Raw genomic sequence first — 57,671 nt, 5'->3', positions numbered from 1 at the left:
ACGATGAAAATTCTGGGGACAGGGGTTCCGGCCATCCGGCGCGGGATCACAGACATCCTGAGACACCGGGGACGATACAGGCGAGGATTGCGCCTCACAACCTGCGCCGAGCACCGTTATGCCAAGGACTGCACTGACACACCGAATTGTCCGCATCACGCTCCTCACAGGAAAAGCGTCCGTTCTCCATCCCGTACGTGCACCGTTTCCTGAACCCGTCATAACCAAAGGTCGTACCATACTGAAATGCGGGGGCTTCCTTGTTGCCAGTCGTGAGCCAGTCCTCACGATCAGTTCCGGCAAAGGAGTAATCGCGGTGTCCAAGACAGGGCTGATAACGGATTCAGCAAGGAGGGGGATGTGACAGTTTTATGAACCTCAACCTATGGTTTTTCGCTTCCTTTTCCCATGAAGGCAGGACTGATGCAGTGCACACGACGCTCGCATACGCCTTTCGGATTTGAAATCGGGCACGGGAAGCAGAAAGTTTTCACCCACGATCCGGAACTGCTCTAGGCTCCGTCCTGAGAAGGAGAAGTGAGTCATGGCCCAATTGTCGATCGGTGATCATGTTTCGGACCTGAAGGGCACGCATGACGGCAGGCTGGTCGATATCGACGGCGCCACCGGCTATGTTGAGCAGGCCAACGGTGTGGAAGTCGAATTTCCGCTGAGCCAGCTCAAGCCTTACGAGCCCCCGAAAATAGCGGAAGAGCGCACCCTCTCCGGCCCGTTGCGGGATCGGCTCCTGAATCCGGCACAGAGAGCGCTTCTAGCTTCAGTCCCCGCCTCCCTCCTTGCCGCAATCGCCAAAAGCTACGATGCGGGCAGTGAGGGTCCGAGATCTCGCCCACCTTTTGCGGCCCTTCCGGAATCAAAGCGACTTGAGGCCATCCGGATCTATCTGCCCACGCTGCCGCAGCGGCTTCTGGCGTCACACATGTCTCTGGTCGTGGCCATGCGCGATATTTCCAAACTGTCCTGACAGACGGGCGCGGCACGCTCTTTCGTTGCGTTGACGGCGGCAGGCATCATTCGTACAAGCCCGTTTTCTGAATCCGCGAAGCCCCATCAGGCGCAGCTTTACTCAGCGCCGGAGGCGCCGCTTCATCATGTCCCCGACTTCTGCCCAGGCTTTTGCCGATCTCGCCCTGGCGCCCACGCTTCTCCGCGCGCTGGACGAAGCGGGTTACGTCAAGCCGACGCCCATTCAGGCCCAGTCCATCCCGCTGCTGCTGGAAGGCCGTGATCTGCTCGGCCTGGCCCAGACCGGCACCGGCAAGACGGCCTCTTTCGCGCTGCCCCTACTGCACCGGCTCGCCGCAACGCCCCGTCCCGCACCCAAAAACGGCGCGCGCGTTCTGGTTCTGGCGCCCACACGCGAGTTGGTCTCCCAGATTGCGGACGGGTTCGAGAGCTTCAGCCGTCACCAGCCGGTGCGCGTCACGACGATTTTCGGCGGCGTCAGTCAGGTGCATCAGGTCAAGGTGCTTGAAGAGGGCGTGGACATCATCGTCGCCGCACCGGGCCGCCTGCTGGACCTGATCGAACAGGGCCTGTGCGACCTGTCGCAGCTTGAAGCGCTGGTGCTGGATGAAGCCGACCAGATGCTGGACATGGGCTTTGCCAAGCCGATCGAGCGCATTGTCGCAACGCTCCCCGAAGACCGGCACACGGTGCTGTTTTCCGCAACGATGCCGAAATCCATCGCAGCCCTCGTTGAGAGGCTCCTGCGCGACCCGGCAAAGGTCGAGATCGCACCGCCTTCGACCACGGTGGACCGGATCGCGCAGTCTGTCATGTTCCTCGATGCGTCCAACAAGAAAGCTGCCCTTCTGGCGCAGCTCCGGACGCCGGGCATCGGTCAGGTCGTCGTCTTCACGTTGCAGAAGAACATCGCCAACGACGTCTGCACCTTCCTGACGGAGTCCGGCATCACGGCCGAAGCCCTGCACGGCAACCGCTCGCAGGGCCAGCGCGAGCGCGCCCTGAACGCCTTCCGCGAAGGCGACGTGCAGGTTCTGGTGGCGACCGATATTGCCGCGCGTGGCATTGACGTCGATACCGTCACGCATGTCATCAACCACGATCTGCCGAGCCTGCCGGAAAGCTATGTGCACCGGATCGGTCGCACGGGCCGTGCGGGTCGCAGCGGTTTCGCCATCACGCTCTGCGATGCCGAACAGCGCGCCTGGCTGCATGCCGTAGAGCGTGAAATCGGCCGGACGCTGGACGTTCATGACAGCCATGAATGGCACTCGGAAGAGGCCCGGAACTCCACCATGCGCCCGCCCGTGCTCGGCGGCGGTCTGGTCAAGCAGGTCAAGCCGCAGAAGGTGCGCGAGCGCCGCGTCTGGACCGAAGAGGAAAAGATGGCCGCCCGGGCAGCGGCGGCTGCCAAAGCGTCCTGAACACACCCCGTCGTGCTGCCTGAGAGGGCCGCACGACGCGAGAGTGCCAAAAAACCGCAAGAATCCCCGGACAGGGACCGGTCATGCTTGACCTTTGGGCTGACAGTCCGCACATAGCGGGCTGGATTTTCTGGCTCCGCACCGGAGCCACTGCCGCGCGCAGATCATTACCCTGTCCCTGAAGCAAGGATTCACATGTCAAAAGAAGACCTGATCGAGTTTACCGGCACCGTCATGGAACTGCTCCCCAACGCCATGTTCCGCGTCACGCTCGACAACGAGCACACCATCCTGGCCCATACGAGCGGCAAGATGCGCAAGAACCGCATCCGCGTTTTGGCCGGTGACCGCGTGAACGTCGAAATGACGCCGTACGACCTGTCCAAGGGCCGGATCACGTTCCGCTTTAAGTAAGACAGTCCGCCGCATGACCGCCTCCCCGTCTTCCGCAGAAGGGTCATCCGGCCTTCCGGACCGTCCGAAGCTTGTTCTGGCCTCCGCCTCCCCGCGCCGCCTGAGCCTGCTGGAACAGATCGGCATCGTGCCCGACGCCGTCGTCAGCGCCGATATCGACGAAGAGCCGCGCCCCGGCGAACTGCCGCGTCCGCTCGCGCAGCGCCTCGCCCGCCAGAAGGCGGAGCATGTGGCCGCACAGCGCACGGATGCAGCCCTCGTCCTTGGGGCCGATACGGTGGTTTCGGTCGGCCGGCGCGTGCTGCCGAAAGCCGAAGACGAAAAGACGGCCCGCGCCTGCCTGAAGCTGCTCTCCGGCCGTCGCCACAAGGTGCTGACGGCCGTGGTCCTGCGCCCGAGCGCGGGCTGGCCACAAGGCACGCCCTGCGAGCGACTGGTGGAAACCTCCGTCATTTTCCATCGCCTGACGGATGCGCAGATCGACGCCCTGATCGCGCAGGGGGACTGGCAGGGCAAGGCGGGCGGCTATGCCATCCAGGGCGCCGCCGCCGCCCATATCCGCCAGATCGGCGGCAGCTATTCCGCCGTCGTGGGACTGCCCCTGTTTGAAACGGCCCAGCTCCTGCGCGGGCAGCCGGTCGGCAAGCCTTCGGGTGGCTGGATCGCATGACCGAAATCCGCGCAGCCTGTTCTCCGGGCGAAGTGCGGATTGCCGTCACCGACCATGACATACTGCTGGATGCCGCCATCTGGCGTCCCGGCTGCCCGGATGGTCTGGAAGACTGGCATGTCGTCCGCGTCCAGAAAGCCGCTCCCGCTCTGGGGGGAGCGTTCGTCCTACTCGAAAACGGCCAGAGCGGCTTTCTTTCCACCCGCGAGAACCTGATCGAAGGGGCTCTGACCGCAGCCCGCGTCAGCCGCGCCGCGCAGAACGGCAAGGGCCTGCGCCTGCGTCGGGCAGACATGCCCACTGAGGCACCCTCTGCCCCCAAACTGCTCGAACGCGGACCAACCCCACTCGATGAACTGGCAGACCGTTATCCGGATGCTCCGATTTTCGTCGATGATCCAGGCATTGCGGCAAAACTCCCCGCCCGGCTGCGTCCGCGCTTTCAGCGCTGCCAGCAGGCTTTCGATGGCGCACTGGAAGCAGATTTTGACAGTCTCGGCAGCTCCGAGGCCGATCTAAGCCTCCTGACCGCCAGCATCTTTCCGACCCCCGCCCTTGTCGCCATTGACCTCGACAGCGCTGGCACCCCGGACTTCAAGAGCAATGTCACAGCCTTCCCCGAACTCGCGCGCCAGCTCCGCCTGCGGAACCTCTCGGGCACGATTCTGGTAGATCCGGCAGGCGTTAAGACGCGCAAACGCCCGGCTCTCGTTCCTTTCCTGCGTGAGGCTCTGGCTGGCGATCCTCTGAAACCGGACGTCCTCGGCGCTACACCGTCGGGCCTGCTGGAACTGACCCGCCCGCGCCGCCGTCCCCCCTTGCATGAACTCCTGTCCTCCCCACATGGACAGGCACTGTCCATCCTCAGGATGATCCTGCGCGAAAACCGCCCCGGCCAGACGCTGACCGCCTCAATCAGCCTTGTCACGGCGCTGGAAAACGATCCCGATGCCCTGGCGGATTTCATATCCCGTCGCGCCCGGCCGCTGGACCTTGTCCTTGATCCCAATGCCCCACCCGCAAGCTGGAGCCTGTCATGAGCAACGCCACCTGCCCGATCTGCCATCGCCCCACCGATCCGCAGTTCCGGCCTTTCTGCTCCCGTCACTGTGCCGATGTCGATCTGGGCCGCTGGTTCAGCGGGACCTACCGCTTTCCGTCCTTCCGTCAGGACAATGATGAAGAACAGGACGAATATCGCGACAGGGAGGGTTGATCCCGCCTCCATCATAAGCTACACCCCATCTCCGCAACGGGGTTTTCCCTGAAGCCCGGTGCCCAAGTAGCTCAGTTGGTAGAGCATGCGACTGAAAATCGCAGTGTCGGTGGTTCGATTCCGCCCTTGGGCACCATTTCTTCCAGAAAATTTAAAAAATATCCCGCGCTGACAGACAACTATGTCATGCAGCGCATGTGGAATTATGTTGCTACGAAAGCACATAACAGATCCACTTTATTGTCATGTTGCAGTCTGACATTCCCTGAAACAGGTCTCAGCCAGAGCGAATAGCAATAACGTTCATGAGATATTGACTACTCTTTTTGGCAATAATCAAAAAGCTCTTGTGTCGTTCCATTATTTTGTACGGAAGATTTACGTCGAGCAGCGCTCCTGATATCATAAGATTAACACATTCTGCTGATTTCAACATCGTGACTGATGGTTGAAGTTATTACTGGAGCCAGCAGCCGTCTTATGGTTACCTCATCCCGTCCCCTGCCCTCCTCATCTGGAACAGAAAAAAACGCCCCGTCCCGCCCTCGGGTCGCTTTTTTTACCATTTGCTCCAATAACTACATGCCTGCCGCCCGCGTTCTCATGAATTCGGTTGCAAAACTGCATCCGGAATTTGAGCTTTTCATCGGCCTTGCAGACACGATTGTTGATTGGGACGGTCTATACGAGGGGCCGGCTACGGTTATTGAAGCGCATACACTTGATATCCCTGATTTCAAGACTTTTGCATTTCAGTATGACATCATGGAATTCAATACGGCCATCAAGCCGTTCCTGATGGAACATCTTCTGGTCGAGCGCGGGTTTGATCGCGTCTTCTACTTCGATCCGGATATCCTGCTGCTCAACAGACTGGATCTGCTGCTCGAGCATTTCGATGATGGCGCCTCGCTTCTCCTGACGCCGCATCTGCACCGCCCGGCGGAGGGAGATGCAGATCCCAATGACATCACGATCATGCGCGCAGGTGTGTATAATCTGGGTTTCCTGGGCGCCTCCCGCTCGGCGGAAACGCTGGATGTTATTCGCTGGTGGATGAGGCGCCTTCATCGGACCTGTATCAATGCTCAGGAACAGGGCATTTTCGTCGATCAGAAGTTCATGGACCTTGCACCATGCTTCGCGCCCAATACTCACATCATTCACAATGCCGGGATGAACCTCGCGTATTGGAATCTGGCGCAGGTCACGTTCGAGCAGCACGGCAATTCATGGACGGCCGATGGCGAGCCGGTCGCATTTTTCCACTTCAGCGGTTTCGATCCCCGTCATCCGGACCGTCTGAGCAAACACTGCCGTCATTTCCGGACGGATATTGCACCAGCTCTTCGCAATCTGCTGGATCACTACTCAGAGCTGCTTTTTGACGCTGGATACGGCAAGGTTCCTGCTGCGCTCTATGCCTATGGATCCTTCAGCAGTGGAACCCGGATTCCGGAGCATGCAAGGCGCATGTTCCGGGAATATACGCCTGACTGGCCATCCGACCCCTTCGAGACCTATGAGGCCTATCTCCACCAGCCGTCGCCCAAAGGCAGTCTGGACAAGGAAAACCTCGTTTTCACGAATTTCCAGCATTATCTGTGGAATTTCTTTGACAACCAGCGCCTCAATCTCGATCCGGAACGGGCCGACCATCTCGCGAGCCTGACCCACTGGTATGTCAAGAATGCCCGCTTCGAGCAGGGACTGGACCACCGGCTTATCGAACCGGTGGCATGCCGTTTCGGACAGACCAGACCTGCGCGACCCGTCAGCATGTCCCACAAGCCAGCCGGTCGTCCGGATGTCTCGGTAGTCGGCTACCTGCAGACCACCAGCGGTGTAGGCACCGTCGCACGGCATACTCTTCAGAGCCTGGCCCGGTCCGGCCTGGCTGTCGAAGGTGTGGACGTCGCATTCGGAGTGGTTTCGGACCGCTCAGACAGGAGCTGTGCCCACCTGCTGAACGGTCGGGTCCGTGGCCGTATCCAGCTTTACGCCAATATCAATGCCGACCAGCTCCCCGCAGTTCTCAAGCACCTCCAGTCTGTCACGGATTCCGGCTACAGAATCAGCATGCCGGCCTGGGAACTGGAAGAATTTCCAACGGAATGGCTGTCGGCCTTTGACGGGGTCGATGAAGTCTGGGCCCAGACCCGCTGGATCCAGCGTATGCTTGCCGGTCGGATCGACAAGCCGGTCGTCTACATGCCGGTCGCCCTGACTCTCGACCTGCCGGTCGCTCAGCCGCGGGCGCGTTACAACCTGCCGGAAGAGACGTTCCTGTTCTACTTCTCGTTCGACTTCCTGTCCTTCATTGAGCGGAAAAATCCGGAAGGCATCATCGCCGCCTTCCGCCAGATGCGCAGACAGCATGGAAGTCCCCAGCGTGCGGCGCTGGTCATCAAGACGATGAACGGAGAGTTCGCAAAAGAGCGTGAAGACGCTTTCCTGGAACTGGTCGGCGACGATCCGGACATCATTCTCATCAATGGCGTTCTCTCCCGTGCGGACACCCTTTCCCTGATGACGTGCTGTGACTGCGTCGTCTCCCTTCACCGCTGTGAAGGTCTGGGACTGGTTGTTGCAGAAGCCATGGCCCTTGGCCTTCCCGTCATTGCGACGGATTACGCGGCAACGACGGACCTGCTTTCGCCTGCAACGGGCTACCCCGTCGGCTATCGCCTTGTTCCTGTCAAAAAGGGCGAATACCCCTTCGGAGTGGGTCAGAGATGGGCTGACCCGGATATCGGACATGCTGCATGGCTGATGCGGCATGTCATGAACAATCCCGAAGAAGCACAGCAGAAGGCCACTGCAGCCCAGCAGTTCATCCAGACGAACTACAACGCCGAAACTGTCCTCAAGCGGCAGATGCAGCGTTTTGCCGAGCTGACAAAAAAGGCCTGAGCTCTCAAGAAGAAAAGAAGTTGCTATGTCGACCAGAAATCACGCACAGAACAAGAATGTTTCCCGTCCTGCGCCGAAGAACAGAACACCGCAGCCCCCGGCACCTCTTAAGACCAATGCTCTGGAACTGGCGCAGGAGGCCCGCTCGCGCGCTGAACACGAGGCCTCTTTCCTGAAAAACGAGGTCGAAAGACTTCACACCTCGGTGGCCCGGCTTCAGGAGCGCTGCGAAGATTACGCCATGCGTCTCGCCATGTCCCATGGGGGGCGCGAAGAGCTGATGCATCTGCGAAGCAGGTTGTTCGATACATCGCATGAGCTCGATATTCCCAAGACGCATCCGGATATTCTGCCCGGCAACGTGGCCGACCAGCTGCGCCTTCTCGTTGCCGAGCGGGATGATGCCCGCATGTGGCTGGATGCCGTACGCCGCTCCACATCCTGGCGTATTACCCGCCCCTTCCGCGTGGTGATCCGTCTTCTGAAATCGCGTCTTCGCACCTGAAATCCGAACCACTGATGTCCGCACCGTCTTCCAGATTCCGTCTCTCCAGTAAGATTTTCTCTCTGGGTCAGAAAATGCTTCTGCCCGTTCTGGCAGCCATCATCTGCCTGACAGGCTGGTGGCAGGACGGACATCATCCAACAGCAGCAGTTCCGGGTAGCGGGTGGTGGGGAGACTACGACCAGTCCCACTACATTCATGCCGCACTGTCCTTTGCAAAGGGGCAGTTCTCGGCCACGGAACAATGGTATCTTCCCCTTTATCCGGCGCTGGCCGTGCCGGGGGTCTGGCTTCATCTTCCTGATCCTTTCCTGCCGCTGAATCTGATCTGCCTGATGGCCTCTGTCTGGATCTTCGGAACCCTGACACGGCTTGTCCTTCCTAAGGCTCCAGCCGCTTCCACCCTGGGAATGCTGGTATTTGTAGCCTGTGAAATGGGCCCTCCCACCATCAGACAGGTATGGAGCACGCCTTGGACAAGCACGCTTGCGGTTCCGTTCATGCTGCTGGCCATCCTGTACTGCCTGTACTGGATCCGAAGCCCGAAGCCTCTCTTCGCGTTCGTGACAGGTCTGTCCACAGCCATTGTGGGAGGAGGCCGACCCGTTGACGGCGCGCTGCTTCTTGGCGTCTGCGGCGGCGTGGTGCTGCTTCATCTGATAGTGCAGCGCAGTCACCGCCCCTCTCTCATGACGTGCATCCTGTCCGTCCTGTCACTGGGAGGCGGCGTTATCACAGGCGCGCTGCCAACCCTGATCCTGTATCTGGCAGTCTGGGGGCCCCATCTGGCGCCCTATATCGTCAGTTCCCAGGCCGTCGGTTTTGATGCGGCCCTGCTTCCGCTGCACTGGGTCGAGATCATGATCGCTCCGGAACCGGCCCTGCCCACGGGATACGGCATCATCCAGAGCCTGCCTTTCGTACTGACCGGTCTCACCGGACTCCTCTTTGCCAGTGCATCAGATCGGCGGCCTGTCGATCTGCTTGTCCTGCTGAGTGTCAGCAGTTCCACGGCCCTTTACCTCGCATACCGGGACCTGCATGCACCCGGAATCTGGGCCTTCCATAACATTCACTATTTCAAGTGGAGCCTTGGGTTCCTAGGGCTGTACAGCCTCGTCCTCCTCAGGTTCGTGGTTTATAATCCGCGCTTCCTCCTGGCTGTCATACCGACAATGCTGGTGCTGGTCTGCTGGCGGGCCGTCCCTGTCTCCTATGGCCCGCGCGGACAGGTCGATAATGGCCACACTGCCTCGCTGACGGTCCCTGCCCTGCGGACAATGGACACCATTACGCTGCCCGCCACCGGTGCACCGGACCAGATGTATTTCGGAACACATGCATTGTGGATCGACTCGCATCAGGTCCTGCCAATTGCTGACTTCAAGGCCTTTCCCATTCCTGGCGGCATGATGATCCAGCCTCTCCGGACCTGGCCTGCAGGCTCACTGTCCATCACCCCGGTAGACGGTATTACCTTCACGGGACGTCCGGAACTCGGCCGGATCATCCTGGAACCCGGCATTCCCTGCTGGGGCAGTCTCGGCCCTTGGAAGTGCGCAGCGCAGACGATGCTGCCGCCCGTTTCCCTGCCAGCCAATGAAAAGATTGTCCTGACCTCTCCTCTGGGACAACAGGCAAGCACGGCAGGGTGGCTCGGAATCGAACCCGAGGGCCGGTGGGTCGACGACCATCAGGGAACGCTGCGTTTCCGTGTCCCTGTCCATTCCGGCATCATATTCGCGCTGGATGCCAACGCCCTGTGGAATACGGGCATGCGTCCCATGAGGTTCTCCATCACCGGACGCAGAGGAAATATCTGCAGCTGGACCTGGAAAGACGGTGAACTGCATCACCTGGAATGCACGATCCCGGCTGACGATATCGCTGCGGATGGGAGCGTTACCCTCAATTTCAACGTCAGTACTCCACACGCGCCGTCCAGTATTTTTCCGGGATCTCAGGACACAAGGGAACTAGGGCTGTTTGTCCATGATTTTGAATGGAAAGCCGGCTGAATACGGACAAACACATATTGGCCGTCTGCATTTTGCTTTTTGTGAGGATATCGCGGATACAGATGCAATGACCTTCAATCCCGTTTTGCAAAATACCTGAGCAATGAACCTTCCTGATACGCTACGCGTCGTGGTCCTCGTTCCCTGCTATAACGAAGAGACCGCCATACCTCTGGTCATCAGGGACTTTCAGGCCGCTCTTCCTGACTATCCCATCTATGTCTACGACAATAATTCGTCGGATCGGACAGCCGAAGTGGCGCGTGCTGCAGGCGCGATTGTCAGGACTGAGAGCATGCAGGGAAAAGGGCATGTCATCCGCCGCATGTTCGCAGACATCGAAGCGGATTTTTACATTCTGGTCGACGGCGATGCGACCTATGAGGCTGCCGCCGCGCCCCGACTGCTGGAATGCGCATATCAGGGCGGCTTTGATATGGTAAACGGGGCACGGGTCACGGATCGCGAAGCAGCCTATCGGCGGGGGCACGTCCTGGGCAATCGCGTCCTGACAGGGCTGGTGACAAGCGTTTTCGGGCGCCGTCTTTCAGACATGCTCTCTGGATACCGCGTCTTCTCCCGCCGGTTCGTGAAGTCTTTTCCCGCCCTATCAGCCGGGTTCGAGACAGAGACCGAACTGACCGTACATGCCCTCGAACTGGCCATGCCCATTTCGGAAGTCCCGACGACCTATATCGAGCGTCCGGCTGGATCTTTTTCCAAACTGCGGACCTATCACGACGGTTTTCGGATTCTCACGACCATCGTCAATCTCGTCAAACAGGAACGGCCGCTGCTGTTCTTTACAATTCTCTGCGTCCTGTTTTTCCTCGCCGGCGCATTGCTGGGAATCCCGGTCGTCCTCGAGTTCCTCCGTACCGGTCTTGTCCCACGCCTGCCGACAGCCGTGCTGGCGACGGGACTGATCATGCTGTCTGCCCTGTCGGCCGCCTGTGGTCTGATTCTCGATACCGTTGCGCTGGGGCGACGCGAGATGAAGCGAATGGCGTATCTGAATTATCCGGCACCGCCGCGCGCATAAAAAAAGGGCCGTAAGGCCCCTTTTTTACAGCTCAAAGCTGTGAACACTGCACCAGTTCTGAAAACTTTCCGGCCCTGACTTATAGGGATCAGGAAATGCCATCTGCAGATCCTTCCGGTCCCTGTAGACCAGGCGCTCCGGACGACTGATGCGAACACCGTTTTCATATGTGCCGTAATACCAGTATCTGGGAGGCACTTCGGCAGGCTGCTGCTGCTGGATAGCCTCACGATACCACCGCAACAGTTCGAACAGGGCGATACTTTCACTCCCGTACCGCTCCAGCATGACCTCACCCGCCGTATCCACTTTCGTGAAGTGGAAAAAGCGCAAAGGCGCATCGGCTGCAAAGATCTGACCATTGCTGTCGATACGGATCGGTCTGTGGCTCAGATTCCAGCTTGCCACATTATATCCGGGATCCCGTAGAATCGCCGGATTCTCGAAGAACGCGGGAATCAGGTCGCACCATTTCTGATCCGTGAAAAGACCGTTTTCCGGATCATCACGGCAGTAGACCAGAAGTCTGTCACGCCACCATCGGGCAATACGCCTGCCTTCCGGGACATTGGCGATCGCCATGAAACCGAGATTGTAGATTCCGTGCTTGAGAGAACCGATCTCGTTATCGACAATACCCTGCGGATGAACTTCAGGTTCGAGCTGATGCGGCGTCAGCACGACCGGATGATCTTTCAGAAGTTCCACGACATGGGTCAACGGATTGAAAAGGGCAATATCGGGATCGATGTAAACGACGCTGTCGGCATCCGGCTTTTCCAGAAGACGGCAGAGCATCTTGCCTTTCACAGCCGTGGAGAGCTCGACAATATCATGTCTGAACATCCAGGCTGGTAGGTCAGGAATTCCCAGCTCCGTGACAGGAACAACCTCGTCAAACAGGTCACGATCCGCTTCCGGGTCAAACCCCGGGGGCGCTACGTCACACAGACACAGGCAGAAAACCCAGTCCGGATGATGTTCCCGGACGGTTTTTGCCAGAACCCGGACGCGGCCAAGATAGGAATAGGTAGCGCTGGTGAAGCAGTAAACGGTCATTGCGCAGTCTCCGGAACGAGATACGCAAATGTGCAGGGACGGATCTCGAGGGTCCCCGTCGTTCTCCTGGATTTTTCCACCAGCGACCTTAATCTGTCTGTTTCAAACACTGATTTCAGTTCTTGATCATCATCGGCAACATATCCGATCTTCTCTTTTGACGAATTCAGAAGATCTTCGACATTGCCGCTGCCCTTTGGTGCGATCAGAAAAGCACCGGCGGCAATGGCTTCATAGGCCGTGAAGCAGAATGTTTCGGGATAGAGCGACCAGTTTACGATGACATCGATTTCGTTACGCCGAATGCATTTCTGCATGGCGTCGCGGTCAGCCTGCGTTACGGTTGCAGGCAATGAGGTGACATTCACGGCATCCTGCTCTGTCGAGCCAAGATAGAAAAAGTCATACCGCTGATCCCCAAGGAACTGCGCTGCCAGTTCCCGGTAGACATCCCATCCCTTGTAAAAGACCGGTGTTCCAATGAAGCCGATCTTCAGCGTATCAGGAATGCGCTTCTCAAACGGGACCTTCGCCGTGATGAAAGCATGCTCCTGAACAGAGGCCTTTGTGACAGGCAGATCTGTTTTCTTCTGCCAGAACTTCAGCGTATATCGCGACGGCGCAATGACTTCAGGACGAAGTGCTTCGAAAAGCGCTTTGATCCTTGGCAGATGCGTCTGTCTTTCTTCACCATACGCGCAGATATGGCATGCCGGCGATGTCGGCACCGGGGCATTGCAGAAAGCAATGTCATTTCTCATCAACGCATAGGACGGGCAGATCGTGAAGAAATCATGCAGCCAGAAGATGCTTTTCTCCGCCTGCATTTCCTGCGCGATGACAGGCACGCATTCCGGCATGACGCCCATCAGATGGTGAATGATCAGGTGCCGGTGCGGATAATGACCATGCTGTCGCGCCAGAACCTTCAGAAGCGTATCGACAGTCACACGACCAACATACTGGCCGTTCACTGACGCAACAAATTCTCCATGATGGAGAGCCGCCAGTGTGGAAATGGCACGCGACGGGAACAGGTGGAGATAAGTCCAGTCCTGTGCGGCGAAAGACTGGGCCTCGTCACGGACGCAGTTCTGAACGCCTCCTGGCACCTTGCGATAGTCATCATGGCTGATTGAGACTATCAGTCCGGCATTCTGGCTTCTGTTATTGCGATCCCTTTTCAGAAAGGATGCCAGATACCATTCGTCGACAGCCTTTTCACGCTCTGGAAGCTGCCAGAAGGGCTTCCGGTCCTGAACGGCGCGACAGTGACGCAGAACTGCCCGTTCCTTCGCATGGGGCTGAAGACTGCGCCGAATTTCCGTTGCCGCATGCAGCCGGTAGTGCAGAAGCGGATTGATGCCGGCTTCGGCGACGTCCGGGTTTGCCCAGAAATAATAGCTGACATCGAACTGTGAGCTGGGGTCACGTCCTTCCTGCCACCCCGTTGTCATGAAGTGCCGGAAAAGATCGTCGTCACTGCCTTTGATGTCGGGATTGCGGCGTCGATAGAATTCCGGATCGAAATCAGCGGCCACGACATCCATGCTTCGTGCCAGCGTATCATCCTGCAGCAGGACGGGGATGTCATCCAGCCCTTCCAACACGGGGAGACCTGCACGCCCTTCCGCGCGACCCGATGTAAGATAGTGCTCCAGCGGATTGAGCGAAGCCGTCCCGACGTCAGGATTGCTCTCCAGATAGAACTGCGTATCGAACTCGGCAGAAGGATTATATCCCCGGTGCCAACCCACCGTCATGAAATGCGTGAAGGCATCCTGATCGGCCGGAATATGTCCCGCATACTGCTCGCGATAATATTTCTCATCAAAGAATGCTCTCAGGATATCATCATCGAGCGGAGAATCCGCGATATCCTGCGGCAGTTCGGAAAGTGGCTTCCGCCCCTCACTCCGCCCGGTCACGACAAAGTGTTCGAGCGGATTGAGATCGGCCTCAACAACGTCAGGATTGGCCTGCAGATAGAACTGCGTGTCAAACGCCGGAGACGGGTTACGCCCCTCTCTCCAGCCGACCGTCATGAAATGCTCAAGAGGATCGATCCCTGAATCTCGAACATCCGGATTGTTTTCCAGATACCAGCAGGCATCAAACATGTCTGTAAGGAGAGGCAACTGGCATCCGATCTATGAGTTGGAGGGGACAGGGAGTGGCTGACAGGCTTGTCCGAATATGTATATTTAACATCTAACCGAATCAAGAATTCATATGACCAGAACTCCGTTTTCCCACATCATTGATACCGACACACGTTACGGGAAACTAAAAGCTCCTGATCTAGAGCATGATCTAATAGGGCGTTTTCTTGATTATTATGGGGAATGGGCCTTTAACGAGGTCAGGTTCTGCGCATCTCTTCTTGAAGATGGTGCACGGGTTCTTGATATTGGCGCCTTCATCGGCACGTTCGGTCTGGGTGTTGCCTCCCTGCGCCGCCTGTCATCTCTGTGTGCAGTGGAAGGGAATCCGGAGCTTGTTCCCTTCCTGAACGCAAACGTCGCCCTCGCATCACATCACCCCGAAACCACGGTGATCAACGCCATTGTGGCTCCGAAGAACTATGAGGTTCATGGCCATTATGGTCAGGAAGAGAACCTCGGCTCGACTTCTTTCGTATATGACGAAGCCACTGCGGATATCCCGGATGATGTTCCGGCAAAGGCCACACTGACCCTTACAGAGCTCCGGGAAGAGAATGGCCCTTTCGATCTGATCAAGATCGACGCTGAGGGAATGGAATACGCCATTCTCAAGGATGACCAGAATTTTGTCGCCACCGGAAACTCTTTGATTTGGATCGAGTGCAATGAGGAAATATCATCCCTCGACTGCGCCGATCTCCTTCTTGGCCTCGGGCTTCAGCTCCATTACTTTGCATTTCCAGCCCATAATCTTGAAAACCATCGCGGGCAGACGGCGCCGCTTATGCCATGGGCATATGAAGCCGGTCTTCTGGCCAGCCGGAACCAGTCCATCCCGGAACTGGATGAGACGCTGTCCCGCAATCTCTGCATCCTGAAAAAAATCAGCACCCGTGAGGAGCTTCGTCGCGCCCTGTGGGAGACACCCCGATGGGCTCCTGAAGAATGGCCGATGACGGCCAAGTCAAGCCATCTGGCCGCCATGGCAAGTCGGCAGGTTCTGAAACAGTCCTACGAAACCTTCCTCAATGACGAAACGGGATCGGGTGACGGCAAGTCCGGAGCGTCTTTCCAAAAGCCATCAGGGCAGAATCCTCAACTTTCCGATGTGCAGCAGAACCGGCTGGAAAAAGCAGAAGAAAGTCTGGAATTTGCCAGAACACTGGCTCTGGAGCGTCTGGAAGAACTCCAGAAGGCAGATCTCCATACCCAGGAGCTGGAAGCAGCCTTAAAGGAAGCCAGAGACCTGCTGCATGAGGCCCGCGAGACGGAGGCTGACATTCGGCGTCAGCTGGAACAGACCCAGGAAGGACTGCGTCAGGCGCAGGAACTGGCTTATGAGCGTCTCAATGCTCTGGAGCAGGCCGAGCAGATGCGGGAGGAAGCGTCCCAGACAGAGCTCGCCCTTCGACAGCGGCTCGAACAGACCGAGGAAGGTCTGCATCAGGCACAGGAACTCGCTTACGAACGTCTGAGTGCATTGGAACTGGCCGATGAACATCGCGAGGAGGCAGCCCGGACCGAGCTGGATCTCCGGAAGCGCCTTGCGCAGACGGAAGCAGGGCTTGCAGAAGCGCAGAAACTTGCCTTCGAGCGTCTGGATGCCCTGAACCAGATGACGAAATGAAGATCTTCCGCACCAGCGGCGCTTTGGAATACTGAGCGCCGGAAGACATTTCCGACACTGGAGTTTCCGGGGCAGATAGAGAAAATCATCCTTTTCATGCATCTGAGTGAAGCCTGACACGTTCATGCTCCCAACGTTGGTCCGCAAGTTGCCTTTCGGGGCAACAGTTCCGACCAGACGCATGAAAGGTATTGAACATGTCCATCAGCATGACCCGTCGTGGCCTTACTCTGGCAGCCGTCCTTTTCGGAGCCGGTCTTGCCGTAACGCCTCTGCAGGCCGCCGATACGCTCGGCACCCCGGTCGGACACATAACGCTTTCCGCACGCTCCGCTGATGTCGGTGTCGGTTACACCTGGGGCGATGGTACCCTGACCTATGGCCACCGCACCTACCACTTCAAGGTAACGGGCGGGAACATCGCCGCTGTCGGTTACTCCGCCCTGAAGGCTGAAGGCACCGTCTACAACCTGAATCACCTGCATGATTTTGACGGTAGCTACGGCTCCCTCGCTGGCGAAGCAACTCTGAACAAGGGTCTGGGCGGTGCGGTGCTGTCCAACAGCAATGGCGTACGCATCAAGATCGACAGTTCAACGGAAGGTGCACGTCTGGCTGCTGGTGCGCAGGGCCTGACCTTTACGCTGAGCAAGTAATCTGATGTCCTCCGGTCGTAATCCCTTTTCAGGGGTTGCGGCCACAGGCCGGACATCCCCCCGCATGCCCTGCCTCTTCCGTCGGTTTTCTGCGGGGGTATGGAGCATGACAGATCATGGATACCAATATTCTTGTTCTCTCCTTCACCGAGCAGAGCAAGGCATTCCAGGCCTTTTCCGAACTGCGTGAACGGGCTGCGGATCAGAAGCTGGTTGTCATCAACGAGGCTGTCGTTGAGCGTGGTACGACCGGCAACATCACCATTCATGACAACTGGGCCAACGGATCTTCCGGGGAGCAGGTTCTGAACGGAACGCTTTTGGGGTCCCTTGTCGGGCTGCTGCTGGGGCCGCTGGGTGTGCTTCTCGGGGCGTCCATGGGCGCGCTGGTAGGATCGAGCCTGTCGGTTGAGGATGCGGCGATCCGCAGCAGCCTTCTGGCGCAGATTGCGTCCGTCATTCCTGTAGGCACCACGGCCGTGATTGCGACCGTTCAGGAATATGTGCCGCAGGTCGTGGATGATCTGGCCGCGTCGCTGGGGGCTTCACTGGTGCTGCGTCGCCCGATCGAGGCCGTGGAGCGTGAGGTTCTGGCCCAGCAGAAGGCTCAGGCTGCTGCTGCAGCGGAGGCCGAGCGGGTTCTCGTGCAGCAGCATTCGACCGAATGGCACGAGCGCATGGGCGAGTGGCAGAAGCAGGTCTCGACCAGCCTTCATAATCTGAAAAACAAGATCACGGGCGGCTGAAACTGGGTCGCTCTTTATCTGAGCCATGATGCGGGCCATTGCGACGAACACCGTTGCGATGGCCCGTTTTTCATAAGGTTGCCTGTCCACTGGGACAGACGCGCGTTTTCCTAGAGCGCGGTCGGGCGGTCCATGGTCTTGCGCAGTGGATACAGCGCCAGTTCCTCGATTGTTGCGCCAGTATTGGTGGCCTGAAGGCCCAGCGTCGTCAGCGGATTGGCCGGAAAGACCAGGGCGGTGGCGACAGAGAGGCCGTCATTGGCGAAAAGTTCCAGTGCGCAGGCATCGAGCACCAGACGCAGGGAGAAGCGGCGGCTGTTGGCGATCAGGGGCGTGGAAAAGCGCTCCGTGAAGAAGGGCTGGGAGAAACCATGCAGGTCGCCGCGGTCCAGCCAGAGCTGGCTTGAGAAGGCGTCAAAGCCGATGGAGAGGGACTCTCCCTGCCCGTTCGAAAACACGATGACGAAGCGGCCTGCGCGGCCCTGTTCGCCATCCGGCTGGGGATTGCTGCGTTCGTCAACGGTGACGGTCAGGAGCAATTCGATGGCGGTGCCGGTGGGGAGGGCAACCTGCACACCACTCTGGGCCGCGATACGATCCACTTTGAAGGGGATCTTCTCGCCCCGGAAGGCTTCGAGCCCGTAGGGGCGCTGGACCAGACGCAGCCAGTTCATTTCATCCCGGCGCAGGGACATGCGGCGCGGCAGCGTCATGAGGCCGCGCCAGCTCCGGTTGGGGACTTCCTCGCAGTACTGCCAGTTGCCGAACCAGGCGAAATAGACCGCCTTGTTGTCCGGCATGCTGTCATAGACCTGCATGGCGTAGCTGTCCTTGGCGAAGTCCGTCAGGCCAATCACGGTGTTGTCGGGCGTGAAGCGTTCGCCATCGAAATCGCCCACGAAATACTGCGTGACGCTGCCGCCCAGCGGGCCGCCCGGATTAACGGAGACGAACAGGACCCAGCGGCTGCCTTTCTCCTCACCCTCGATGTCGAGCTCGATCAGATTGGGGCATTCGTAGTCCACGCCGAACAGACCGGCGGGACCGAAGCTGCTGAGATGCATCCAGTGCAGCAGATCGATGGAGCCGTAGAACAGCACCTTGTGGGCGCGCGCGCTGACCACGACCATGATCCATTTGCCGCTGGCCTCATGCCAGAAGACCTTGGGATCGCGGAAGGAATTGACGCCGATATTCAGGATCGGGTTGTGGTCGTAGTCGATGTAATGCTGGCCGCCATCGGGGCTCCAGGCGATGTACTGCGTCTGACTCTGCGGCGTGGCACGCGTGTAGATCGCGACTAGTCCGCCGGGCATGGGCGAGAGCGCGGGCGGGGCAGCATGGGTTTCGGCACCGTTCGGAGGCGCATAGACCGAGCCGAACGGGGCGGACTCATTCGGGCCAAGCGCGGGCATCCGGTCGGGCGCGTAAGGTGTGTCGGATGTGGTTTTCCGCAGTTCCGGGGCGAGCGCCTGCACGGCGGCCTGCGTGGCCGTTGTGGCCGCCGGAGGAACAGCGGGGACATCCGGTTTGCGAGGCGGAAAAAGGCCTGAGACGTTGTTGCGGTCTAACACGACACAGCCGGTATAAGCCTCGCCCGCTGCCGTCTGGTCAATGGCAATGGGCTGATCCTGCCAGGTGTAGAGATCCGTGCTGGTGGCATGCCCCCAGTGAACACGTCCGGCATAAGGGGCGGTCGGGTCGTACTGGTAATAGAGATGGTAGGTCTGACCATCGAAGATCAGGCCGTTGGGGTCATTCATGAAGCCGGTGGGCGGCGAGAAATGAATGGAAGGGCGATAGAAATAATCGCTCTGCGTGCGGATGACAGGCTTGTTATTTGCGCCGGGCTGATCGGCGGGCTCGATATGCGCATTGCTCGGCTGATGACCGTGGGACGTGAGCGCCTCCTTTGGCGGCTCGTCAGCGGCACGTGCCCTGCCGGTCAGGCGCAGGGTTCCGGCGACGGTTCCCGCGGCAAGAAGGGACGTCAGGGCACGTCGGCGGCCCGGCGCTGGCAGGTCGTTCTGGTCTGTCATGAAGGACAGGATACATGAGATGCCCGTTTTCAGAAGACGGGACCGGCATGACATTGCATGTCCGGTCCGGATACGGACATAGTGCGGCATGAAGCGTCTCGACCCCTTTCTCCTCTCCCTGATCTGCGCAATCGTTCTGGCGTCTTTCCTGCCCTGTCGGGGGCAGATGGAGCACATCCTCCAGCATGTCGTGACGATCCTCATCACGTTCATGTTCTTCTTCCAGGGCGCGAAGCTCGAACGTCACGCCATCGTGGACAGCGTGAAGGACTGGAAGCTTCAGGGGAGCGTGCTGCTCTGCACGTTCGCACTGTTTCCACTGCTGGGGATCGGGCTGCATCTGCTGTTCCGGAGCGTCTTCCCGGACGCGCTATTTGGTGAGGAGCTGTGGTCGGGCATCCTGTTCCTGTGCTGCCTGCCGTCCACCGTGCAGTCTTCCATCGCGCTGACCTCCATCGCGAAAGGCAATGTTCCGGCGGCGATCTGTGCGGCGACGGTTTCCAACATCGCGGGCATTGCGCTCACGCCGCTGCTGACGGGCGTGGTGCTCGGGCATGTGGGGGCCGGACATTCGCCACTGGAATCCGTGCTGGATGTAGGCAAGGAGCTTCTACTGCCATTCGCGCTGGGACAGATCCTACAAAAATGGGTCGGGCCGATCGTCCGGAAACACAAGATCCTGATTTCGTTCACCGATCGCGGGTCCATCATCGTGGTGGTCTATACGGCGTTCAGTTCGGCCGTGGTGGAAGGGATCTGGCACCGGGTTTCGGGCGCGCATCTGCTGGAAGTGGCGCTTCTCGACAGTTTCATGCTGGCGCTGGTTCTGGTGCTGTCGCATCTGATGGGCGACGGGCTGGGGCAGACGACGGAGAACAAGATCGCGCTTCAGTTCTGCGGCTCGAAGAAATCGCTGGCGTCAGGCGTGCCGATGGCGAGCGTGATTTTCCCGGCGGCATCAGTCGGCATCATCGTGCTGCCACTGATGATCTATCACCAGATCCAGCTCTTCACCTGCACGCTGCTGGCCCGGCGTTATGGGCGTCGCGCACTCGATACCAGCGACCAGGGCACGGCAACCTCGCCGCAGCGTCGCACCGCCACGCCGTAAACCTCGGCGAACAGGGCGTCCGTCAACACCTTGGCGGGCGTGCCGATACTGACGAGGCGCCCCTGCGACAGGACCGCGATACGGGTACAGAAACGGGCCGCGAGCGCCAGATCATGCAGGACGACGGCGACGGCCTGACCCTGCGTGGCGTACTGGCCAAACAGGTCCATGACCGTCAGCGCCTGTGCCGGATCGAGGGCCGCGACGGGTTCGTCCGCCAGCAAGATCGGGGCCTGAACCGCCAGCGCGCGGGCGAGCAGGACGCGGGCACGTTCGCCGCCTGAGAGACGGGCGGAAGAGCGGTCAGCGAATGCGCTCATCCCCACCGCATCGAGAGCCTGCTGCACGGCTGTTTCATTCTGTTCCGCCGAAGCCGTGCGGCGATGAGGCAAGCGTCCGAGCATTGCGACATCCCGCACGCTCATGCCGATGGCAGCGGGCGCTTCCTGCGGGAGATAGGCCAGATGTCGCCCGCGCTCTTCGGGCGGCATGGTGAACAGGTCCTGCCCGTCCAGCAGGACGCGGCCGGTCTCGGGGCGGAGCAGTCCGGCCATGATGCGCAGGAGCGTGCTCTTGCCCGCACCGTTGGGGCCGATCAGGCCAAGAACTTCGCCGGGGCGGACGTCGAGTGCGATATCATTGAGCAGTCTGTTGCCCTGAAGGGTCAGGCTGATCGTGTCTGTCTGGAGGATCATGGCGCGCTCCTCATACCGGCCGTCCGCGCAGACGCCAGACCTGCCAGAAGAAGACCGGCGTTCCGATCAGGGACGTCACCACACCGAGTTGCAGTTCGGCGCCGCTGACGGGCAGGCGCACGAACAGGTCGGCGGCCAGCAGGAGCGCCGCGCCACCAAGTGCGGAGGGCAGCAGGAGGCGCGACGGGCGGGCTCCGGCGAGCGGACGCAGCAGATGCGGCATAACGAGGCCAACAAACCCGATCCCGCCTGCAACAGCGACGCCGCTGCCGACGGCGAGCGCCGTTCCGAGCACAACGCGCCACTGTACCGCGCGCAGGGGAAAGCCCATCGTCTGGGCGACGTCTTCGCCGAGGGTCAGGGCGTCGAGGGAGCGTCCGGTGCTGAACAGCAGGACCGAGCCGATCAGAAGGCCCGGCGTGGCAATCAGCACGTCATGCAAGCTGGCGCGGGACAGGGAGCCCATGAGCCAGTGCATGATTTCGTAGGATGCATAGGGGCTTGGCACGAGGTTGAGCGTCAGGGCCAGAAGCGCGGCACTCATGGAGCCCAGCGCCGCACCGGCCAGCACCAGAACGAGCGTGCCGCCCCGGGTCAGGGCCAGAAGCAGGAGTGTGGCGAGCCCGGCGCCGGACAGAGCCGCCAGTGGGAGCGCGGGCGCCCAGACTGCCGAGAGGCCAGTATAAAAAACCAGAACGGCCCCGAGTGCGCCACAGCCCGAAATACCGAGCACGCCCGGATCGGCGAGCGGATTGCGGACCAGTCCCTGAAGTGCTGCGCCAGACAGGCCGAGCGTTCCGCCGATCAGCAGAGCCAGGATCATGCGCGGCAGGCGGATCTGGCCGATGATGGTTGCGGCGATCGTCTCGCGGCCATGCAGCATGTCGGACAGGCCTTGCATAACACCGATCCCCGCCGGGCCTGCAGCCAGTGACAGGATGGCGAGAGCCAGAACCAGCGCACTCAGTACGGCAACGGTCAGAGTGTAGCGGCTCATGGCGAGGGCTCCGTGCCAGTCAGACGGTCATGCGCGGCGATCAGGGCGGTCAGCGCATCGAGAGTGTCGGGTGTGCCGCACATCGTCAGGCGACCGGGAAGCGCCAGAAGATGCGCGCCCGTGAAGCGGTCCCGCAGGGCGGGATGATGCACGACATCTTCCGCCAGAGACGCGCCTTCGGAAATCATGCCCGTTACCAGAAGATCCGGTGGATAGGCGATCAGTGTTTCCAACGCGATGGTGCCGTTCGGGCTTTCGAATGCGGACAGGCGGAATCCGGCGCGTTTCAGAAGATCGGAAATCAGGCCGCCCTCTTCTCCCGCGAGGTTCGCGCCGATGACCGTGGCCGTCAGGATCCTGTCCGGATGGGCGGAATGAAGGCTTTCCAGACGGTCCGCGAAAGCGCGGATCATGTCGTCGCCGCGTGCGTCCTCACCGATGGCGTGGGCGACGGTGAGGATCTGCGTGGGAATATCCGCCAGTGATGCAATGGAGGGAAGCTGGACGAACGGGACGTGCAGGGCGTTGGTCACGAGCGGGACGGTCGGGCGGTGCCATGTTCCGTCCAGCACGACGTCCGGATGGGTGGCAACGAGGTTTTCGCCGTCAGGACGCTGGACGGGATAAGTCGCTGCGATCTCGCAGCGGACGGATTCCGCGCAGTCCGTGGCCAGTGGGCTGAGACCAAGGATGTGGGACGGGTCTGCCAGTTCGAGCAACAGTTCGTCCGTGCACAGGTTCAGGGAAACGATACGGGTACGCACCGGACCGGCAGAGGCCGATCCGGCGAGCCAACCCGACAGCAGCAGGACTGCCATCGGGGCTGAAAGGACGTGAAGGAACGCCTTAAAGGCCAAACGTCACACCGCCGTAGAAAGACCGGCCCGGCTGGAGATAGCCGACCGGGTTTTCATAATAGCGGTTCCCCAGATTGTCGCCACGCGCGAACAGGGTCAGGAACTTCGCCAGCTTGTATTCCGCAGCGATGTTCACCGTGACGTAGTCATGACCAATCGTGTTCATGGACGTGTAACGGTCGAGATCGTGCCAGCCGCTGACATAAAGCAGGCTCGGCATGATGCTCAGGCGTTTGGTCGGCGTCCAGATGACGCTGGCCGTGGCCTTGTGGCGGGGACGGCGCACGAGGGCCGCACCCGTGCTGCGATCCGACGCATCTGTCCAGGTATAGGTGCCGCGCAGATCCACGCTTTTGATGATGCGGTAATCGACGAAGGCTTCCACACCGTGCGTCTGGGCACGGGCGACGTTCACATAGGTATAGTTGTAGCCCGACAGCGCCGTGTTGATGAGGTTGCGGACATGGTTGCCGTAATAATCGGCGCCGAAGGTCAACTTGCCGTCCAGAAGACGCTCTTCAAATCCGGCATCAAAACCCAGAAGGCGCTCGGCCCGCAGGTTCGGATTGGCCAGGAAGTAATAGGCCGGGTAGCTGACGAAGAGCTGGTTCAGGGACGGGCCGTGGAAGCCAGAACCGCCGCTGGCCTTCAACGTCAGGCCCGTTCCGGGGATTTTCACGGCCGGGGCGACACGCCAGGTCACGTAATTGCCGTAACGGGAATTGTTGTCGTAGCGGATATTGGCCGAGCCGAAGAGAATGTCGTGCCAGTGACCCTCAAGCTGTCCCCAGGCGGCATGCGTCGTGGTCTGGGCGGAGACGGGGGTCAGAATACGCTCGCGGATGTAATCATAGCCAACGAGGAAGGAGCCGTTATGGCCGAGATGGGTCAGGCCCTGCCAGTCCACTTTCAGGCGGTCACCGCGGTTGGAGGCGATTTCCGGATCGCCAGCCGTGATGTCATGGCGGCGATAGGTGATGTACCCAACGCCCAGCGTCTGCTCGAACACGCCCTTGAAGGATTTCAGGTGAGCGGTGCCGCGCAGGATGGCCTGTTTGAGATCGCTCTCATTCTGCTGGGCTGACGGCAACGCCGGGTAGGAGCTGTAATCGTCGGCGACGTATTCGTAATCCGCCTGCGTCAGATGGGCCGTAAAACCGAGATCGAAATTATCCGTCACGTCATAGCCAAGACGCACATTGGCCGTACGGTTGTCGTTGCGGTTGGACGCGACGTCATGGTCGTGAACCTGTGCCCGGATGGCTTTTGGCACGGCCTGATAGTCGCCGACATGGTTATGCGAGACTTCGACCATGTAGTGGAAACGGTGCAGCGAGCCCGAGAACCCCGCCGTCTGGTTCTTGGTGGAATAGCTGCCACCTTCAAGACGGACGAAGCCGTGCAGTGGTCCCTGCCCCTGCTTAGTCGTCATGTCGATGACGCCGCCCATCGCATCCGCACCATAAAGACCGCTCTGCGGACCGCGCAGAATTTCCACGCGGGCCAGACCGTCGGTGAGGAACTGTGCCGTATCGAATGCCCCGGCCGGCGTGGAGGGATCGTTGATGTCCATCCCGTCCAGCCGCACCTTCACTTCATTCGAATTGACGCCGCGCATGAAGATCGAACCCGTGCCACCAGGACCGCCCGTGCGCACCATGTTCAGGCCCGGCTCACGCGCCAGAAGGTCCGCAAGGTCGCGCCGCTGCAGCAGTTCAATGTCACGCTGGGTCACAACCGTAACCTGCGAGCCGACCTTGCTGAGGTCCTGCGGGATGCGGTTTGCCGTTACGGTGACAGTCTCGGGGATAGTGGATGTCACGGCTTCGGGGGTGCCCTGCGGGGCACTGGTGGCTGTCTTCGGAGGAGCGGCCTGTGGTGCCTTGGGCTTCTGCGGCGGAGCCGGTTCCTGGGCCGGGGCGGATGCCAGCGCGGGAACGGCGACAAGCATGCTCGTCGCAAAGAGAAGGCAGGAAATACGGGGCATGGTGATGGCAGTGTCTCGTCGTTCTGCGTCGCCCTCAAGAAGGAGGCAGGCCCGCAGATGCAGGGTCTGACCCGGCGTTCCGATGCACCCCGCCCGGACCGTCCTTCGGACAACTCATGCTGACGGCAGGTCTCCTGGCTCGTACTCCGGTCCAGTCCCCTTCCCGGCACAGGCCAGTGGGCTCATCTCCTGGAACCGCCCGTCCACCCGTTGCGGGGCGACAGTCAGCACTTACAGTTGCGGGGGCAGCCGCAGTCTTTCACTGCGTTCCCTTTTCACCCGGCAGACCGGGCACCGTCAGGTGTCATGAAGCGCTCCAAGCGAAACAAGTCAAACATAAACGGCAGTTCGTGGCCGATTTGACACAGCGCAACTCTGCAACATGGCTTTCATTCCGTTACAATCTGCCCTTTGCCTCGGTTTTTCCGGCCCGTCAGTGTCCCTGCCATCAGACACAGGATCAGGACACGATCATGACCCCCCCCTCTGCTGCCCCAACGGTTCATCAGGACGGTGCCCTTCCGGTAAGGCGTGATGGCGGAACGGCAGGTGAGCCTGGTCTGCCCCAGCGCATCCTGTGCAAGGCCTTCCGGGTTCGGCAGTATAATGATGTCCATGCCCGGGCCGCTGATCTGCGCCTGCGTCTGCCACTGGGCCGCAAGCGCCTTCAGCGGATCGAGCGTATTCGGGAAGCCGGAGCATTATTCGTCCATGTTCCAAAGAACGGGGGAACATCGATCTGCGATCTGCTGTATGGCGGGATCATGATGCATGAGACCTGGCGCTACTATCATCATGTTGCCCCTGATCTGTCGCGCACCCTGCCCAGCTTTGCGATCTGGCGCGATCCGGTAAAGCGCTTTGTGTCCGCATGGGCCTTTGCCCGTCGTGGCGGGACATCGCGGGTCCGGATCCATCCTTCAGTCAATGCACTCTATCGCTCGTTCCACACGCTGGATCATGCGATCGACCATGTAGAATCCTGTAGGTCGGTTTACGACATGGACCATGTGTTCCGCCCGCAGGCACTTTATGTCTGTGACCGTAATGGCCGGCTTGCCGTCGATCAGCTCTTTTCGATGGACAGGATGTCGTCACTGCCCGAACTGGTGCCGGCGCTGCGGGGGAAAACCATTCCCCATCTGAACAGCAATAATCACGATGTCGTCCCCACACCCGCACAGGCAAAAAGGATTCGACAGATTTACAGCGCGGATGAAGCACTGCGTCCCGCAGACTGAGATTCCGTAACGATCTGCTCCAGAAAAATGGCGCATGTCTTGTAAATGTCACATTACTTGGGGAGTTTCCTGCCATTTCAGGCCGTTACGCCAAAGAAATGTGACTAAATTGCCATACCCCCTCCATGTCATAATGTATCACCTTACATCTGATTGAAATAGGACCGGCACTCATGCTTTTTCTCGGCTGAAAGTTCACCTGACCGAGAAAGACCGAAAATACGATGCGCCTTGCTCGCCTGCTTTCGACTTCGGCCCTGTTTGCGTTCGGTACGGTGTCGGCATTTGCCGCACCCGCAGACAGCACGGCCCCTTCCGCCAAGAAGGGCTCCACGAAAGTCGCTGCTGCCGCTCCGTCCATGATGGGCAATACGGCTCCAACAGACGAACATGAAGAACATGTCTCCGTCAGCGGACATCACACCTATTTCGACGGCGTAACGCGCCGCGATGTCGGTGGTGGTCTGATGCAGAAACAGGACTCCGCGAAGTCCGTTTCGGCCATTTCCCGCGACTACATCGAAAAGCAGGCGCCGGGTCAGGATCCGATGCAGCTGATCGCCATGCTTCCGGGTGCGAACGTTACGTCTTCCGATCCGGCAGGCCTGACGGGAAGCCATATGAGCGCCCGTGGTCTCGACCAGTCGCAGATGGGCTTCACGCTGGAAGGTTTCCCGATCAACGATATCGGTTCCTTCCAGACCTATTCCCAGGAAATCGTGGACTCCGAGAACCTGCGCAAGGTCAGCCTCGCACAGGGTTCTGCTGACCTCGACAGCCCGCATCTGAGCGCCACCGGCGGCGTGGTCGATATGTACATGATCGATCCGAAGATGAAAAAGGGCGGCGCATTCGACGTTTCCTACGGTTCCTATGCCTATACGCGCGGCTTCCTGCGTCTGGATACAGGCAAGATCGGCCAGACCAACCTGCGCGCCTATTTCTCCGGCTCCTACGCCACGGAAGATGCCGTTCATTCCGAGGCAACGAACCGCAAGCTTCATGCCGAAGCGAAATTTGTGAACGATTGGGGTGATGGCAACCGCGTCTCGCTCGCGATCGTCGGTAACCGGCTGTACAATTATTCGAACCCAAGTGTGAACCTGCCTTCATGGAACACATATGGTCTGGGTGTGAAAGACCAGTATGTAGCATCCTGTTCCACGGGCAAGACCTGTACGCGTCCGAATGGAACGACGTTCCAGAACAATAGTGGCGCCACCATCTCCAATACTGTCTATAATGGTGTTTACAAGGATTACAGCTACTACAAGCTGCATCCGAACCCCTTCACCAACATCTATGCCAGCGCCCCATCAACCTTCAAGCTGACAGACCACCTGGTTCTGACCGAAACGCCCTACTTTTGGTATGGTAACGGAAGTGGTGGCGGAAGCACTTATTCTGTGCCGACCACCTGGGGTACTACCGCAATGGGCGGTACACTGAACGGCAAGACACCGACGAGCGGAACACAGCTTTTCGAGACGGCTGTCACGACAACTTACCGGCCGGGCGCTGTTACGAAGCTGACACTGACAACCGGCGTCAACCGCCTCATGGTTGGTTACTGGTTCGAATATGCCAAGCAGATCCAGACGGAACCCGGAACGGGCATCGGCGCCGATGGCACACCATGGGATATCCTGGGGAGCGGCCCGAACTATGTCTTCAGTGACGGCACGACCTACCAGTATCGTCAGAGCCTGACTCAGACGCGTACACATACCATGTTTATCGGTGACAGTCTTTCGCTGCTGCATAACAAGCTGACTATTGATGCCGGCCTGAAATATGCGATTGTCACACGTGATGGTCACAACTTCCTGCCGAATACGTCTACAGGACCGTATGTCGGCAAGTCCTATTACGAGCCCCTGCCAACCGCTTCGATCCGTTATCAGATCAACCCGGAAATGCAGGTTTTTGTTTCGGGTTCCACGAACTTCCGTATTCCGACAAACAACTCGCTCTATGATGCTGGCAGCTTCTCCAAGGGAGTTTACAGCACTCAGGCCAACCAGAACCAGCGTCCGGAAATTTCCATTTCGGAGGAAGCTGGCTGGCGTTACACCGGTCCGACGGTCATGGCCTCGGTCACCTACTTCCACTATGACTTCACGAACCGTCTTCTCTCGCAGACCCAGTGTCTGGACAGTGCGTGCAGTGCAACTGTGCTCACCAACATCAATGCAGGTGGACAGACGACGAACGGTGTGGATGCCGAAGTCGGAACGCGTCCGATCTTCTATCATATCCGTCCTTACGCCTCGTTCGAATATGTAGATGCCCGTACGACGAGCAATCTGCAGTCCAGTTACAGGGGCCTTATCGATTACATGCCGACAAGCGGCAAGTTTGCTCCGGAAACCCCGAAATATCAGGTCGGCTTCAACCTCGATTATGATGATGGCAATCTTTTCGGTGCTTACAAGCTGAAATATGTTGCCAAGCAGTATTCCACTTTCATGAACGACCAGCATATTCCTGGTTACGTCAAGATGGACATCACAGTCGGCTATCGTTTCAAGAACCTTGGCTTCCTGCAGGCTCCGAACATCAAGTTCAACCTGACGAACATCACCAACAACCACTACCTCGGCTTCCCGACCGGTCTTCAGGTCAATGCCACAGAAAAAACCGGCATCTTCGGCAATAAGATCGGTGGCACTGCCCCGACCTATATGATCGCGGCACCCTTCTCTGCCATCGGGTCCATCAGCGCCGGTTTCTGATCCTTCAGATCCTGCTGAGCCTGAATGCCCCATGCCGGTTTCCGGCATGGGGTTTTTCATGACCGAAAAGGCTTTTGTGCAGGGCTGCCGTGCCCTTGCACTCTACCCGGCAATATGGCCATTTATGACCGCGCCAAAGATAAAAAGGATCCACGGTGGGCAGAACAAAAACGACGGGCAGAGCAACGCTGGATATTTATCTGGACGCCCTGCGGGATCACCTGTCCATCGAGTCCAAGGCCATTGAGACGGCGCTTTCCGAACTGCCCGTGTGTGAGCAGTATCCGGGATTGTGCCAGCGTATGGAGCAGGATCTGGCGATGGGCCGGAGCCATGCGCGGGAGATCACGATCCTTCTGTCCCGGCACGGGCACCCTGCCCCGGTTCCTCACGAAACGGTCTCGTCCATTCTCAGCACTGTTTCGGGGCTGCTGCATGGGGGCGAGGAGCATGACGTTCTGAAGAACGTGCTGGCGGCGAGCGGGTATCGCGCACATCAGATCACGTCGCTTCAGGTTCTGGTCGTGCTGGCGCGGCAGCTTGGCTTTGCGCAGGATGCGGCGGCACTGGAGTGTCTGAAAGACGAAGAAGCAGCTTCGGCGGAGGCGCTTGAAGAGCTGATGCCGGAAATCGTGTCGCAATACGTGGCTGCGGCCTGAGACCGGCGCACCGCTTGCAAGACATCCGGGAGGGCGTAAACTTCCCGCATGTCTTCATTCCGCTTCCTCCACGCTGCTGACATTCACCTCGACAGCCCCCTGAGAGGGCTGAGCCGTTACGAGGGACTTCCCGAGGCGGAAATCCGCGGGTCCACGCGGCGCGCGCTGGACCGGCTTGTCGAAACGGCACTCACCGAAAAAGTCGATTTCGTCGTGCTGGCCGGGGACCTGTATGACGGGACCTGGCAGGATGTCGGGACCGGGCTTTACATGGTCCGGGCGCTGAGCCGGCTGGTTCAGGCGGGCATCCGGGTGGTGACGCTTTCGGGCAATCATGATGCCCAGTCGGTCATTGCGCGCGAGCTGCCGCTGCCGGACGGAATCCATCATTTCTCTTATGACGCACCGCAGACCCTGCACTGGCCGGAACTGGGCGTGGCGCTGCATGGGCAGAGTTTCCGGGACCGGCATGTCACGCAGGACATGACGCGGAATTATCCGGCGCCGGTGGCGGGGTGTTTCAATATTGGCGTGCTGCATACGTCACTCTCGGGATACGGGGAGCACGAAACCTATGCGCCCTGCTCCGTCGAGACGCTCTCGGCCAAGGGATATGATTACTGGGCGCTGGGGCATGTCCATGCGCGTGAAATTGTCTGCGAGCATCCCTGGGTCGTGTTTCCGGGCGTGCTTCAGGGACGGCATGCGCGGGAGACCGGGGCGTGTGGCTGCGCACTTATAGATGTTGAGGACGGGTCTGTCCGGTCGGTGACGTTTGTCGATTGTGATGTGGTGCGCTGGAGCCAGCTTGAACTGGGTGTCAGTGACATGCAGACGATGGAAGCGGTTCTTGCCGCCGCGCGGCGTGAGATGGAACAGGCGCTTGCCGAAGCGCAGGGACGGACGGTTATTGCGCGGATTGTGCTGACCGGCCAGAGCGTATTGCATGACCGGTTATGTGCCTCCCATGCCTGGAAAGAAGATCTGCGGAGTATCGCGGTTTCGCTGGCGCACGGGACCGCGCAGATTGCACTGGAAAAAATCCGGAACGAGACGACCGCGCCGGTGCATCGGACGGGTGTGGCGGAGACGCGGGAGCTGGATCTGGCGCTTGAGGGACTGATGCAGGATGAAGATTTTCTGGCGTCCCTGCCCGAGGCATTTGAAGGGTTTTTCTCTGCGTTGCCGTCCTGTGTGGAGCGGGACAGTCTGATGGCGGGCGGGCAGTTTCCGCTTGAACAGGCGCGGGCAGCCTTGCGGGCTCGGCTGGTGGGGGACACGGAATAATGCGTTTCGATCGTCTCGATCTTTTCCGCTATGGCGGCTTTCAGGATGCCACGCTGACCTTTCCCAAAGGCGCACGGGATCTGCATGTCATTTACGGTCCCAACGAGGCCGGAAAATCGACGACGCTTAGCGCCATCCGGGATTTTCTGTTCGGATTTCCGCACCATATTTCAGGAGACTGGATGACGGCCGCCTCATTGCTGCGGGTTGGAGCGTGTCTGGAACAGGACGGGACGGTTTTCGAGGGTATTCGCCGGCGTGGGCGAAACCAGACATTATATGCGGCGGACGATAAGACCGCTCTGGACGATCTGCCGCTGCGGACCTGGCTGGGCGGGCTGGATGCGAAGGGCTTCGAAGCGGCCTGGGCACTGGATCATGCGCGGTTGCGCGAAGGCGGCGAGGAAATGCGTCGTCTGAAAGACGATGCGGGGCTTCAGATCCTTGCGGCCGGTCTGGGACTTGAAGGGGTCGGAAAGCTGGCATCTTCCCTTCAGGACGATGTTAATTCGGAATGGAAATATCGCTCTTCCAAATCAGGTTTGCAGCAGGCGCGCACAAAACTTACGGAGCTGCAAAAGACCCTCCGCAACGACACGACAACAGCAAAACAGTTATCAATTTCGAATAAGGAACTTTCTCAATCAGAAACAGAAAAAACTCTCTGTGAGCGCGCAATTCAGGACCTTGGCGTGCGCCGCAGAAATAATTCACGACGGAAAATGACATCTGTTCCGTTCCGGAAACTTACCGATATAGAAACGGAAATTACGCATCTTCCTGCGCGGGAATTGAGCATTCAGGACTGCGGCCGGATTGAAAAAATCCTTGAGACGCTGCGCCGGGATGAACATGCTGCATCGATCGCACGGCAAAAGATTGGTGCAACATCAGAACAAGTTAAATCGCTCGGTGAGCCACATCCAATCCTTGTGGATCATGAAAATATCCGTTCACTTCTGGCGAAAGGTGTTCTTATTGAACGTCTGGAAGCAGCGGTTGGAGAACGTCAGGCGCGCATGACGCGGGACGGGATCTGGCTGGAACAGTTCTGGGCGCGGCATGAATGTGAACCGGGTGATCTGCCCGCGCTGGTCGCGCTGGATGATCTGGATCAGCGGCTTCAGGCCCGTGTTCTGCTGCAGACGCAGGAGCAGGATCTTCGGGCGCGGCTTCGGGAGACGGAGCAGGCTCTTGATGGCCTTCATCCCGTGGTCGGTTCGGGGACGGAAGAGCATTCCGGTGCGGAACGGTTGCGTCTGTTCAGACTGGAACTGGATGAGGCGAGAAGTCTTGGACCGGTTGATGAGCGCATCGACGGTCTTGCGCAGGATGTTGCGCGGCAGGAGGACCTGACAGCTACGGCTTATGGGGCGCTGTTGCCATGGTCGGCGAAGTGCGGGGATCGCCGTGGTGAGCTGACGGCTCTTGCATTACCCGACCTCGCAGGCCTTGAAGAAGAAATCCGGCTGTGGGCAGAACTTGAAGAGCAGCGGCGCGGCGCGCTGGACGAGGAGCAGGCGGCGCAAACGGCTGCGGCGCAACTGGCGCAGCAGCGTCGGCGGCTGGAAGAAGATGGACAGGCCGTTTCCCGTGAACAGCTTCTGGCAGCGCGTCAGGAACGCGACCGTCTGTGGCAGGGCATGGAAGGCCATTTCCAATCCGGCACCTGTCCGGCTCCTGCGATGCGGGAGGCGTTTGGCGTTCTGATCCAGAATGCGGACAGTCTGGCGGACCGGCGTCATGCCCATGCCGAGCAGTCTGCACAACTGGCGGCACTGGTGCGTCAGGGTGAGGATCTTGTGCTGAGGGCTGACGAAGCCCGGCGCAGGGCTGTGCAGGCGGAGGCGGAACTGGAGCGGCGCAGGATTGCGTGGGCGGCGCTGCTGGAGACGCTGGGGGCTCCGGTGTTGCCCCCTGCGCAGCTTCAGGTCTGGATTGCGCGACGTCAGGCGGCACTGGCAGCCGAGGACGCATTGCAGGCTGCGCGGATGCAGCTTGAATCGGCAAAGGCCAGCCGGGATGAGATGAGCCGGCGCCTGGACGTCTTTATAAAGGGCTGCACGTCAGACCGGCTGGCTGTTCAGATCCGGCAGGCCGCATCCCTTCTGGAACGTGATGAGGCCGAGGCGCAGCATCATGCGGCGCAGCAGGCGGAGCGTGTCCGGCTGGAAAAGGCCCTGACGCGGGACCGGGCGATGCTGTCCGAACTGGAACGCAGTCAGGCACAGTGGGAAGAAGACTGGACGGTTGCATGTCGCGGGTGCCGTTATCCGGGCCGGGCAGAGCGGGTTGATCTGCAGGATGTGCGGGAAGCGCGCACGATCCAGGAGCGGCTTGAAAACGAGCGGAAGGAACAGGATTCCGAAGCGCGCGATATTGCAGCTTTTCGCAATGCGCTTGGGGTTTTCCTTCAGCGCTATGGACAGCGCGATGCGACGGAGCTTGAGGCTTTCCTGACGCGGGAACTCGAGCGCGAACGCGAGCGACAGGCTGTTGTGCAGCAGCGAAATGCCGTCGAGGCTGAAATTGCTCAGGCAGATGTGCAGATAGCGGCTCTTCAGGCAGAACTGATGCCGGTGCGGTCCATGCTGGGAATTGGGCCGGATGAGGATCTCCATGTCGCGCTGTCGCAGGCACGGCACAGGGCCGGGCTTTGTGAGAAGCGGGATGAACTGCGGGAGCAGATCCGGCAGGCGGGAAATGGCAGACCACTCGAGGCGTTGCTCGAAGAAGCGCGCGGGACGGATCCGGCGCAGCTTGAGCAGGAATTCGAGGCCATCGAAGCGGAGACTGCCGAGCTGAATGCCCGCAGGTCGGAAGTGGACGAGCGCCTGTTCAAGGCGCGGGCGGCTCTGGCCGAGCTGGAAACTGCACGGGGGGTGCACGAAACGGCCGAGGAAATCCAAGAGACGGAAGCGGAAATTGCCGAGCGGGCCAGCCGTTATGTCTCGCTCAGGCTCCAGCAGCTGATGCTGTCACGTCTGGTGGAGCAGGGGCGGCAGAAGGCGCATGGGCCGCTGCTGTCACGGGCCGGAGATCTGTTTTCGCGCCTGACGCTGGGACGTTATGCAGGCCTGGCGACCGAAGACGAAGGATCGGACGGGCTTGTGCTGGCGGGGAGTCGACCGGGAAACACGGCGCTCGTGCCGGTGCATGCCATGAGTGAGGGCACGCGCGATCAGCTTTATCTGGCCCTGCGTCTGGCATCGGTGGAACAGGCACTGGATCGTGGAATCCGTCTGCCTTTTCTGGCCGATGATCTATTCGTGACGTTCGACGAAGAACGAACGGCGGCTGGTCTAAAGATTCTGGCTGAGATTTCAGAGAAAACGCAGGTTCTGTTTTTTACCCACCATGGGTATATGTTAAATCAATCGAAAGAAATTGCCTGTCTTACTGAACTATAATTCTATTTATAAAAAATTTTTTACTTTTAAGACTCCCAATATTATCTGTGCAATCAAATGGCACTCAGTGACGACACAGTATGAAATACAGTGTGGCTATTTCCCTTTGAATAGATTTTTCCTATAGCCATTCATCTATCGTTGTTTCAGTCGGTTTTACTACTTAAAATGGTGTTTAACGACATTAACACTTTTCCTGACAGAGCATGGTCGTGACTGAAAGTCCCCGCGATGATCTGAATGCACAGCGTATTGTGCCGCTGGCCACCCTTGCGGTGCCACCACGCGGTATGGACCCTGTGGTTGCCCGTCTCAGCACGACCCTGTCATCGGCGATCGTGGGCATTCTGCAGCAGGGACGGGCCGTGCTCGTACTCTCCCGGCAATCACGCGGCACGCTATATCTGGATCAGCGTCAGTTCGCTGCTCTGACAGCGCCACCGGCCGTCGAACCTACAGCAGATGTCTTTCTGCTCAGCGTGACGCGGTCTGCACTGCTGCGGCACCTGCCCATGCTGTCAGGACTGCCTCCGCTGACTTTCAGTTCTGAAAAAGGTCCCGGCGCCTTCCTGCTTTCCGTTGCCGCCATGCTGGAAGCTGGTTTTCTGGAAGGCGCAATCCCCCAGACACGCCAGCGCCTTCTTCAGCATGTGACAGATCTGCTGATTACGACGGTTCTGGATTGTCTTGATCTGGAAGTCAGTGTGGCGGGACGCCGACGGCATCGGCAAAAGCATATTCGGCATTATATCGAGACGCGTCTGCATGAACACGATCTGACCCCTCAGAGCATTGCAGAAGCATCTGGAATTTCGACGCGGGCGCTTTATCAGCTTTTCGATGGAGAGGAAGGGGCCGTTGCGGGCTGGATGCTCAACCGTCGTCTGGAACGGATTCATGCGGATCTGACGAACCCGGTTCATGATGCACTGCCGATTGCACAGATTGCGCTAAACCATGGCTTCCGCAACGCCGCTCATTTTTCACGGCGGTTCCGGCAGAAATTCGGTGCATCTCCGCGTGAAGTTCGGCAGCGTTCGTCGCGGGGGAGTGTGCGGCTGAGCAGCGCAGCTCGCGGCTGACGCGCTCCTACGCTGATACTTATTAAGAAAGGCGGGGGATATTTCCCTCGCCTTTCTGTTGGAGTTCCGCTTACTCCGCAGCCGGCCCAGCCAACAGTGTCGCCAGCGAACGACCAAAGCCAGTCGGATCGGGAAGAGGCTCGCCTTCCTGCACCCGCGCCAGATCCAGAAGGACGCTGGCATAGTCCTTGATCCCTTCGCCCTTCGTCACACGCTCGGCCAGAGCCTTGATGAGCGGATGCTTCGGGTTGATCTCGAGGATCGGCGGCATGGCTGGCATGGCCTGACCGGAGCGACGCATCAGGCGCTGCATGGTCAGGTCCGGACCGCCATCGGATGTAATGACCACGGCGCTGCCCGTCAGACGGACGGTGCTGCGGACGTCCTTGACCTGATCGCCAAGCACGTCCTTAAGGGCCGGAACGAGCTTTTCGACATCGGCGGCTTCTGTCGTGTCTGCTTCTACAGACTCAAACTTTTCCAGATCACCGTGGGAGTGGGTGACGGAACGCAGGGGCTTGTCCTGATAAGAGGACAGACGCTCCGGCCAGAAACCGTCAACCGGGTCGGACAGCAGCAGGACTTCAACGCCACGTGCGCGGAAGCCTTCGAGCTGGGCCGAGGACTTCAGGGCATCGAGGCTGTCACCCGTCAGGTAATAGATGGCGTCCTGACCGTCCTTCATGCGGGAGATGTAATCGTCCAGCGTGATCAGGTCGTCACTGTAGGTGGAGTGGAAGCGGGCGAAACCGGCGATTTCCGTGCGGTGTTCGGCGTCTTCCCACAGGCCTTCCTTGATGACGGCACCGAAGTTTTCCCAGAAGGTGTTGAAACCGCTGTCAGCTTCCTTCGCGCGCTTGCTGATCTCGGTCATGACGCGCTTGGTCACAGCCTTGCGGATGCGGGCCAGAACCGGGGTGGCCTGAAGCATTTCGCGCGAGACATTAAGCGGCAGGTCTTCGGTGTCGACCACGCCCTGCACGAAGCGCATCCAGTTCGGGACGAGTTCGGCTTCGTCGGTGATAAACATCCGGCGGACATGCAGATGGATCCGGCTTTCGCGGGACTGCTCCATGAAGTCGAACGGACGAGCGCTGGGCAGGAACAGCAGGGCCGTGAATTCGGTCACACCTTCCGCGCGCCAGTGCAGCGTCGCATAGGGCTCATCGAAAGCATGCGAGATGTGCCGGTAGAACTCCGCATACTGTTCCGGCGTGATCTCGGATTTCGGCTTGCTCCACAGGGCCGTCCCTTCGTTGGCAGCCTGATCTTCCGTGGTGCCATCTTCCTTGGTTTCACGCAGGGTGATGGGCCAGGAGATATGGTCCGCCCATTTACGGATGATCGAGCGCAGACGCCAGCTGTCGAGGAAATCGTCGGCATCGTCCTTCATATGCAGGACGATGTCAGTGCCGGGCGTGGAGCGGGAGGCGGGGCTCAGCGTGAAGGCGCCCTTGCCATCCGAAGACCAGGTCCAGGCTTCATCGGAACCGGCCTTGCGGGAGGTGACGTCTACGCGGTCCGCCACCATGAAAGCCGCATAGAAGCCGACACCGAACTGGCCAATCAGGCTCGGGCGGTCTTCCGGCTTGGCGGCATTCAGCTTCTCGCCGAAGGCGCGGGTGCCGGAACGGGCAATCGTGCCGAGGTTCTGGGCCAGTTCATCATGGGTCATGCCCACGCCGTCATCGGAGATGGTCAGCTCTTTCTGGCTCTTGTCCGGATTGATGCGGATGGACGCATTTTCCGGCAGAGCCAGAGCGCTGTCGGTCAGAGCTTCGAAACGGCGCTTGTCCGTGGCATCAGCTGCGTTGGCAACAAGCTCGCGCAGAAAGATCTCACGGTCAGAATAAAGGGCATGGACCACGAGATCCAGAAGACGTCCGACTTCGGCACTGAACTCATGCTTTTCGGCGGTCTTCTGGGTGTTTGTTTCGCTCATATCATCAGTCTCCCTCAAGGAAAGTGATCTGGATATGCGATGTCACAAACAGTTTTTCAACTGCGATCAGAGGTATGAGGCCAGAGTCATGCTCTTCATGTCAGCGATAAGCGAATAGGACGCCTGAAGCTGGTTGTTGGTGTCCGTGACCTGCGTGGAAACCTGCGCGAGATCAGCGTCTTTCACCTGCCCGAGCTGGGTGGTCAAAGCAGAAGACATCTGGCTTAGCATGGAGCTCTGACTGGTCAGGCTGTTCTGCTGGACGCCGAGAAGGCCGCTCATGTCTCCCAAGCCGCTTGTGACCTCGTCCATGGAGCTCTGAAGCCCGGAAATCAGACTGGAATAGTCAGTGCTGCTGGTGGAAGACGAGCCTAGGGATGCGACAACCATGAGGTTACGCATCAGATCGCGGATGGGCGAGCTTGTGGAGGTAGAAGTAGCGCCCTGTGTGGCGACCATACCGACCGACACCGTCTCGGACTGTCCGACAATCACCTGCGTTTTCTGCTGATAGGCCTGATCGGGGGAGGTGGAGACCGAAGCGGAAAAGGGCTGCCCAGCCGTAGTATTGTTGGCCAGATCCTGTGTTGTGCTGAGGACATCGGCAGCGCTGCTTGAACCGAGCTGGCTGACGGCCTGTTTGATCTCGGTGGCCAGACTGGAAGTGCCCAGATCCGTGCTGACGGGTGCTGTTGTGCCCTGTTGCCCTGCGAAGACGTAGCTGTCGCCCTGTTTTGTATTCAGCAGATTGCCAAGGGAAGTCAGGGCGGATTGTGCAGCCGTAGCGGCCGTCGTGATACTCGAATAGGACATCGTGCTTCCGAGCGTGGACAGCGAACTCGTCAGGTCGCTGGCGATGCTCGAAATCTGCGACAGGGCGGTCTGCGTGGTGGTCAGGGTATTCTGGGCGTTCGTGACGTTACCCGTCCAGGCCGAAATCTGCGTGATCGCAGGCTGAAGTGCGAGGGCCTGTGTCCGGGATGACCCAAGACCGGCATAGCTGTCGGACAGTACGCCGGTCGAGGCCTGGAGCTGAAGGGCGCTCTGGTTCTGTGAAAGGTTCTGGACACCAAGGAGAAGCTGGCTGGAGATGCCTCCAAATCCGAAGCTGGAGATGGTTCCGGTCATGATCAGGATCCGATTGCGTTCAGCAGGGCGCTGAACATTGTCTGGACAGTCGAAACGACTTTGGCGTTGGCCGCATAGGCGTTCTGCAGGGTGACGATATTGGCCATTTCCGTATCCACGGAGACCGTAGACGTTCCGGTAAGGTTGGACGTCAGGCTGGTCTGTGTCGTCTGGGACAGGGCAAGGCCGCTGCTGGCATCACTTGCGGTGGCGGCCTGTTTTGCGGTCAGGGATGTTGCAAGGGAGATGATCCCCTGATTGCCGGTGTATCCTGTCGACAGGTTTCCTGTCATGCCGAGGCCGGTGCTTGGTGCAGCCGTCTGGGTAGTTCCGGCGGCATCGGACGTCGTTCCGAAAGCGTAGCTCAGGACATTCTGGATGGTCTGCGTGCCCGACGAACTGCTGTCGAGCAGTTTGGACGGATCATCGGAATAGACGCTGGAAACGCTCATTTCCTGAGAGAAGCCAACGCTCCCGGTCGGTGTAAGATCGGTCTGCGATGTGCCTGGAACGGTGCCGTCTGCGCCGGACGTGAAAAGGGGCATGCCCTGATCGTGCAGACGGGTGGCAACGGTTGAGGTCAGGGAGTCCAGCTGTGCCTGCATGGTGGGAAGCGTCGTGTCCCGCAGGGTGATGTTGGCACCCAGCGTTCCACCGGTCAGATGGGTGGTGACGTCCTGACCGTTCAGCGTGATCGCTGGAATTGTATTGCTGGAAGACGTGCCGGGATAGGTCGTGCTGACCGAGATCTGGGCCGAGGACGTGGAAAGTGGCCATGTGGAGGATACGGTGGCAGGACTGGCGCTGCTGGTGTCGCGTGTTGGGAGCGTGACGCCATCAGCCGTGCTGATGGTCATGTCGCCGTTTGCGGACTCTGACCAGGAGACGGACAGTTCCGAGGACAGGGACGACAGGGCCGTGTACCGCTGGTTTTCCAGTGCCGCTGTATCCTGCCCTGTGCTTTTGAGGTTCATGATCTTGGTGGACAGGGCACCGATCGTGGTGAGATCAGTGTTGATGTCCGAAACCGAGGAGACCACGGCGTTCTGCGCGGTCTGACGCTGGGTCTGGTAGGCTGAGGACAGGGTGTTGACGGACTGGGCGAAGCTGGAAGCAGCGGAAACGACAGTGCTCTGGGCCGAGGCGCTATCAGGTGTGGAGGTCAGCGAGGTCAGGGCAGACTGAAGGTTCCCCAGCTGATCGGAGAGTGTGCCACTGCTGCCGGATGTTGCCGTGGTCGAGCCCTGAAGAGCCGTGATGTTGGATAGGGAATTGCTCGTGGCGGTGTAAGCCGCCACGTCTGCATTCTGGGCGTAGAGCGCTTTCTGGACCTGCTCGTTCGTAGCCAGTGTCGTAGCGGCGGTGCGGACACCGGATCCTACATTGCCGGCCACGCTCGACTGAACATTGGCGGTTTCCTTGATGTAACCGCTTGTTCCCGCGTTGGAGACGTTGTTGGACGCAACGGCCATGGCGTTCTGAACGGCGTTCAGGCCGGATGTTGCGATCGAGAGTGCGCTGTTCAGTCCCATGGGGCAGATATCCTTTCAGTCCGGCTTACTGGATCATTGCCAGCGTGGTCTGAAGAAGCTGGTCGGCCGTGGAGACGACCTTCGTGTTCGCGCCATAGGCCTGCTGCGCCACGATCAGCTTGCTGAGATCGCCGGTCAGGTCAGTGGTGGATTCCTCGATGGACCCCGTGGTCAGGGTGCCGGCACCGTTGGTGTTGACGGCGTTGATCTGCGGGCTGCCGGACTGTGAGGTGGCGGTATAGGCCTGTCCGTTCTGGGGTGAAAGGCTGTTCGGATCAGCGAAAGTGGTCAGCGGAATTTTGGCGACAAGCTGGGAATAGCCATTGTCGAAGGTTGCCATGACCGAACCGTCCGTCTGCATGGAAATTCCGGAGAAATTGCCACTGGTGACGCTGTCGGAGACCGTTGTAACGCCAGAAGGCGTGGAACCATCCGTAGCGATACTGACGCCATTCGTATTGCCAATCGTGCCCAGACTGACAGTCATGTTCTGCGGAGAGCCCTGATATTCGAAGCTGGCAGCCGAACCCGAAGCCTGGCTTTGCCCATTGACGGACGCAATAGCACCGGTGGAGGCATCGAATTTCACGGTCGCGGTATTGTCCGCATTATTGGCATTGCTGACAGTCCAGGTCGTGGCGTCGACCTGCGTCCAGTTCAGCGACACTGTCTGAGCATTGCCCTTGCTGTCATAAGCTGTGGCCGAAGTGGTGGCACTTCCGCCGCTGGATGTTGCGCTGCTGCCGACCTGACCGGTCATGGTCAGCTTGGTGCTTTCGGTCGGCTGGAATGCGATGGTGGAGGGGACCTTGATAGGACTGAGATCGGTGCTCAGGCTGCCCGTGGAGGAATTGACGTTGTATCCCTCCAGGTAATAGCCGGACGTGTTGACCAGATAGCCGTTCTTGTCCTGCGAGAAGTCACCGTTACGGGTGTAATACTGCTGCGACCCCAGAACGGGGGTGCTGTCATTGCTCTGGCCGGTGGCCTGCACGACATTGAAAAAGCCGTTACCGGAAATGGCGAGAGCTGTGCTGTTGGTCGAGCTTGTAACCATGCCCTGATTGTCGTTGTGCTGCCGGGTTGTGGCCACAACGCTGTCACTCAGGGCCTCGCCGTCATTGGCAAGTTCGTTGTTGGTGACGTAGTCCTCGAAACTGGTGGTGCTCGCCTTGTAGCCGGTGGTCTGGCTGTTAGCGATGTTGTTGGACAGGTCAGTGAAGGCGTGGGACTGCGAATTCAGGCCGCTGACGGCGGTATGAACCGCATTGATGATCGAGGACATGGCATACTCCCGGACATGGAACAGGCTGCGGGTCGTATGCCCGAGCATCATCGGCGAGGATTCCACAGCGGATGTTAAGGAAGTCCTTACGAGGCGAAAAAGAGCGGTCCAGCCTGCATGAAAGCCGGATTCGGCTTCAGGATTCCCTGAAATACAGCCGTGAAAAACGCTTTCGGCCTCTGGTTCTCCGGGTTGTGAACAGGCAATATGTGTGAGCATGCCCCAGCCAGACGACGACCCTAAAAAGCCCAGTATTCCTGACGATTCTCCGGTCAGACCCGCCAGATTCGTGCATGGCAGCATCATGCGCCATGTCGTGACCATGGCCGGGACGGGGGCGATCGGGCTGATGGCGGTCTTTGCCGTCGATCTGCTCAATTACGGCTATATTTCCCATCTGCATGACAAGACGCTGACAGCGGCGATCGCCTTTGCGACGGCGGTCAGTTATGTGCAGGTTTCGGTTTCCATTGGCATGACGATCGGGCTCGGGGCCTGCACGGGACGTCTGATCGGGGCGCGGCAGCATGCCGAGGCGCGGCGGATGGCCTCGGCATTTCTGGTGGTCATGGTGGCGATTGCAGCCGTTCTGGGGCTGCTGACGGCGACGTTTGCAACCCCTCTGCTCGGGCTATTGGGCGCGCATGGCGAGGCGCAGCAGCATGCAGCCACATTCCTGCATATCGTCTCGCCGGCGTTGCCGTTGGTTTGTATGGGGATGGCACTTTCATCGCTTCTGCGGGCAGTCGGGGATGCCAAGCGCTCGATGCGAGTGACGCTGACGGGAGCTGTTGTTTCAGCGTGTCTGGATCCGGTCATGATTTTCGGGCTGCATCTGGGGCTTGAAGGAGCGGCGATCAGCACGGTTCTGGCGCGGCTGGCCATTACGGCGAGCGGATTTCTGAACCTTCGGGGTCACGCGATGCTGGAATGGCCGGAGCGGTCGGCGTTCGGGCCATCCACGCGGCTGATTGGCGGAATTGCGGTGCCGGCGATTGCAACCAATCTGGCGACGCCGACGGGCGCGTTGTTCGTAACGCATGCGATGGCGCGATTCGGGCTCAATGCCGTTTCGGGGCAGGCGACGATCGACCGGATCGTGCCGGTGGCGTTTTCGCTGGTCTTCGCGCTCACGGGCTCGGTAGGGCCGATCATGGCGCAGAATCTGGGCGCGCGGCAGATCCATCGCGTGCAGGAAGCGCTTCTGGCAGCGCTCAAGCTGACGGCGCTGTGTGTGGGTGCGACCTGGCTGATTCTGGCGGTGGCACACAGCTATATTATCCAGCTTTTCGAGCTTCAGGGTGTGGGCGTGGATATCGTGCGGCTGTTCTGTTGCTGGCTGGTGCTGAGTTACATGTTCGTCGGACTGCTGTTCGTGGCCAATACGGCGTTCAACAATCTGGGGCACCCGTTCTATTCCACCGGCTTCAACTGGGGCCGGGCCACACTGGGGACCATTCCGTTCGTGTGGTTCGGGTCGGCTTACGGGCCGGTCGGGATCCTCGTCGGGCAGTCACTGGGCGTGGTGCTGTTCGGCAGTCTGGCGGTGGTGACGGCGTTCCGGGTGATCCGGAAGCTGGAGCCGGGGATCATGAAGGCCTGAAGGCGTCTGGCTCTCTGAGCTGAAAAGATCATATTGCCATTCCGGACTTCAAAACCAGAGAGCCACATGGTCGGGCCAGAATACATGATGATCTGATGAAAGATTTCAGGACATTTTCTTACAGGACCGAAAATAATGAAATTGAATGAGTCCTGATCTGTTTTTCACTGCACGACAATCAGTTTGGGTTTCTGAGGGTCAGGATGACGGATCCGCCATGGATATTGCAACTCCACACGGTGCTGATGGCGTGATATCTGCTGAAACGGCACGGATGGCAGGGGGCTTCTTTCACGCAAGGAAACCTTCCCTTTCCCGCGCTCCGCTTCTTATTTCCTTGTCCCATGGAAGACAGTCATGATTCAGGACTTTGATTTTGGTCGCGTCGTCATCATCGGAGACGTGGTTCTTGACTGTTATGTGCATGGTTCTGTCGACCGTATTTCGCCGGAAGCACCGGTTCCCGTATTGCTCCGTGCGAAACATACGGCCGTTCCGGGAGGCGCTGCGAATGTTGCCATGAATGCCGCGGCGCTGGGATGCAATGTGGTTCTGATCGGGTTGATCGGGACGGATGCTTCCGGTGAGATGCTGAAGGATGCCCTGCGGTTACAGCCGAACATCGACGTCTCTGGCCTGGTTGAAGACGCTGAATGGACCACGATCACGAAGACCCGTGTTCTGAGTGGACGGCAGCAGATTGTCCGGATCGACGAGGAGCATGTCAGGGAGCCTTCGGAAGACACCCGCAGACGCCTTATGGAAAAAATTGCCGAAGCCACGGCCTCGGCGGATGTGGTGGTGTGTTCCGACTATGCGAAAGGCGTGCTGGGAGACGAGGTTATCCGGTTTGCCATTGATGCGGCGAACGCGCGGGATGTGCCCATCATCGTCGATCCGAAACGTCGCGATTTCTCGGTTTATCGGGGTGCCACTCTCGTGACGCCCAATCGCGGTGAACTTGCGGCTGCAACGAACCTTCCGGCCCGGACTGACAGCGAGATCACGGAGGCAGCCCACTGCATTGCCCGGCAGTTCGGTGGTGATGTGCTCGTCACCCGTTCGGAAGAAGGCATGACGCTGTTTCGGACGAATGGCGAAATCGTTCATTCGCAGGCCCGCAGGTCGGAAGTCTATGACGTGTCCGGAGCGGGCGATACCGTAGTTGCGACGATCGCCAGCGTGCTTTCCGCCGGGCAGGATCTCGAAACCGCCATCGTCATCGCCACGAATGCCGCGTCCATCGTCGTTTCCAAACTGGGAACGGCGACGGTGTCACGATCGGAACTCAGTGCGGTCCTGCTGGCGAACATGCGCGAAAACGGCGCTCTCGTAGACGTTGAGCGTGCTGCACTCATTGTTGAGGAATGGCATCATCACGGGGCGCGGGTCGTGTTCACCAATGGGTGCTTTGACCTGATCCATCCGGGGCATATCTCGCTGCTTCGCTCGGCGGCCCAGCAGGGTGACAGGCTTGTGGTCGCCATCAACAGCGATGCCTCGGTCTCCCGCCTCAAAGGACCGACACGGCCGCTTCAGGACGAACAGGCGCGCGCTACCGTTATCGGTGCGCTTCGTTATGTCGATCTTGTCGTGATTTTTGATGAGGATACGCCGCTTGAGACGATCACGGCCCTGCGGCCGGATGTGATCGTAAAGGGCGCGGATTATCAGGAAAACGAGGTCGTAGGGGGGGATTTTGTCAAATCCTATGGCGGCTCGGTGGTGCTGGTGGATCTTGTTTCCGGACGCTCCACCACATCCATCGTGCGGAAGATGCTGCCAGCGGCTGACGGTCCGGCATCCACAGACTCCTGAAAACAACAGATCATCGTGCAGAAAGACAGTCGCATGAATATTGCCGTGTCGGCGCCTGACTGGCGGGACTGGCTGGCGTCGAAGGCGCTTCCCCTGTGGACGACCAGCGGCTTTGATCCGCGACGGAACCTGTTCCATGAGCGCCTGGCTTGGGATGGCGCACCGATCCGCATGGATGCGCTCCGCCTTATGGTGCAGGCGCGTCAGGTTGCGACCTGTTACCGTGCGTCGCTTGACGGGCTTTATGACGCAACGTCCAAGGCAGAGGCCTGCCTAGAGACGATGGAGCGGCTTTATCATCGCAGGGACGGCGCGCCCGGATGGGTCTTTTCGATCGGTCCTGATGACAGGCCCGCGGATTGCAGGCGTGACCTCTATGCGCATGCCTTTGTGCTCTATGCCTATGCGTGGTCCATCCATGCAGGTGGACCCGCCCGGCTGGCGCGGGAAACGGCCGATGAAGTCCGGACCATTTTCGCAGCGCATAATGATGGCTTTCTGGATGCCGTGCCCCCTGTGGACAGTCTGCGTCGCCAGAACCCGCACATGCATCTTCTGGAAGCCTATCTGGCTCTTTTCGAGGCGACACAGGACGAGTTCTATCTTGCTGAAGCCCGGGAAATGGCGGAGCTGGCGCTCAGGCACCTGATCGAGCCTCGTTCGGGACTTCTGCTTGAGTTTTTCGATGCTGACTGGAAACCGTCTGCGGAGCCGGGCTGCAATCGCGTCGAGCCGGGGCATCTTTTTGAATGGTCCTGGCTTCTTGGAGAGTATCTCCGTCTTGCATCTCCTGACGCCACTGGGACGCGGCGTTTCAGGGACGCGGCAGAACATCTGTATCAGGTCGGAGCGGCAAAAGGGCGGGATCGCGCCACGGGTCTGGTGTTCGACGCCATGACCGAGGATGGCGATGTGTTTGAACATTCGACCAGACTCTGGCCGCAGACCGAACTGATCCGCCTGCTATGCCAGCGGGCGAAGCAGCATGACGGGGCGCTGGACGAGGCGGTCCGGCTTGGAGAGCGTGTCCTATCCGGATATGCGCCGGACCGTCTGAATGGTGGCTGGGTTGACCGTCTGGATGCCAGTGGCGCGGCTCTGGTCGATTACATGCCGGCCAGTTCGCTTTATCACATCTACAATGCAGGCCGGGAATTCATCCTGTAATTCCCGGCCTGTCGAAGTCAGTGACTGAAAACTTGCTGATAGAAGGTGAGCTCTCTTTGCAGGGCGTCTTCTATGGTGTCGCGAGCACGGAAACCGTGGGCTTCCTCCGGATAGACATGCAGGGCGGAATGTTCGAGTTTTGTGCGCATGGACTCCGCCTGTGAGAGGGGGACGACCCTATCTGCGCCGCCATGCAGGAACAGGACGGGAACGGTAATGCCCTCGGCCTGCGTGATGGGAGAACGTTTCAGATACACGGCCTCGTCTTCGGGGTAGGGGCCGATCAGGCCGTCCAGATAGCGGGCTTCGAACTTATGGGTTTCTTCAGCCAGGGCTCGCAGGTCCGTGACACCGTAGAGGGAGGTTCCGGCAGCGAAGAGGTCCGACTGGGCCAGGGCACCGAGGACGGTCAGGCCGCCGGCGCTGCTGCCGCGGATGACGCAGCGGGCGGGATCGGCGAGGCCGCGGTCGAGCACGGCCCACACGCCGGCAAGGCAGTCTTCAATATCCGCAACGCCCCACTGTCCGTCCAGTGCTTCGCGATAGGCGCGACCGAAGCCGGTTGAGCCGCGATAATTGACATCGAGGACAGCGAAACCGCGCGATGTCCACCACTGCACCTTGAAAGCGAAGGACGGGTTGGCACGGCCGGTCGGGCCGCCATGGGCCATGACGACGAGCGGGGGTTTTTCGCCATCCTGCAACGCGCTGGTGCTACTGGCGGGAGCGTAGAAAAGCGCGTGGGCTTCGGCGCCGTTGGCGGTCGGGAAGGTCAGGGGGGTGGGGGTTGCGATGTCGGCTTTCGTCACGCCGGGCGGGAGGATGACGCTGGTGCGGAAGCGGTCACAGGGCTCGCCGGGACGGCCGATGGCGATGGCGGCGGGCGCGTCGGACGGGGCGTCGATCCAAGCGAAGCGTCCGTCTTCGAGTGGTTGCGGGACGTTGACGGGAGTGCCGAGCGAGACGTCTGTCCAAGTCCCGTTGTCTTCTAGCAGGACATGATTGAGGCCGTGGCGGATGCCGAGGGCCAGCAGTCTGTTTCCGGGCAGCGGGGCCATGGTGCGCTGGCCGAAAACCCAGTGCGGCAGGCCGATTTCGGCGTTGGCGCCCTCGAGGCTGTGCGGGTGCCAGTCAGTGTCGTCATGGGAAAAGCGGATGGGGGTCCAGCGGCCCGAGGCGTCGGACGTGGCGTAAAGCGTGCCGTCGGGGGACCAGCAGGGTTCGATGATGCTGCACTGTTCCGGGCCGGTCAGATCGTTGACGGGGCCGAGTGTGCCGATTGTGCGATCGAAGGGGGCGACGGAGAGTTTTGTGACGGTCCAGGGCATGGCGGGATCGTTCCAGCTGAACCAGGCCAGGAAACGTCCGTCGGGTGAGGGGCGGGGGGCGGCGTAGAAATCTGCGCCTTTAACCAGCACGGTTTCGCGGCCGTCGGCCTGCACATGGACGAGGGCTGCGACGGGCGTGCCTTCACCATGGCTTTCGCGCACGCAGAAGACGGCATCGGAAACAGGGTCGAAGGTCAGGTCGGCGTAGCGGTGTTCGGGGTTTTCGCCCGCCTGTGCCCATTGCGTGGCGGTAGCGCCGTCGCTGAACCATAGTCCGCCGAGTTTGCGGTCGCTGAAGACGGCCTGCGGAGCACCGTTCTTCAGGCGGACATCCCATGCGCCGCCGCCATATTCGTGCACGCGGGTGCCGACCGAATATCCGGCCGGGATCAGATCGCGGATCTGGCCTTCGGGGTCGCGGGCGGTGATGACGGAGCGGCCCTGTTCATCCGGGCGGCTTTCGAGCCAGACGATCCAGTTTCCAGCCGTGCGCAGTTCGGAAAAGGACAGGGTGCGGCCGGCCACGAGTTCGGGCGTGACCCAGGACGGCCAATTTCCGGATGTGGACGGGAAAACGGTGGGGGAATGCGATGTCGTCATTTTTCATCCTGTCTCCGATGCCGTAGTATCGTAACCGGCGGCACTCTCTTCCGCCACAGCTTGAACGGGACCAGGACACTGTTTCATCTCAGTCATTTTCTCGACCACATGCTGGTGCATTACGGCTATGGCGTCGTTGGCATCATCGTCATGTTCGAGAGCATGGGCCTTCCTCTTCCGGCGGAGAGCGTCATTATCGCCGCTTCGCTCTACGCGGGCAGCACCCATCATCTGGAAATCCGCTGGATCGCTCTGGCAGCCGTGCTTGGCGCCATCATGGGCGACAATATCGGGTATCTGATCGGCCATCACTTCGGTTACGGCATTCTGAAAAAGCACGGCCACAAGGTCGGCATGACGGAAGAGCGGCTGATGCTGGGGCGGTATCTGTTCCGCAAGCATGGTGGGATCGTCGTGTTCCTCGGCCGTTTCATCGCGGTGCTGCGCGTGTTCGTGGCGTTGCTGGCCGGAGCGAACCGGATGCCCTGGCATTCGTTTCTGTTCTTCAATGCGCTGGGCGGCATCTGCTGGGCGGGGGGCTATGCCTTCGTGACCTATGAACTGGGCAAGCAGATCGAGAAGATCTCAGGCCCCGTGGGTGTGGTCATGGCCATTCTGGGGGTGAGCTGTCTGATCGGAGGGCTCATCTTCCTCAAGAAGAACGAGAAGCGCCTGACGGAAGAGGCCCTCAAGGAAGCCGAAGCGGATGAGAAACGCGACGAGGCCCGCACAGAGACGAAACCGAGCTGACCCACACTGGAAGGACAGACCCGATGACACAGACCGCCGCACCCGCATGGTCCACGGATTCCCTTGAGCGTCTGGACGGGAAGACGGCGCTCATTACCGGCTCGACGGGGGGTCTGGGCTTTGAGGTCGCCTGCGGGCTGGCGAAGCAGGGCGCCGCGATCCTTCTGAGCGGGCGCAATCATGACAAGGGGCAGGCGGCTCTGGCGCGGCTGCATGAGCGGGTGCCGTTCGTGAAGGCACGCTTCGAGCTTCTGGATCTGGCGTCTCTGGCCGGGATCGAGGCCTTTGCGTCTGCCATGCGCAGCCGGGGCGAGCCGATCCACCTTCTGGCAAACAATGCCGGGGTCATGGGGCCGGCGACAAGGCTGACGACGAAGGACGGGTTCGAGCTTCAGTTCGGGACCAATCATCTCGGGCATTTTGCACTGACAGGGCGACTTCTCCCGCTGCTGGCGGCGGGGAATGCGACGGTCATGACAGTGGCGTCTCTGGCGGCGCTGAAAGGGGAAATCCCGTTCGGCGATCTGAATGCACGGCATTCGTATAATCCGATGGTCCGTTACCGGCAGAGCAAGCTGTGCAACCTGCTGTTTGCGCTGGAACTGAACCGGCGGGCGCTCAAGGCGCCCTGGCCCATCCATTCGCGGGCCGCGCATCCGGGCTGGGCTGCGAGTGATATCGTGGCCAATAACGGCAGTCTCGATCAGTCCGCCAACAAGGCGGCGCGGTTCATGCGGGGGCTGGCGCGGCGTGTAGCCGGGCCGGTCTTTCACGCCATGGGCCAGACGGTCGAAGAAGGCGCCTGGCCGCTGCTCTATGCGCTGGCCAGTCCGGAAGCGCGTGACGGCGGTTATTACGGGCCACAGGGTCCGGGAGAACGTCGGGGCGTGCCGGGGATCGCCGGGCTGCCCGCTCTGGCGCATGTACCCGAACTGGCGGAGCGTCTGTGGACCGTCTCCGAACAGATGACGGGCGTAAAATACGGACTGCTCTGAGACGAATAAAAGTTTTTGGTGAAGCTTTTTCCAAAAAGCTTCAAAGAACGTCACCTTTTTAAAAAAAGGCGACACCCAAAAACTTTTATCCGGCTGCTTATCAGGGGCGGACGATGATCATGATGACGATGACCATCATCAGGATCGTGGGGACCTCGTTGGCGATCCGGTAGAATTTTTCCGGGTGCTGGTTGCGGTCTTCGGCGAAGGCGCGACGCCAGGCCCCGCAGGCACCATGAAATCCGGCGAGCCCCAGAACGCAGATCAGCTTCGTCCACCACCAGCCGGCATTCCAGTCGATCAGACCAGGAATGGAAGCCAGTGCGCCGCCAGCGAGGAAGGTCACGATCATGGCCGGGGTCATGATCTGGCGCAGGAGCTTGCGCTCCATGACCTTGAACCGCTCGCTCTCGGCCGAACCCGGTACCACCTGGCAGTGATAGACATACAGGCGCGGCAGATAGAACGTCCCGGCCATCCAGGCGATGAACGCCATGATATGCAGGGACAGGATCCAGCTCTGATAGGTCGCGAGAAAGTCGGTCATGCGTGTTTCTGGCTTTCCAGCGTCCGGCGCAGCAGGGGTACCAGCTCGTCCAGATGCGTGATGCGGACGGAGCCTTCGACGGGCCAGAACGGGGGCAGGGGCGCATCCTCGGGGCGAAGAAGCACACAGGCCATGCCGGCCTTCCAGGCAGCCTCTGCTCCAGTATTACTGTCTTCGATGACGACACAATTTTCTGGCAGGACGCCCTCGGCCTTTGCGGCGTACAGATAGACGTCCGGAGCGGGTTTGGGGCAGCCCATGTCATTGGCGGAATGGACGCGGTTTTCGGGGAAATACTGCGACATTCCGGTACGCTCGAACTTGGCTTCCATCTCGCGGACGGAAGAATTCGAGCCAACACGAACCGGCATTCCCAAAGCCCGCACGCCTGCCAGCATTTCGAGCGCTCCGCTTACAGGTTCTGCGCTTTTTTGCATTATCTGTACGAGATTTTCGCGCAGTTTGAATGCCGTTTCTTCCGGCAGGGAATGCCCGAGTTCATGCTCGAGTTCCGTCACAACCTGCGGCAGGGCCATGCCTGCGAAACGCTTATGCGCCTCATCGTCCGAAATGGACAGCCCCTTGGAGCGGGCAAATTCCGCCGTGGCCTGGCAGGACGGGCCTTCGCTGTCCACGAGAACGCCGTCGCAGTCGAAAATGACCAGTTTCAGCTGGCCGGCCGGGTCTAGGGCGGTTGTCATACCGAGCGTACCGCTTCAACGAGGGCCGCCACATTCTCGGGGGGCGTGTGCTGCATGACACCGTGGCCAAGGTTGAAAACATGCGGTTTTCCGCGCATCGCGTCACGAATGGCTTGGGCTTCGCGGATCATTTTCTCACCGCCGGAGAACAGGATCATCGGATCCATATTGCCCTGAAGCGTCAGGCCTGGCGTGACCTTGGAAACCAGTTCGGAGATCTGGGCCGGGTCGGCGACGGTGTCGAGGGCGAGCGTGTTGATGCCGGTTTTCTGCGCATATTCGCGGACCATGATGCCGCCAAGGCGCGGGAAACCGATGATCGGGGTCTTGGGGTGACGGGCGCGGATGTAATCGACGATCTGGCGCGTCGGCTCGATCACGTAGCGGCGGAAAGCGGAGGGCGGCAGGATTCCGGCCCAGGAATCGAACAGCATCACGGCTTCCGCACCGGCTTCGATCTGGCCGCAGAGCATCTCGGCAGTACTCGAAGTCAGGGTGTCGATCAGGCGATCGAACAGGGCCGGATTGGTCTGCATCATGCGGCGGGTTTCGGCGAAATCCCGCGATCCGCCGCCCTCGACCATGTAGCAGGACACCGTAAACGGACTGCCAGCGAAGCCCAGAAGTGTCGTGACGTCCGGAAGCTCTTTTGTGAGGCGGGACAAGGTCTCACGCACCGGTGCGACGGCATCCTGTACGCGTTTCGGGTCCAGTCTGGCGAGGTCGGCTTCGGAGCGGATGGCGCCGAGCACGGGACCGCGTCCGTCAATAAATTCAAGGGACTGACCCATGGCCCAGGGCAGGATCAGGATGTCGGAAAACAGGATGGCTCCGTCCATGCCGTAGCGGCGGATCGGCTGGATCGTCAGCTCGGTGGCCATGTCCGGGGTCATGCACCGGGTCAGGAAGTCGGCCTTATCACGCATGGCGCGGAATTCCGGGAGATAGCGGCCTGCCTGACGCATGAGCCACACCGGAGGGGGCCAGACGGCTTCACCACGGAGGGCCCGCAGAAGCGGTTTCGACGAGGGTGAGGAAGGTGCGTTTTCCGAAATCATGCCGCCCACTAATCATAAAAGAAAAAAGAAAGAAATGCTGGAGGTTAAGATGATCCCTGTGGATACCGGGGTACCCGGCTTTCTGAAAATGTACCCCGTCTTACTCACACTGTGTACAACTCCGGAAGCCGCAGTCTGCAAGGGAGTCGTTGATTCAATCCCGAATTGCCCACAGAGAGCCTGTGTACAACCCCCAGTTCCGGCTGGTGTACCGTACAATCCACGGTACTCGGTACTCCTTTCGCAAGGGCAGGTACTATCCCCATGTACCCCAGTACTGACGCAATCTCTTCACCGGGTGATCCGCAGTACTCGTCCCTGTTCCAACAGTCGATAGTACGGAGTCGTACTTCATGATGTCTTTCAGTACTTCCCTCATTCTTGCCAGCGGCTCTTCGGCCCGGCGGATGCTTCTCGAAAATGCGGGGCTTACGGTGCAGGCCCGCCCCGTTGATCTCGACGAGGAAGCGTTGCGGCGATCCTGCGAAGAGCAGGGGCACACGCTGTCCCAAACGGCCATCGCTCTGGCGGATGCAAAAGCGAACCTTGCGACGCGGGATGTAGGCTTTGATGAACTGACGGTTGCAGCGGACCAGATCCTCGATCTGGACGGGATGGCGTTTGCCAAGCCGGACTCTGTAGCCGAGGCAGCGGAGCATCTGCGCCGGCTGCGGGGGCGGACGCATATCCTGCGCACGGCTGTCGTTCTCTATAAGGGGGGCGAGAAAATCTGGGAGCATCTGGCGTCGCCGCGTCTGACGATGCGGGATTTCTCCGACGACTTTCTGAAGGCCTATCTGGAGCGGGAAGGGGCGGCGATCCTGTCCTGTGTGGGAGCGTATCGGCTTGAAGGGCTTGGGATACAGCTTTTTTCAGTTGTCGAGGGGGCGCAGGATGCCGTGATGGGACTGCCGCTGTTGCCACTCCTGGAGGAACTGCGGGAACTGAAGGTCCTTGCGGCCTAAAAAATCTGTTTTTCAGGCTTGTCAGGGCGAAATCATGACGATATACCGCCCTCATCCGGCTCCGTCCCAAAGGGGCCGCTTGAAACATGTGGGGCCATAGCTCAGTTGGGAGAGCGCCTGAATGGCATTCAGGAGGTCGTCGGTTCGATCCCGATTGGCTCCACCAGTTTCTCTTTCTCCAAAAGATCGAGATGTTTCGTTCAGGCTCTGTTGCAGGGTTGGTGCGTTGTGCTGTTCTGCGGCTGGACCAGGGTGGACCTTCGGGCCAGCTATGTTTAGCGTGACTTTGGCAGCGACGGTTTCCAACTTCTGACAGATGCTGCCCTGAACGTTCTCTGAAGGAGAAATACAGTGCGTTATTCACACGGTATATTTGCAGTTCTTGCAGCAGCTGGTCTCGTTGTTTCCTCGGCTCATGCCCAGTCCATTCCTGGCGTCGGCGGTGCAGGCAATGCCATGAGCGGCATGTCGGGTATGAGTGGCATGACTGGTGGCACCGGCATGATGGGCAGCATGCTGCCGAATGTTTCTTCCGCAAGCACGGGCAATGTGGCGGGTGTTCTGAGCTACTGTGTGCAGAACAACTATCTGAGCGGCAGCGGTGCGACATCGGCTCTGAGCAGCCTGACGGGTAAGCAGGACGTGACATCTTCCAGTGATTACAAGGCCGGCCAGCAGGGCCAGCTTCTGACGGGAAGCACCAATCCGCTCTCGCTGTCGAGCCTCAAGGGGCAGATGAAGCAGAAGGTCTGCAGCATGATCCTCAACCGCGCGCAGAATCTGCTCTGATCTCAGCGTAAATTTTCGGCCTGTCGCGGCGCGGCCGTGGCGGGCCAGAGTCTCTTTCGGAAAAAAGGACTGTTGGATCAGTGAAGTATCTCGTTACGGGTGGGGCCGGGTTTGTCGGAAGTCATCTGGCACAGGCTCTGGTTGATGCCGGGCATGACGTTGTCGTTCTGGACAATCTGAGCACGGGCCATCGGGCGGCTGTGCCGCAGGGTGCGCAGTTCCTGCAGGTCGATCTGGCAGATGCGGACGCAACGGACCGGGCGGTGGCGTCGGGGCAGTGGGATGCGGTTCTGCATTTTGCCGCGCTGTCGCTTGTCGGCGAGAGTATGAGCCAGCCCTTTCTCTATCTGCGGCGCAATTACATCACGGCGCTGAACTTGATCGAGGCCTGCACGCGACATGGCGTAAAACGCTTTGTCTTTTCCTCGACGGCAGCGCTGTTTGGCGGGGATGACCGGCCACCGCTGATTGCGGCAGATGCGCCTGTTGATCCGGGATCGCCTTATGGCGAGAGCAAATACCTGATCGAGCGCGCGCTGGTCTGGGCGGACCGGATCTGCGGTATGAAGAGCGCATGCCTGCGCTATTTCAATGCGGCGGGTGCGGATGCGAAGGGACGTCTGGGCGAGGATCACCGGCCGGAGACGCATCTGATTCCATTGACGATCGATGCGGCTCTGGGGCGCCGGGCCGGGCTGAAGCTGTTCGGAAATGATTATCCGACCCGCGATGGCACCTGTGTGCGCGATTATATCCATGTGAGCGATCTGGCGGACGCGCATATCCGCGCCATGAGCCAGCTTGATGAGCGGTCGGTGACCTATAATCTTGGCAACGGCTTAGGCTTTACCAATCTGGAAGTTGTCCAGAGCGTCGAGCGCGTCAGCGGCCGGAAAGTGCCCTGGGAATGGGCACCGCGGCGTGGGGGCGATCCGGCTGTTCTGGTGGCGGATTCCACGGAGATCCGCCGAGAAACGGGGTGGGACCCACGTTTCAGCCAGCTGGATGATATCGTCGAAACGGCTCTGCGCTGGCGCGTGGACCATCCGAACGGGTATGGCGCGGCCTAAAGCGGCTTGACCAGATCGGCCACGATTCCGTTCGTGGCCGTCAGGGCGTCCTGGGGAGAGAGTTCGATCAGGAAGCCCTGACTTCCACCATTGATGACGACGGGTGGGCCATCCATACCGCACTGCTCGAAGGCGGTCGGGACAGTGCTGCGTTGGCCGAAGGGGCTGACGCCGCCGATGCGATAGCCGGTGCGCTGTTCGGCGTCGGGGCGGGACAGCATCTTGGCTTTGCGGCCTCCAAAGGCCTGGGCCACGCGGGCGAAATCGAGTTCGCGGTCCGCAGGTAGCACCACACAGGCGGGGCGTCCGTCGATCTGCACCATCAGGGTCTTGAGGACATGATCCGGCGACAGGCCCAGCGCGGCCGCAGCGGCTACGCCGAGTTTTCCGGCCGAGGGATCGTAGTCATAGACATGGCGCTCATAGGAAATGCCGAGGGCATCCAGCGTCAGGGTTGCGGAAGTATCCGGAACACTCATCCTCATGTCCTTTGCCATCATCACGAGGTGTTCAGGATGGCAGGCGGGGACGGCTGATGCTAGGGTCGGACTCATGATCCAACAGCGCTCCGCCCATAACCATGGCTGCTAGTGTGCTGGCCTGCATGCTGGCTTCGGCCCTGCATTACCGGCTGCCGCCGCGCATTCTACCTGCGATCCAGCGGGTCGAAGGCGGCGTGATGGGTCATGTCAGCACGAATACGGACGGGTCGGTCGATATCGGGCTTATGCAGATCAATTCGCGCTGGATCCTGCCGATTGCCTCCATGCTTCATCAGCCGGCGTCGCAGGTTGCGGCGCGACTGGCGCTTGATCCGTGTTTCAACGTGGCGGCGGCGGCCATGATCCTGCGCAGGGCACTGGATGACGAGCGGGGGAATCTGATGAAGGCGATCGGAGATTATCATTCCCGGACCCTGCCGCTTAATCTGGATTATCAGCGTAAGGTCGTGGCGGCCGCCGATGCGCTTTATCTGCGTCGGGGATAAAGCCGGGCAGGGTGGTCAGGTTGTATGTGTTACTTTATAACGCCTGAGCCTTAGATCCCTTCCCCGAGGAAAATGATGCGTTCTTTCCCGGCTTTTCTGCTGGCTGGCCTGAGTCTGGGCAGTATTCTGGGCATTTCTGATGTCGCTCAGGCCGAGCCTTCCCCAATCCCGGTGCGCGTGGTCTGTGCGGAAGCAGCCTGGTGTAATGTGGCGGCGCAGATCGGCGGGGCGGATGTGCAGACGCAGGCGCTTCTCGCCACACCGGGCGTTGATCCGCATGATCTGACGCCTTCGCCTTCGATGGCGCGGGCCATGGCGGGGGCGACGATCGCGGTGGTGAACGGGGCGACCTATGACGACTGGGCGCTGCCATTTGCGGCATCCGCGCCCGGAAAGATCGTGGTGGCGGGTGTTGCCGGCTGGCAGCCTGGCGATAATCCGCATCTCTTTCTCGATCCCGAGGCGGTTGGAAAAGTCGCGCATGTCTTTGCCGACATGCTGTCGCATCAGCCGGGGATTTCGGCCTCCGCCGTGACTGGGCGGCTGGAGGCGTTCCTGAAGGAACTTGACGGTGTGAAAGCCCGTCTGGCCGCGATGAAGGCACAACATGCAACCGTGCCCGTGGCGGCGGTGGAGCCGGTAGGCGAGACGCTGCTTCGGGATGCGGGGCTGGATGTCGTGGACGAAAACTTTGCGCTGGCGATCATGAACCATGCGGAGCCGTCGCCACGGGATGTGGCGCAGGTCGATACCATGATCGATGGACGGAAGGTGCGGATGCTGATTACCAATCCGGCCATTCATTCTCCGCAGATCGACCGGCTGGTGGATCGGGCGCATGCGGCCGGCCTGCCGATTGTGGCGATTGGCGAGACGCTGCCGCCTGGTCAGTCCTGGCAGGGCTGGGTTTACGGGATCCTTCAGACGGTCGGGCAGGCGCTGGGTGATGGCGGACACTGAAAAGGTCTGCTGTCAGCCGGAGCGGGGCCTTGTCCTCCGGGATGTGACGCTGACGGCAGGATCGACCTGCGTCTTGCGGGATGCATCCCTGACGGTGCTGCTTTCGGGAATGACGCTTCTGTCCGGGCGGAACGGAGCCGGGAAATCCACGCTGCTGCGGGCGATGCTGGGGCTGGTGCCGCTTCAGGAAGGCGAGATCCTGACCCATGGTCTGCCACCGGCGCAGGCACGGCAGCATATCGGTTACATGCCACAGAGTGTGACTGATGCGGCGCTGCTGCTTCCGGCGGTCAGTCATGTCCGGGCGGCGGTGGACGGGTTGCGCTGGGGACTGCCGCTGCATCTGCGGCCACGTCGGGAGGAAGCGGACCGGCTTCTGGCGCTGACCGGGGCGTCGGCCTTTGCGCATCGTCCACTGGGACTGCTCTCCGGCGGAGAGCGGCAGCGGGTGGGTCTGGCGCAGGCTCTGGCGGGAAATCCGGATCTGCTGCTGCTGGATGAGCCTCTGGCGGCGCTTGATCATGCGGGGCAGGAGCAGACAGTGCGTCTGCTGGAGGATCTGACGGACCGTCTGGGGATCGGGATTGTCCTGACGTCCCATGAAACCGAGGCGCTGTCGGGTGTCGTCACGCGGGTCGTGCAGCTTGCGGATGGGGGGCTGCATGTTCGAGTTTGATTTCATGCGCCATGCCTTCATGGGCGCGGCAGTCGTATCGGTTCTGGCGGGGACGGTCGGCTGGTTCCTGATGCTGCGGCGTCAGGCGTTTGCGGCCCATGCGCTGTCGCATATCGGGTTCAGCGGTGCGGCCGGGGCGGTGTGGCTTGGTTTTCCGCCGCTGTCAGGAATGGTGGTGTTCAGCCTGATGGCCGGATTTGTCATAGGGGCCGAGCGGGAAGGGGAGC

47 protein-coding genes, 2 tRNA genes, 1 pseudogene and 1 riboswitch (1 of these 51 running past the window's edge) are annotated in these 57,671 nt (G+C 59.9%); of the genes and pseudogenes, 34 read left to right on the top strand and 16 right to left on the bottom strand.

All coding sequences use genetic code 11. The features are described from left to right. Positions 1-544 precede the first annotated feature (544 nt). The 11 genes from GRO01_RS08270 (at position 545) to GRO01_RS08220 (ending at position 11,189) form a co-directional block, all read left to right on the top strand. Positions 545-985 carry a hypothetical protein gene (locus GRO01_RS08270; protein WP_062510843.1) on the top strand — a complete coding sequence of 147 codons (441 nt, stop codon included), beginning with the start codon at positions 545-547 and terminating at the stop codon, positions 983-985. A gap of 127 nt (positions 986-1,112) precedes the next feature. After that, complete coding sequence (locus GRO01_RS08265; RefSeq protein ID WP_062510841.1) at positions 1,113-2,411, top strand: DEAD/DEAH box helicase; 1,299 nt, start codon at positions 1,113-1,115, stop codon at positions 2,409-2,411. A gap of 195 nt (positions 2,412-2,606) precedes the next feature. Beyond that, a complete protein-coding gene (infA, locus tag GRO01_RS08260; RefSeq protein ID WP_007282896.1) occupies positions 2,607-2,825 on the top strand; it encodes a translation initiation factor IF-1 in 219 nt (72 codons plus the stop codon). Positions 2,826-2,838: 13 nt separating this feature from the next. Next, positions 2,839-3,495, top strand: coding sequence for a Maf family protein (locus GRO01_RS08255; protein ID WP_011252568.1), 657 nt, complete (start codon positions 2,839-2,841; stop codon positions 3,493-3,495). Next, positions 3,492-4,535, top strand: coding sequence for a ribonuclease E/G (locus tag GRO01_RS08250; RefSeq protein ID WP_062510839.1), 1,044 nt, complete (start codon positions 3,492-3,494; stop codon positions 4,533-4,535). Before GRO01_RS08255 ends, GRO01_RS08250 begins: the two co-directional genes overlap by 4 nt. Beyond that, entirely contained in the window at positions 4,532-4,711 is a 180-nt protein-coding gene (locus GRO01_RS08245) for a DNA gyrase inhibitor YacG (protein WP_062510837.1), read from the top strand. The genes GRO01_RS08250 and GRO01_RS08245 overlap by 4 nt, the downstream gene beginning before the upstream one ends. A gap of 60 nt (positions 4,712-4,771) precedes the next feature. Continuing rightward, positions 4,772-4,847 (top strand) — tRNA-Phe (locus GRO01_RS08240). A gap of 446 nt (positions 4,848-5,293) precedes the next feature. Next, positions 5,294-7,624, top strand: coding sequence for a glycosyltransferase (locus tag GRO01_RS08235; RefSeq protein WP_167494580.1), 2,331 nt, complete (start codon positions 5,294-5,296; stop codon positions 7,622-7,624). A gap of 25 nt (positions 7,625-7,649) precedes the next feature. Continuing rightward, positions 7,650-8,129, top strand: coding sequence for a hypothetical protein (locus tag GRO01_RS08230; RefSeq protein WP_062510833.1), 480 nt, complete (start codon positions 7,650-7,652; stop codon positions 8,127-8,129). 74 nt (positions 8,130-8,203) lie between these two features. Beyond that, entirely contained in the window at positions 8,204-10,147 is a 1,944-nt protein-coding gene (locus GRO01_RS08225; RefSeq protein ID WP_141306947.1) for a hypothetical protein, read from the top strand. A gap of 103 nt (positions 10,148-10,250) precedes the next feature. Beyond that, positions 10,251-11,189: a glycosyltransferase family 2 protein gene (locus GRO01_RS08220; protein ID WP_062510829.1), complete on the top strand. Its 939-nt coding sequence runs from the start codon at positions 10,251-10,253 to the stop codon at positions 11,187-11,189. Between the two features lie 24 nt (positions 11,190-11,213). Here GRO01_RS08220 and GRO01_RS08215 read toward each other — a convergent pair whose 3' ends face one another. Both GRO01_RS08215 and GRO01_RS08210 read right to left on the bottom strand, forming a co-directional pair. Beyond that, on the bottom strand, positions 11,214-12,248 hold the full coding sequence (locus GRO01_RS08215) for a hypothetical protein (protein WP_062510827.1): 1,035 nt from the start codon (positions 12,246-12,248) through the stop codon (positions 11,214-11,216). Continuing rightward, on the bottom strand, positions 12,245-14,386 hold the full coding sequence (locus GRO01_RS08210) for a glycosyltransferase family protein (protein ID WP_141306945.1): 2,142 nt from the start codon (positions 14,384-14,386) through the stop codon (positions 12,245-12,247). Before GRO01_RS08210 ends, GRO01_RS08215 begins: the two co-directional genes overlap by 4 nt. 94 nt (positions 14,387-14,480) lie before the next feature. On the opposite strand from GRO01_RS08210, the gene GRO01_RS08205 reads away from it, so the two are divergent. The 3 genes from GRO01_RS08205 (at position 14,481) to GRO01_RS08195 (ending at position 17,442) form a co-directional block, all read left to right on the top strand. Continuing rightward, complete coding sequence (locus GRO01_RS08205; RefSeq protein WP_062510823.1) at positions 14,481-16,040, top strand: FkbM family methyltransferase; 1,560 nt, start codon at positions 14,481-14,483, stop codon at positions 16,038-16,040. 197 nt (positions 16,041-16,237) lie between these two features. Then, on the top strand, positions 16,238-16,696 hold the full coding sequence (locus GRO01_RS08200) for a hypothetical protein (protein ID WP_083541412.1): 459 nt from the start codon (positions 16,238-16,240) through the stop codon (positions 16,694-16,696). A gap of 116 nt (positions 16,697-16,812) precedes the next feature. Further along, a complete protein-coding gene (locus tag GRO01_RS08195; protein WP_062510821.1) occupies positions 16,813-17,442 on the top strand; it encodes a DUF1269 domain-containing protein in 630 nt (209 codons plus the stop codon). 110 nt (positions 17,443-17,552) lie between these two features. On the opposite strand, the gene GRO01_RS08190 is transcribed toward GRO01_RS08195, so the two are convergent. After that, a complete protein-coding gene (locus GRO01_RS08190; RefSeq protein ID WP_231490410.1) occupies positions 17,553-19,535 on the bottom strand; it encodes a glycoside hydrolase family 32 protein in 1,983 nt (660 codons plus the stop codon). A 34-nt stretch (positions 19,536-19,569) separates the two neighbouring features. Between GRO01_RS08190 and GRO01_RS08185 the strand changes: the two genes are divergently transcribed. After that, positions 19,570-20,592, top strand: a complete 1,023-nt coding sequence (locus GRO01_RS08185; RefSeq protein ID WP_062510820.1) for a bile acid:sodium symporter family protein — start codon at positions 19,570-19,572, stop codon at positions 20,590-20,592. On the opposite strand, the pseudogene GRO01_RS08180 reads toward GRO01_RS08185, so the two are convergent. The 4 genes and pseudogenes from GRO01_RS08180 to GRO01_RS08165 form a co-directional block, all read right to left on the bottom strand. Then, positions 20,517-21,224 (bottom strand): annotated as a pseudogene (locus tag GRO01_RS08180) (ABC transporter ATP-binding protein); the annotation flags it as partial. The gene GRO01_RS08185 and the pseudogene GRO01_RS08180 overlap by 76 nt on opposite strands. A 73-nt stretch (positions 21,225-21,297) precedes the next feature. Then, on the bottom strand, positions 21,298-22,284 hold the full coding sequence (locus GRO01_RS08175; protein WP_062510816.1) for a FecCD family ABC transporter permease: 987 nt from the start codon (positions 22,282-22,284) through the stop codon (positions 21,298-21,300). Then, positions 22,281-23,102, bottom strand: coding sequence for an ABC transporter substrate-binding protein (locus GRO01_RS08170; protein ID WP_062510814.1), 822 nt, complete (start codon positions 23,100-23,102; stop codon positions 22,281-22,283). Before GRO01_RS08170 ends, GRO01_RS08175 begins: the two co-directional genes overlap by 4 nt. A gap of 28 nt (positions 23,103-23,130) precedes the next feature. Then, positions 23,131-25,128 (bottom strand): TonB-dependent receptor plug domain-containing protein, encoded by a 1,998-nt coding sequence (locus GRO01_RS08165; protein ID WP_083541411.1) that lies wholly within the window; start codon positions 25,126-25,128, stop codon positions 23,131-23,133. A gap of 107 nt (positions 25,129-25,235) precedes the next feature. After that, positions 25,236-25,442, bottom strand: a riboswitch (cobalamin riboswitch). A gap of 159 nt (positions 25,443-25,601) precedes the next feature. On the opposite strand from GRO01_RS08165, the gene GRO01_RS08160 reads away from it, so the two are divergent. From GRO01_RS08160 to GRO01_RS08135, 6 genes are all read left to right on the top strand, one after another. Further along, positions 25,602-26,369 (top strand): sulfotransferase family protein, encoded by a 768-nt coding sequence (locus tag GRO01_RS08160; RefSeq protein ID WP_062511425.1) that lies wholly within the window; start codon positions 25,602-25,604, stop codon positions 26,367-26,369. A gap of 224 nt (positions 26,370-26,593) precedes the next feature. Beyond that, positions 26,594-29,104 carry a TonB-dependent receptor gene (locus tag GRO01_RS08155; RefSeq protein WP_062510812.1) on the top strand — a complete coding sequence of 837 codons (2,511 nt, stop codon included), beginning with the start codon at positions 26,594-26,596 and terminating at the stop codon, positions 29,102-29,104. A 155-nt stretch (positions 29,105-29,259) separates the two neighbouring features. Further along, complete coding sequence (locus GRO01_RS08150) at positions 29,260-29,763, top strand: DUF892 family protein (protein ID WP_062510809.1); 504 nt, start codon at positions 29,260-29,262, stop codon at positions 29,761-29,763. Positions 29,764-29,811: 48 nt separating this feature from the next. After that, complete coding sequence (locus GRO01_RS08145) at positions 29,812-31,050, top strand: metallophosphoesterase family protein (protein WP_062510807.1); 1,239 nt, start codon at positions 29,812-29,814, stop codon at positions 31,048-31,050. Then, positions 31,050-34,460 (top strand): YhaN family protein, encoded by a 3,411-nt coding sequence (locus tag GRO01_RS08140; protein ID WP_062510805.1) that lies wholly within the window; start codon positions 31,050-31,052, stop codon positions 34,458-34,460. The genes GRO01_RS08145 and GRO01_RS08140 overlap by 1 nt, the downstream gene beginning before the upstream one ends. 212 nt (positions 34,461-34,672) lie before the next feature. Further along, positions 34,673-35,542 carry a helix-turn-helix domain-containing protein gene (locus GRO01_RS08135; RefSeq protein WP_174787420.1) on the top strand — a complete coding sequence of 290 codons (870 nt, stop codon included), beginning with the start codon at positions 34,673-34,675 and terminating at the stop codon, positions 35,540-35,542. Between the two features lie 70 nt (positions 35,543-35,612). Here the strand turns inward: GRO01_RS08135 and htpG are convergent, their stop codons facing one another. The 4 genes from htpG to flgE form a co-directional block, all read right to left on the bottom strand. Then, entirely contained in the window at positions 35,613-37,484 is a 1,872-nt protein-coding gene (gene htpG / locus GRO01_RS08130; protein ID WP_062510801.1) for a molecular chaperone HtpG, read from the bottom strand. Between the two features lie 66 nt (positions 37,485-37,550). Then, a complete protein-coding gene (locus GRO01_RS08125) occupies positions 37,551-38,612 on the bottom strand; it encodes a flagellin (protein WP_062510799.1) in 1,062 nt (353 codons plus the stop codon). Between the two features lie 2 nt (positions 38,613-38,614). Then, on the bottom strand, positions 38,615-40,144 hold the full coding sequence (gene flgK, locus GRO01_RS08120) for a flagellar hook-associated protein FlgK (RefSeq protein ID WP_062510797.1): 1,530 nt from the start codon (positions 40,142-40,144) through the stop codon (positions 38,615-38,617). 25 nt (positions 40,145-40,169) lie between these two features. Further along, a complete protein-coding gene (gene flgE, locus GRO01_RS08115; RefSeq protein ID WP_231490408.1) occupies positions 40,170-41,480 on the bottom strand; it encodes a flagellar hook protein FlgE in 1,311 nt (436 codons plus the stop codon). A gap of 253 nt (positions 41,481-41,733) precedes the next feature. On the opposite strand from flgE, the gene GRO01_RS08110 reads away from it, so the two are divergent. The 3 genes from GRO01_RS08110 to GRO01_RS08100 all read left to right on the top strand — a co-directional run bounded on the left by GRO01_RS08110 (position 41,734) and on the right by GRO01_RS08100 (position 46,017). Beyond that, positions 41,734-43,032 (top strand): MATE family efflux transporter, encoded by a 1,299-nt coding sequence (locus GRO01_RS08110; RefSeq protein WP_371857403.1) that lies wholly within the window; start codon positions 41,734-41,736, stop codon positions 43,030-43,032. Positions 43,033-43,389: 357 nt separating this feature from the next. After that, positions 43,390-44,850 carry a D-glycero-beta-D-manno-heptose-7-phosphate kinase gene (gene rfaE1 / locus GRO01_RS08105; protein ID WP_062510793.1) on the top strand — a complete coding sequence of 487 codons (1,461 nt, stop codon included), beginning with the start codon at positions 43,390-43,392 and terminating at the stop codon, positions 44,848-44,850. A 33-nt stretch (positions 44,851-44,883) separates the two neighbouring features. Continuing rightward, positions 44,884-46,017 (top strand): AGE family epimerase/isomerase, encoded by a 1,134-nt coding sequence (locus tag GRO01_RS08100; protein ID WP_062510791.1) that lies wholly within the window; start codon positions 44,884-44,886, stop codon positions 46,015-46,017. A gap of 17 nt (positions 46,018-46,034) precedes the next feature. Here the strand turns inward: GRO01_RS08100 and GRO01_RS08095 are convergent, their stop codons facing one another. Next, a complete protein-coding gene (locus tag GRO01_RS08095; protein WP_062510789.1) occupies positions 46,035-47,945 on the bottom strand; it encodes a S9 family peptidase in 1,911 nt (636 codons plus the stop codon). Positions 47,946-48,095: 150 nt separating this feature from the next. On the opposite strand from GRO01_RS08095, the gene GRO01_RS08090 reads away from it, so the two are divergent. Further along, positions 48,096-48,695 (top strand): DedA family protein, encoded by a 600-nt coding sequence (locus GRO01_RS08090; RefSeq protein WP_174787429.1) that lies wholly within the window; start codon positions 48,096-48,098, stop codon positions 48,693-48,695. Positions 48,696-48,718: 23 nt separating this feature from the next. After that, positions 48,719-49,690 carry an SDR family oxidoreductase gene (locus GRO01_RS08085; protein WP_062510787.1) on the top strand — a complete coding sequence of 324 codons (972 nt, stop codon included), beginning with the start codon at positions 48,719-48,721 and terminating at the stop codon, positions 49,688-49,690. A 100-nt stretch (positions 49,691-49,790) separates the two neighbouring features. Here the strand turns inward: GRO01_RS08085 and hemJ are convergent, their stop codons facing one another. The 3 genes from hemJ to hemE are packed head-to-tail and all read right to left on the bottom strand — an operon-like array spanning position 49,791 to position 51,996. Beyond that, positions 49,791-50,237: a protoporphyrinogen oxidase HemJ gene (gene hemJ, locus GRO01_RS08080; RefSeq protein ID WP_062447662.1), complete on the bottom strand. Its 447-nt coding sequence runs from the start codon at positions 50,235-50,237 to the stop codon at positions 49,791-49,793. Next, positions 50,234-50,938, bottom strand: a complete 705-nt coding sequence (locus GRO01_RS08075; protein ID WP_062510785.1) for an HAD family hydrolase — start codon at positions 50,936-50,938, stop codon at positions 50,234-50,236. Before GRO01_RS08075 ends, hemJ begins: the two co-directional genes overlap by 4 nt. Next, complete coding sequence (gene hemE, locus GRO01_RS08070) at positions 50,935-51,996, bottom strand: uroporphyrinogen decarboxylase (RefSeq protein WP_062510783.1); 1,062 nt, start codon at positions 51,994-51,996, stop codon at positions 50,935-50,937. Before hemE ends, GRO01_RS08075 begins: the two co-directional genes overlap by 4 nt. Before the next feature lie 353 nt (positions 51,997-52,349). Between hemE and GRO01_RS08065 the strand changes: the two genes are divergently transcribed. The 4 genes from GRO01_RS08065 (at position 52,350) to galE (ending at position 54,820) form a co-directional block, all read left to right on the top strand. Then, positions 52,350-52,961: a Maf family protein gene (locus tag GRO01_RS08065; RefSeq protein ID WP_062510781.1), complete on the top strand. Its 612-nt coding sequence runs from the start codon at positions 52,350-52,352 to the stop codon at positions 52,959-52,961. A gap of 90 nt (positions 52,962-53,051) precedes the next feature. Continuing rightward, positions 53,052-53,127: transfer RNA gene (locus tag GRO01_RS08060), tRNA-Ala, on the top strand. Between the two features lie 185 nt (positions 53,128-53,312). Then, on the top strand, positions 53,313-53,750 hold the full coding sequence (locus GRO01_RS08055; protein ID WP_231490404.1) for a DUF2501 domain-containing protein: 438 nt from the start codon (positions 53,313-53,315) through the stop codon (positions 53,748-53,750). A gap of 80 nt (positions 53,751-53,830) precedes the next feature. Beyond that, entirely contained in the window at positions 53,831-54,820 is a 990-nt protein-coding gene (gene galE, locus GRO01_RS08050; RefSeq protein ID WP_062510779.1) for a UDP-glucose 4-epimerase GalE, read from the top strand. Here galE and GRO01_RS08045 read toward each other — a convergent pair. Next, positions 54,817-55,299, bottom strand: coding sequence for a YbaK/EbsC family protein (locus tag GRO01_RS08045; RefSeq protein WP_062511417.1), 483 nt, complete (start codon positions 55,297-55,299; stop codon positions 54,817-54,819). The genes galE and GRO01_RS08045 overlap by 4 nt on opposite strands. A 101-nt stretch (positions 55,300-55,400) precedes the next feature. Between GRO01_RS08045 and GRO01_RS08040 the strand changes: the two genes are divergently transcribed. The 4 genes from GRO01_RS08040 to GRO01_RS08025 form a co-directional block, all read left to right on the top strand. Next, positions 55,401-55,808 (top strand): lytic transglycosylase domain-containing protein, encoded by a 408-nt coding sequence (locus GRO01_RS08040; protein WP_062510776.1) that lies wholly within the window; start codon positions 55,401-55,403, stop codon positions 55,806-55,808. A 72-nt stretch (positions 55,809-55,880) separates the two neighbouring features. Next, a complete protein-coding gene (locus GRO01_RS08035) occupies positions 55,881-56,768 on the top strand; it encodes a metal ABC transporter solute-binding protein, Zn/Mn family (RefSeq protein WP_231490402.1) in 888 nt (295 codons plus the stop codon). Then, positions 56,755-57,444: an ATP-binding cassette domain-containing protein gene (locus tag GRO01_RS08030; protein ID WP_062510774.1), complete on the top strand. Its 690-nt coding sequence runs from the start codon at positions 56,755-56,757 to the stop codon at positions 57,442-57,444. Before GRO01_RS08035 ends, GRO01_RS08030 begins: the two co-directional genes overlap by 14 nt. After that, a protein-coding gene (locus GRO01_RS08025; protein ID WP_062510772.1) for a metal ABC transporter permease crosses the window boundary here: on the top strand, positions 57,431-57,671 show its 5' end (the start). It continues 566 nt past the right edge of the window; the window shows 241 of its 807 coding nt (coding positions 1-241); it begins with the start codon at positions 57,431-57,433; its stop codon lies off the right edge, out of view. Before GRO01_RS08030 ends, GRO01_RS08025 begins: the two co-directional genes overlap by 14 nt.

The organism is Gluconobacter roseus NBRC 3990 (assembly GCF_006538885.1).
In the GTDB taxonomy this organism is placed as follows: Bacteria; Pseudomonadota; Alphaproteobacteria; order Acetobacterales; family Acetobacteraceae; genus Gluconobacter; species Gluconobacter roseus.
Note: the sequence above shows the minus strand (reverse complement) of the source record. Positions and strands in the feature narration are given on the sequence as shown.

Coding starts and splice junctions, on each gene's coding strand:
- GRO01_RS08195 (WP_062510821.1), top strand. CDS start 16,813: ATGGATACCAATATTCTTGTTCTCTCCTTCACCGAGCAGAGCAAGGCA.
- flgE (WP_231490408.1), bottom strand. CDS start 41,480: ATGATGCTCGGGCATACGACCCGCAGCCTGTTCCATGTCCGGGAGTAT.
- GRO01_RS08095 (WP_062510789.1), bottom strand. CDS start 47,945: ATGACGACATCGCATTCCCCCACCGTTTTCCCGTCCACATCCGGAAAT.
- GRO01_RS08255 (WP_011252568.1), top strand. CDS start 2,839: ATGACCGCCTCCCCGTCTTCCGCAGAAGGGTCATCCGGCCTTCCGGAC.
- GRO01_RS08230 (WP_062510833.1), top strand. CDS start 7,650: ATGTCGACCAGAAATCACGCACAGAACAAGAATGTTTCCCGTCCTGCG.
- GRO01_RS08250 (WP_062510839.1), top strand. CDS start 3,492: ATGACCGAAATCCGCGCAGCCTGTTCTCCGGGCGAAGTGCGGATTGCC.
- GRO01_RS08190 (WP_231490410.1), bottom strand. CDS start 19,535: ATGTCATGCCGGTCCCGTCTTCTGAAAACGGGCATCTCATGTATCCTG.
- GRO01_RS08040 (WP_062510776.1), top strand. CDS start 55,401: ATGGCTGCTAGTGTGCTGGCCTGCATGCTGGCTTCGGCCCTGCATTAC.
- GRO01_RS08220 (WP_062510829.1), top strand. CDS start 10,251: ATGAACCTTCCTGATACGCTACGCGTCGTGGTCCTCGTTCCCTGCTAT.
- GRO01_RS08035 (WP_231490402.1), top strand. CDS start 55,881: ATGATGCGTTCTTTCCCGGCTTTTCTGCTGGCTGGCCTGAGTCTGGGC.
- htpG (WP_062510801.1), bottom strand. CDS start 37,484: ATGAGCGAAACAAACACCCAGAAGACCGCCGAAAAGCATGAGTTCAGT.
- GRO01_RS08045 (WP_062511417.1), bottom strand. CDS start 55,299: ATGAGTGTTCCGGATACTTCCGCAACCCTGACGCTGGATGCCCTCGGC.
- GRO01_RS08140 (WP_062510805.1), top strand. CDS start 31,050: ATGCGTTTCGATCGTCTCGATCTTTTCCGCTATGGCGGCTTTCAGGAT.
- GRO01_RS08075 (WP_062510785.1), bottom strand. CDS start 50,938: ATGACAACCGCCCTAGACCCGGCCGGCCAGCTGAAACTGGTCATTTTC.
- hemE (WP_062510783.1), bottom strand. CDS start 51,996: ATGATTTCGGAAAACGCACCTTCCTCACCCTCGTCGAAACCGCTTCTG.
- infA (WP_007282896.1), top strand. CDS start 2,607: ATGTCAAAAGAAGACCTGATCGAGTTTACCGGCACCGTCATGGAACTG.
- GRO01_RS08155 (WP_062510812.1), top strand. CDS start 26,594: ATGCGCCTTGCTCGCCTGCTTTCGACTTCGGCCCTGTTTGCGTTCGGT.
- hemJ (WP_062447662.1), bottom strand. CDS start 50,237: ATGACCGACTTTCTCGCGACCTATCAGAGCTGGATCCTGTCCCTGCAT.
- GRO01_RS08185 (WP_062510820.1), top strand. CDS start 19,570: ATGAAGCGTCTCGACCCCTTTCTCCTCTCCCTGATCTGCGCAATCGTT.
- GRO01_RS08030 (WP_062510774.1), top strand. CDS start 56,755: ATGGCGGACACTGAAAAGGTCTGCTGTCAGCCGGAGCGGGGCCTTGTC.
- GRO01_RS08165 (WP_083541411.1), bottom strand. CDS start 25,128: ATGCCCCGTATTTCCTGCCTTCTCTTTGCGACGAGCATGCTTGTCGCC.
- GRO01_RS08100 (WP_062510791.1), top strand. CDS start 44,884: ATGAATATTGCCGTGTCGGCGCCTGACTGGCGGGACTGGCTGGCGTCG.
- GRO01_RS08125 (WP_062510799.1), bottom strand. CDS start 38,612: ATGACCGGAACCATCTCCAGCTTCGGATTTGGAGGCATCTCCAGCCAG.
- GRO01_RS08110 (WP_371857403.1), top strand. CDS start 41,734: ATGCGCCATGTCGTGACCATGGCCGGGACGGGGGCGATCGGGCTGATG.
- GRO01_RS08200 (WP_083541412.1), top strand. CDS start 16,238: ATGTCCATCAGCATGACCCGTCGTGGCCTTACTCTGGCAGCCGTCCTT.
- GRO01_RS08235 (WP_167494580.1), top strand. CDS start 5,294: ATGCCTGCCGCCCGCGTTCTCATGAATTCGGTTGCAAAACTGCATCCG.
- GRO01_RS08085 (WP_062510787.1), top strand. CDS start 48,719: ATGACACAGACCGCCGCACCCGCATGGTCCACGGATTCCCTTGAGCGT.
- GRO01_RS08175 (WP_062510816.1), bottom strand. CDS start 22,284: ATGAGCCGCTACACTCTGACCGTTGCCGTACTGAGTGCGCTGGTTCTG.
- GRO01_RS08270 (WP_062510843.1), top strand. CDS start 545: ATGGCCCAATTGTCGATCGGTGATCATGTTTCGGACCTGAAGGGCACG.
- GRO01_RS08245 (WP_062510837.1), top strand. CDS start 4,532: ATGAGCAACGCCACCTGCCCGATCTGCCATCGCCCCACCGATCCGCAG.
- GRO01_RS08090 (WP_174787429.1), top strand. CDS start 48,096: ATGTTCGAGAGCATGGGCCTTCCTCTTCCGGCGGAGAGCGTCATTATC.
- GRO01_RS08205 (WP_062510823.1), top strand. CDS start 14,481: ATGACCAGAACTCCGTTTTCCCACATCATTGATACCGACACACGTTAC.
- GRO01_RS08145 (WP_062510807.1), top strand. CDS start 29,812: ATGTCTTCATTCCGCTTCCTCCACGCTGCTGACATTCACCTCGACAGC.
- flgK (WP_062510797.1), bottom strand. CDS start 40,144: ATGGGACTGAACAGCGCACTCTCGATCGCAACATCCGGCCTGAACGCC.
- GRO01_RS08265 (WP_062510841.1), top strand. CDS start 1,113: ATGTCCCCGACTTCTGCCCAGGCTTTTGCCGATCTCGCCCTGGCGCCC.
- GRO01_RS08215 (WP_062510827.1), bottom strand. CDS start 12,248: ATGACCGTTTACTGCTTCACCAGCGCTACCTATTCCTATCTTGGCCGC.
- rfaE1 (WP_062510793.1), top strand. CDS start 43,390: ATGATTCAGGACTTTGATTTTGGTCGCGTCGTCATCATCGGAGACGTG.
- GRO01_RS08225 (WP_141306947.1), top strand. CDS start 8,204: ATGCTTCTGCCCGTTCTGGCAGCCATCATCTGCCTGACAGGCTGGTGG.
- GRO01_RS08065 (WP_062510781.1), top strand. CDS start 52,350: ATGATGTCTTTCAGTACTTCCCTCATTCTTGCCAGCGGCTCTTCGGCC.
- GRO01_RS08160 (WP_062511425.1), top strand. CDS start 25,602: ATGACCCCCCCCTCTGCTGCCCCAACGGTTCATCAGGACGGTGCCCTT.
- GRO01_RS08170 (WP_062510814.1), bottom strand. CDS start 23,102: ATGGCAGTCCTGCTGCTGTCGGGTTGGCTCGCCGGATCGGCCTCTGCC.